Here is a 57671-nt window from a genome sequence, read left to right as displayed (position 1 = left end):
AAAACAGCGGCCCCAACCAGAAGCGCCGGTTGCGCACATGCACGCGCACCCCCGGCCAGCCGCGCGCTGCGGCAATCCCGGCCGGGATCAGCATCAGCAGCGCGATGATGCCCACACCCTTGGTGATCACGCCCAACCCGGCGGCAAACCAGCCCAGCGTCCACCAGCGCCAGGCCGGGCCCAGCAACAGATGCCGCAGCAGGCCGTAATTGGCCAGGGTGATCCAGAACACCACCAGCGGGTCGATCTGCGCCTTCTTGGCCTGGAAGGTGAAGTGCAGCGTGAACAACAGCATCCAGGCCGCATAGACCCCGACGCGCCGGGTCCACAGGCGCCGGCCAAGGTCGTAGACGCAGGCCAATGTGCCCAGCGCCGCCAGCAGCGACGGCAGCAGGAACGCCACCCGCCAGTTGCCCAGCAACGTATAGAACAGCGCCTGCAGCCACATCAGCATTGGCGGCTTGTCCGAATACAGCTCGTTGCCGCGATGCGGGAACAACCAGTCCCCGCTCATCACCATCTGCTTGGCGACCAGCGCAAAGCGCGGCTCGTCCGCCGGCCAGGGGTCGCGCAGTCCCAACCCGGCACCGATCACCAGGACAGCGGTGATGGCCAGCAGCCAGACATCTTTGGAGGCACGGGTCTTGAGCATATCGAGGCGCAATGGAGGTAGCAGGTAGAGCGCCGATGCGGCGCGCGATCAGGAAGCTTTTAGCAAAAGCGCGTAGAAAAATCCGTCGCAGTGCTGCTCGCCTGGAAATCGCTGACGCCCGGGGCCAGCCGCATGCCCGAACTGCGCACCCAACGGCTGCGTCTGCGCATCGGGCGTGCGTTGCAGGAATGCATCCACCTGTGCCTGGTTCTCGCGCGCCAACAATGAGCAGGTGGTGTAGAGCAACTGCCCGCCCGGGCGCAGGGTGCGCCAGGTCGCATCGAGCAGGCGCGCCTGCAAGGCCGACAAGGCATCGATATCGTCGGCACGCCGGTGCAGCAGCACATCCGGCTGACGACGCACCACGCCGGTGGCCGAACACGGCGCGTCCAGCAGCACCGCATCGAACGGCTGACCGTCCCACCACGCATCGGTGTCGGCGGCATCGGCCGCATGCAACGCGACCTGTGCCTCTGGCACGGTGCGCTGCAGGGTCTGCTGCACGCGCTCCAGGCGGCGTGCATCCACATCCAGCGCAGTGAGCTGCAGACCCGGAAAACGTTCCAGCAGATGCGCCGCCTTGCCGCCGGGCGCGGCGCACGCATCGAGCACACGTGCCGCAGGCGCCAGCGTCAGCGCATCGGCCACCTGCTGCGCAGCGCCGTCCTGCACCGAGACATCGCCTTCGGCAAAGCCCGGCAACTGACTAACCGGTACCGCGCCGTGCAGGCGCACCGCATCCGGCAACACCGCATCGGTTTGCGCGGCGATGCCCAGCTCGGCCAGCCGGGCCACATACGCCGCAGGATCGGTGCGCGACCGCTGCACACGCAGCCACATCGGCGCCATCTGCGCACTTGCGGTGAAAATGCCTTCCGCACGCTCGCCCCAGTCCGCGCGCAACTGCTTGCGCAGCCACGACGGCCAACCGGCGTCGCCCGACACCGCCGGGAACCCCTCGCGCTGGGCGCGTCGCAAAATCGCATTGACCATGCCGGCCTGGCGTGGCCGGCCCAGCGCGCGGCACGCATCCACGGTGGCCGACAGCGCCGCATGCGCCGGAAGTTGCAGCACGTCGAGCTGGGCGAAGCCGACCATCAGCAGCGCCTTGAGTTCGGCGTCGCGCGGCGGCAGCGGACGCTCCAGCCATTGCCGCAACGCCACGTCATAGGCCGGGCGGCGGCGGATGACCGCGAAGCAGATCGCCTCCACCAATGCGCGGTCGCGCGGATCGTCAATGCCGGGCAAGGTCGCGGCCAGTTCGGCCTTCAACGAACGGCCCTGGTCGAACACCGCCGTCAGCACGCGTGCGGCCGCCAGGCGCGAAGCGACGCCGGCAGTTGCAGGCTCGGTCGACATCAGCGCCGCGCCAACAGATCGCGGCGCGCGTTGAGGTAGTCGGCAGCGGTGATCGCCTTGCCGCCCTCGCGCTGCAGCACGCGCACCCTTAGCGCACCCTGCCCGCAGGCGATGTCGATGCCCTGCTTGCTGGCCGCCAGCAGCGTGCCCGGCGGCTGTTGATGCGCCAAGTCAAGCGCCACTGCGCCATGCAGGCGCACCCGCTCGCCGGCCAGCGTGGCTTCGGCCACCGGCCACGGGTTGAACGCGCGCACGCGCCGCGCCAGCTCATGCGCCGGCTGCGCCCAATCCAAGCGCGCCTGTGCCTTGTCCAGCTTGTGTGCGTAAGTGACGCCCTCGGCCGGCTGCGGTTGCGCCACCGGGCGGATGCCGGCACGCAGCAGGCCCAGGCCATCGGACAGCACCTGCGCGCCCAGCGCGGCCAGCCGGTCGTGCAACTGCCCACCGGTTTCCTGTTCGCCGATCTCGATGCGCTGCGACAGCAGCACCGGGCCGGTGTCCAGGCCGGCTTCCATCTGCATCAGGCACACGCCGGTCGCGGTATCGCCGGCCTCGATCGCGCGCTGGATCGGCGCGGCGCCACGCCAGCGCGGCAACAGCGAGGCATGCACGTTCCAGCAGCCGTGGGTCGGCGCGGCCAGCACTGCCTTGGGCAGGATCAACCCGTAGGCCACCACCACCATCAGGTCCGCATTGAGCGCACGCAGCGTGGCCAGCGCCTCGGGCGAACGCAGCGTCTGCGGCTGAAACACCGGAATGCCGCGCGCGATCGCCTCGATCTTGACCGGCGACGGCGTCAGCCCGCGGCCGCGCCCGGCGGGCCGATCAGGCTGGGTATAGACCGCCACCACTTCATGCCGCTGCGCGGCAGCGCGCAACGAAGCGACAGCGAAATCCGGCGTACCGGCAAAGACAATTCTCATAGGGCTGGGATTTGGGATTTGGGATTCGGGAGTGGGGATTCGCAACGGCGGAGGTGCTGGCCGGGGCGGGAGTAGCGTGGGGCTGAGAGGGGAGAGCGGGATTGACGCTGGAAGTTTGGCAAACCTGCGCCGGAACCCATGTGCCCCATGATCAATCGAGTCCACGGAGAAGCGGGAGTTGCATCCGAGAATTTGATGCCCGCAATAGGCAGCGGATTATCGATCACAAATTCCGCGCCTAAGGTTTCAAGGCTATCCGCCCCCGGACTTGGCGCAATCGCGATGTGCCGGCATAGCCATCAGATCGCACCGCGATTCGCGCTCAAGGATGTGGAACCAGGCGACTCAACAACCCGCAAAAACCTGCTTTTGCCAATCCCGAATCCCAAATCCCCGCTCCCAGCCCTCAAGCCCTCAAGCCACATGCTTGCGCTGTTTGGCCAGCTTCTTGCGCACCATTTCGCGCTTGAGCGGTGAGAGATAATCCACGAACAGCTTGCCGTCCAGGTGGTCCATCTCGTGCTGGATGCACACGGCCAGCAGGCCATCGGTCTGCAGTTCCTGCGCCTGGCCCCGACGGTCGAGATAGCGCACCGTGATCGCATCGGCGCGGCTGACATCGGCGTAGATGCCCGGCACCGACAGGCAGCCTTCCTGATACAGCTGCTCGCCCTGTTTGCTCACGATCTCCGGGTTGACGAACACCTGCGGCAGGTTCTTTTCGTCGCTGACGTCGATCACCATGAAACGCTTGTGCACGTCCACCTGACTGGCGGCCAGGCCGATGCCGGGCGCCTCGTACATGGTCTGGAACATGTCATCCAGCAGCGTCTGGAACGCCGGGCTGGTGAGCTCGGCAGCATCGACCGGCACGGCCTTGGTGCGCAGCCGCGGGTCGGGAAACTCAAGAATAGGGAGCAAAGCCATGGGGTTACCCGTCTGGGAACACCGGCGCGGCGCCGGCAAGACGGTCTCATTCTAGCGCAATGCTTGCGTGGCGCCCCGGTTTCTGGACTATAGTGCGCGGACCTGTTGGGGAATCAGGCAAGAAGGCACTCATGTTGAACCGACTTCGTACGGTCGTCGCTGCGGCGATGCTGACCGTCGCGACCTACGCTGCCGCGCAAGCGGTGGGCGAGCATCCAGACACCTATGTGGTCCGCAAGGGCGATACCTTGTGGGACATCGCTGGGCGTTTTCTGCAAAAACCATGGCTGTGGCCGGAAATCTGGCAAGCCAATCCGCAGATCCAGAATCCGCACCTGATTTATCCCGGTGACGTGATCAGCCTGGCCTATCTGGACCGCGTCGGCAAAGGCACGATCCAGCCCGGCCCGCGCCAGGAAGCGCCGATCAATGCCATTCCGCTGGCCGACGTCGAGCCGTTCCTGAAGAACCTGCGCGTGGTCGAAGACTTCGACGAACTGCCGTACGTGGTCGGTCTGGAAGGCGGCCGCTCGCGCGCCACCACCGGCCAGGTCGCTTACGTGGTCGGCCTGGAAGACGCGCAGCCGGGCCAGCGCTTTGCGGTGGTTCGCCCGACCGTGAAGTTCAGCCTGCCCAAGCACAACGAAGACCTGGACATGGCGGGCAACATCACCGCCGGCTCCGGCAACATCTGGAAGAACTTCATCGCGCCGAGCACGCGCCGTGAGTTCCTCGGCTACGAGATGGCGCAGGTCAACGTCGGCACCATCACCCGCAGCGCAGCAGGCGGCAACTCCAAGGCAGCCACGTTGCTGCTGCAGGACAGCGGCCGCGAAGTGCGCGCCGGCGATCGCATCGTGGCCGTCGAAGCACAGCCGTACGACCTGCAGTTCATCCCGCACCCGCCGTCGGAACAGGCGCTGCAGACCGAACTGCGCGTGCTGGCCATCTCCGACGCCTTCATCGTCGGCGGCACCCGCGACGTGATCGCCATCTCCGGCGGCGCCCGCGAAGGCATCAACAACGGCACCGTGTTTTCGGTCTGGCGCAAGGGCCGCACCGTCAGCGACCGCGTCAAGCACTCGCGCTTTTCGCGGACCGACGATGATTTCAGCGGCCCGGCCGGCTCCACCGTCGGCCTGCCCGACGAATACGCCTCGCATGCGATGGTGTTCCGCACCTTCGACAAGGTCAGCTATGCGTTGGTGATGGAAAGCGTCAAGCCGACCGGCCTGGGCTATTTCGTCAAGCATCCTGACGCGCAGTAAGCGAAAGTTCCGATGCAGTAACGCGACGGCGCCCGAGGGCGCCGTCGTCGTTTGCGGCCTAGCCTTGGTGCATGGCCCTGACTGCTCCCGACCTGCGCGCATTGCTGATCCTGCTGCTGGCAGGCGGCCGCACCCCACCACGCAAGGCATTGCTGACTACCTTCGCGTCGACCGCCCAGATGCTGGCGGCCGGCCCCGAGGCGTGGCGATCCGCCGGCTGCGACGAACTTCAATCAGCGCTGCTGCAAACCCCTGACTCGCGTGCGCTCGACGCTGCGCTGCGCTGGTGCGGGCAACCCGGACACCACCTGCTCAGCTGGTGCGATCCCGACTACCCGGCCCTGCTGCGTCATATCGCCAACCCGCCGATGGCCCTGTTCGTGGACGGTGACCCCAACGCGCTCTGGCACCCGGGGGTGGCGGTGGTCGGCAGCCGCTCGGCCACCGCCGGCGGCCGCGACCACACCCGCGCGTTCGCTTCGAGCCTTGCCAGCGCCGGGCTGAGCATCGTCAGCGGCATGGCCGCAGGCGTGGATGCGATCGCGCACGAGGCCGCACTGACCCAGCGTGATGGCATCACCGTGGCGGTGGTCGGCACCGGTACCGATGTGGCCTATCCCGAGCGGCACCAGGGTTTGCGCGATCGCATCGCCGAACGCGGCGCGGTGGTCAGCGAATATCTGCCGGGCACCGCCCCGGTCGCGGCGCACTTTCCGGCCCGTAACCGGATCATCGCCGGGCTGGCGCTGGGAACGCTGGTGGTCGAAGCGGCGATGCGCTCGGGCGCGCTGATCACCGCCCGGCTGGCTGCCGAAGCCGGGCGCGAGGTGTTCGCCCTGCCCGGCTCGCTGCACAATCCGCTCGCGCGCGGCTGTCACCACCTGATCCGGCAAGGTGCCACCTTGGCGCAGGAGCCGTCCCAGGTCATCGACGGGCTGGGCGTGCTGTCGGGCGAACTGGCCAGCGCCTTGCGCGAGCGTCTGGCCGCCCCCACTGAGTTGCGCAGGAAGACAACGACCGGCGCTGGCGCCGGTGTTGCCCGCTCCGATCCGGACTACCAGCGCTTGTGGCAAGCACTGGGCCACGACCCAACCCCTATGGATTCATTGGTGCAGCGCACCGGATTGACGGCCGCCGCGCTGTCCTCCATGCTGCTCATCATGGAACTGGAGGGAGACGTGGTCACCGAGCACGGTCGCTATACCCGCAATCCTTAGTTTCTTCACCTCCACAGCGTCGCGCGACGCAGGCCGAGGGCAATGAAAGAGAGCATTCTCGATGTACTGCTGTACCTGTTTGAACATTATTTCAGCGAAGACGCGGACTTGGTCCGTGACCGTGACTCGCTTCAGAATGGCCTGATCCAGGCCGGCTTCAGTCCCGCAGAAATCAGCAAGGCCTTCGATTGGCTGGACGCGCTTTCCGAGCAGCGGCCCAGCGTGGCGCGCCCGCATGTCGATGGACCGGTGCGTATCTATCACGGGCCCGAGCTGGACAAGCTCGACGTGGATTGCCGCGGGTTTCTGCTGTTCCTCGAGCAACACCGCATTCTCGATGCCGACCAGCGCGAGTTGGTGCTGGACCGCGCCATGGCGCTGGACCAGGACGAACTGGATCTGGACGATCTCAAGTGGGTGGTGCTGATGGTGTTGTTCAACCAGCCCGGCGCCGAGGCGGCCTACGCCTGGATGGAAACCCAGATGTTCCTGGACGAGCCTGAACCCGTACACTGAGAACTGAAGCCGCCACGGACGTGCGTGCAGGGGAACGGGGATGCGCAGTTGGTATTACGCCGATGGCAACCGCCATCGGCACGGTCCGGTGGCCGAAGACGCCTTGCTGGGCCTGTATCGCGATCGTCTGATCGCCCTGGACACGCTGGTCTGGCGCGAGGGGCTGGACCACTGGCTGCCGCTGTCCGCCTGCGCCGACACCCTGGGCCCGCCGGTTTCCACTGACATGCATGTGGCTGCGCCGCCGCCATTGCCGCCCGCTGCGGCGCCGCTTGGCCATCCGCCCCTAGCTCCAGCGCACCCGCGCAGCCACACCACTGGCTGGCCGGTGGTTGCGGTGCTCGTCGCGGTGGTCGGCGTCTTTGTGGTGGTCGGGGTGATCGGGATCCTCGCCGCGATCGCGTTCCCGGCTTACAACGATTATCTGGGGGCGCGCCAAGGTGGCCGAAGCGATTGGCGAACTGGCACCGTTAAAGCCGCAAATCGCCGAATTTCTCGCGAGCGAAGGCCGCTGCCCGGTCAATGACGACCCTGGCTTCAAGCAGCCCGAGCAGTACGCAAGCGAGCGGTTGAGCAGCGTGCGCATCGGCCGTTTCGAGACCACCGAATGCGGCATCCAAGCCGTCATCCATGCGCCCAAGTCGGCCAGAATCGACGGCAAGGCGCTGTGGCTGGATCTGGATGCGGATGCCGGCAGCTGGAACTGCAGCTCGGAAATCGACGACACCCAACTTCCGCCGGATTGCCGCGGCTGACCGCCTGCAGCACGCCAATCGCTACACCTCAAGGGGACAACATGACGCAGTGGTATTACGCCGATGCACAGCGGCAACGCCAGGGGCCGGTGGACACGGACACGCTTGCCGCACGCCTGTCGCAGGGCATCATCGACCGCTCCAGCCTGGTCTGGCGCGAAGGCCTGCCGCAGTGGGTCGCACTGCACGAGGTCGCGGCCGAGCTGGGCCTGGACCATACGGTGTCCGCAGCCGCGCAGGCCAGCGGCCCGACGCGCGTGGATGCGCCGGTCGATGCGCCACCGCCGGCGGCCTCCCCTGCAGACAGTGCGGCGACCTTGCCGATCAATGACCACGCTGCCGAGGCATCGCACGGGCCCGTGGTGGTTGCCGATGCTGGCGGCGTTGCCAGTGCTGGTAATACCTTCACCGACGGTGCCGATCGCCCTGCATCGGTCGATTCCCCGCTGCATCCGCCACGCGACCCAGCCCCATCGTCAGATCCGTCGACGTGGTCCATCGCACCGGCAGAGGCGGCGACCACGTCACTGGCCTCCGGTCCTAGCCTGAGCAAGACGCCGGACGCGACACACACGCCGGGATACGCGCCAGCAGCTGCGATCGCCCCGCTTCCCAGCGCATGGGATGCCCCGGCCCTGGCCGCGCCTGCCGCAAGCGCTGCGCTGCAGGACGGCCCTGTCGTCTACGCCGGCCTGTGGCGGCGCGTGGCCGCCAGCATCCTCGACAGCCTGATCACCACCTTTGCGGTGTACCTGATCGTGATCCCGCTGGCCTTCGTCGTGGCGCTGCTGACCACCCGTGGCGATTCCGGTTCGGCGCTGGACGACGGCAGCGCGCTCGGCATTGCGATCCTGGTGATGTCCTACGGCATCGGCCTGGCCATCCCGACGCTGTATTTCGCCTGGATGCAGTCCAGCCGGCATCAGGCCAGCCTGGGCAAGCTCGCCTGCGGCATCAAACTGGTGCGTGCAGACAGCAATGGCGCTCGGGTCGGGTTCTGGCGCAACGTGCTGCGCTACCTGGCCTACATGCTGATCAGCGTACTCACCTTGGGCATCGGCGCGATCGTGGCGGCATTCATGGCCGGCATGACCGAGCGCAAGCAGACTCCGCACGACAAGCTGTGCGACACCCTGGTGGTGGACCGCTGGGCCTTCACCGACCACCCGGAACGCCAATCCAGGGGTCTGGATACGGTCTCCATCGTGGTGCTGGCCATTTACGGGGTGATCCTGGTGCTGTCAGTGGTGGCCTTGGCCTTCGTGCTGGCAGCCATCGGAATGAGCCAGAACTAGCAGTTCGTGGCGCTGGCCGCTTGACACGGCGGCGTCCGCCGTGATCTTTCTAATAATAGAACTGAACGCCCGGGCTACTTCCCGGGCGTTAACGTGTGGGAAACGGCCGATCTGCTTCCCTCGACCGGCCAATTAGGCCACGCTACCCGCCCCCCGGGCCTTGCCCCAAGAAGTTGCCACCATGCCCAAGCACCTGCTCATCGTCGAATCGCCCGCCAAGGCCAAGACGATCAATAAATACCTCGGCAAGGACTTCACCGTCCTGGCCTCGTATGGGCACGTGCGCGACCTGGTCCCCAAGGAAGGCGCGGTCGATCCGGACAACGGCTTTGCGATGCGCTACGACCTGATCGAAAAGAACGAAAAGCATGTCGAAGCCATTGCGCGTGCGGCCAAGACCGCCGACGACATCTTTCTGGCGACCGACCCGGACCGCGAGGGCGAGGCGATCAGCTGGCACATTGCCGAGATCCTGAAAGAGCGCGGCCTGCTCAAGGACAAGCCGATGCAGCGGGTGGTGTTCACCGAGATCACCCCGCGCGCGATCAAGGAAGCGATGCTCAAGCCGCGCGCGATCGCCGCCGATCTGGTGGATGCGCAGCAGGCCCGTCGCGCGCTGGATTATCTGGTCGGCTTCAACCTGTCGCCGGTGCTGTGGCGCAAGGTGCAGCGCGGCCTGTCCGCTGGCCGCGTGCAGTCGCCGGCACTGCGCATGATCGTCGAGCGCGAAGAAGAGATCGAAGCCTTCATCGCGCGCGAATACTGGTCCATCGATGCGCATTGCCGGCATCCGTCGCAGCCGTTCAACGCGCGTCTGATCAAGCTGGACGGGCAGAAATTCGAGCAGTTCACCGTCACCGACGGCGACACCGCCGAAGCGGCGCGGCTGCGCATCCAGCAGGCCGCGCAAGGCGTGCTGCATGTCACCGACGTGGCCAGCAAGGAGCGCAAGCGCCGCCCCGCCCCGCCGTTCACCACCTCCACGCTGCAGCAGGAAGCCTCGCGCAAGCTCGGCTTCACCACCCGCAAGACCATGCAGGTGGCGCAGAAGTTGTACGAAGGCGTGGCGCTGGGCGATGAAGGCTCGGTCGGCTTGATCAGCTATATGCGTACCGACTCGGTCAACCTGTCGCAGGACGCGCTGGCGGAAATCCGCGACGTGATCGCACGCGATTTCGGCACCGCCTCGTTGCCGGACCAGCCCAACGCCTACACCACCAAATCCAAGAACGCGCAGGAAGCCCACGAAGCGGTGCGCCCGACCTCGGCGTTGCGCACACCGGCGCAGGTAGCGCGCTTTTTGTCCGACGACGAGCGCCGCCTGTACGAATTGATCTGGCGCCGCGCCGTGGCCTGCCAGATGATTCCGGCCACGCTCAACACCGTCAGCGTGGACCTGTCGGCCGGCAGCGCGCATGTGTTCCGCGCCAGCGGCACCACCGTGGTGGTACCGGGCTTTCTGGCCGTCTATGAAGAAGGCAAGGACACCAAGAGCAGCGAGGACGAGGACGAAGGCCGCAAGCTGCCGTTGATGAAGGCCGGCGACAACATCCCGCTGGACCGCATCGTCACCGACCAGCACTTCACCCAGCCGCCGCCGCGCTTCACCGAAGCGGCGCTGGTCAAGGCGCTGGAGGAATACGGCATCGGTCGTCCGTCCACCTACGCCTCGATCATCCAGACCCTGCAGTTCCGCAAGTACGTCGAGATGGAAGGCCGCAGCTTCCGCCCCACCGACGTCGGCCGTGCGGTGTCCAAGTTCCTGTCCGGGCATTTCACCCGCTACGTCGATTACGACTTCACCGCCAATCTGGAAGACGATCTGGATGCGGTGTCGCGCGGCGAAGCCGAGTGGATCCCGTTGATGGAAAAGTTCTGGGGCCCGTTCAAGGAACTGGTCGAAGACAAGAAGGACTCGCTGGACAAGACCGACGCCGGCAGCGTGCGCGTGCTGGGCGCCGACCCGGTCAGCGGCAAGGAAGTCAGCGCGCGTATCGGCCGCTTCGGCCCGATGGTGCAGATCGGCACCGTCGAAGACGAAGAAAAGCCCACTTTCGCCTCGCTGCGGCCGGGCCAGAGCATCTATTCGATCTCGATCCAAGACGCGCTGGAGCTGTTCAAGATGCCGCGCGCGCTGGGCCAGGACAAGGATCAGGATGTCAGCGTCGGCATCGGCCGCTTCGGCCCGTTCGCCCGCCGTGGCAGTGTGTACGCCTCGCTGAAGAAAGAGGACGACCCGTACACCATCGATCTGGAACGCGCGGTGTTCCTGATCGAAGAGAAGGAAGAGATCGCGCGCAATCGTGTGATCAAGGAATTCGAGGGCAGCGACATTCAGGTGCTCAACGGCCGCTTCGGCCCGTACATCAGCGACGGCAAGCTCAATGGCAAGATCCCCAAGGATCGCGAGCCGGCATCGTTGACGTTCGAAGAAGTGCAGCAGTTGCTGGCCGATACCGGCAAGCCGGTTCGCAAGGGCTTCGGTGCCAAGAAGGCCACGCTGAAGAAGAATGCGGTGAAGGATTCTGCCAAGGAAGCCAAGGACGCTGCCAAGAAGACAGCGGTCAAGAAAACCGCCACCAAGACCGCTGCAAAAAAGGCCCCGGCCAAGAAGACCGCTGCCAGGAAGGCCGCCAAGCGCGTGGTCAAGAAGGCCGTGAGCAAGACCGCAGGCTGAGAGGTACGGCATGACCCACGCACTCAGCCTGGAAAGCGCCGTCGCCGCCCTGACGCAGGGCGGCGTGATTGCCTACCCGACCGAAGCGGTGTGGGGGCTGGGTTGCGACCCGCGCCAGCAAGCGGCCGTACTGCGCCTTCTGGAAATCAAGCGGCGCCCGGTCGACAAGGGCGTGATCGTGGTGGCGTCCGGCGTGGACGTGCTGCGCGACTGGATCGATCTCGACGCGCTGGAGCCGGCCCGCCGCCAAGCCGTGCTGGGCAGCTGGCCGGGCCCGCATACCTGGATCCTGCCGGTCACCGCACAGGCGCCGCGCTGGGTCACCGGCGAGCATGACGGGCTGGCGGTGCGCATCAGCGCGCACCCGTTGGTGGCAGCGCTGTGCGCGGCCTGGGGCGCGCCGTTGGTGTCCACCAGCGCCAACCTGGCCGGTGAGCCGCCAGCACGCAGCCGCGAGGCGCTGGACCCGGCGTTGCTGGCGACGATCGACGGCGTGGTGGACGGCGAGGTAGGCGCGCTGGCGCAGCCAACCCAGATCCGCGACGCGCGCAGCGGCCAGATCCTGCGCGACTGACAGCGGCCCGATAAACGCCGGCGCCGGCACGAGGCGAACGCGGCCGGTGCTCGGATTCGGTGGGTTCCACCTCATACGCTCCGGCGTCTGCGCGTCGTCCTCGCTCATCTGACGACTGCCCGCCCACTGGCAGCAGCTCCAAGCCAGGTGACGTGTCGCCACCGACGCACCCGCAACGCCGTTCAGCCGCGCCCCCTTTGCGGCAGCCGGGCAGACGCGCACACTGCGGCCATGCGCACCGTCCTCACTCTATTGCTGCTCGCCACGGCGCTGCCTGCGTCGGCGGCCACTCCTGCGAACAAACCGGACCCGAATGTGCGGGTCTACCGCTGCGTCAGCAGCAGCGGCACCGTCGCCCTGCAGGACGCGCCGTGCAGCGGCGGCCGCCAGCAAGTCTTGGACATGCAGCGCCCGCAAGACCCACCGCCGCGTCCGGCGCGGGTGCAAGCGCCGGCAGCGGTCGCCGCACCGGCCACGCGCGAGGTCCGCATCGTCACCGTGCAACCGCCACAGCCCATGTACGAGTGCACCACCGAAGACGGCAGCCGCTACACAAGCGACAGCCCGGAAGGCAATCCGCGCTGGGTACCGACCTGGGGCCCGGCCTATGTGGGCAATGCCATTGGCGCGCCGGGCGGCGGCGGCATCCAGCGTCCGCCGATCTCGGTCAATCCGCGCCCGGCGATCTCGGTGCAGGGCGGCTCGGGACGGGGAAGCATCCGTGGCAGCGCGAGTTTCGGCGCAGAGACCTACCAAGGCGGCAACTACCAAGGGGGCTATCAGGGCGGTTACAACGGCGGCGGCTATGGCGGCACGGTGATCGTGCCGTACGGCAATGTGCAGGTCCGCGACGAATGCCATGCCCTGCCCGAACAGGAAGTCTGCGCGCGCTTGGCCGACCGCCGCTGGGAGCTGATCCGCCGCTACAACAGCGCGCTGCAGAGCGAGCGTCAGGATCTCAGCCGCGAACAACTCGGTATCGAAGCGCGCCAGCAACGCGATTGTGGCGGCGTATGAGGCGCTGGCGGCTGTCAGGCCTGATGGCGGTGAGCATGCTGGCGGTGGCTTCGGTGGCCGGCGCGCAGGAAGTGGCGATCTACCGCTGCACCGACCCGACCGGTGCGCTGACGGTGCAGAACATGCCGTGCCCGAAAGGCATGCAGCAACAGAAAAAGCTGATGACCGCACCGGCCGCAGTGCCATTCGCGCCGGGTGGAGCGGCAACCGCAGCGCCGGCACGTGCGACGCAGCCACGCGCTGCTGCGCCAACCGCCGCGCCAGCGCCTGCCGCGCCAGCAGCGACGCCCGCTACCACGCCGGTGCCGGCAGCGACCTCCACCTCGACGCTACCACCGCCGCCGCTGTTCGAATGCACTGCGCACGACAACGGACGGTACTTCACCGAAGACCGCGAGCCGGCCACGCGCTGCCTGCCGATGCAGACCACTAATCTGGCCGGCGGGCCGGCGACCGGTGGTGGTAGCGCCTGCGAAGTGGTCACCGACCGCTGCGCGCCGGTGCCGGACCAGAGCCTGTGCGAGGCCTGGCGCAAACGTGCCGAGCAGGCCGAATCCACCTGGCGCTTCTCCGACGAAGCGCAATCGGCCGAACGCAAGCAACGCTACGAGCAGATGCGCCGGGTGCTCGACGAGAGCCGCTGCGCTAATCCATCCGCTACGCCGTGATGGGAGCAACCAGCGGTCCAGTGCAGGGCAGTCAGGTTGACGGCCCTGCGTTTGCCGCGCCGGTGCGTTAAAGCCATTGGCAACCGTCAGCGATGACCGGATGCCGTGCGTGGTGCACTGAGCCGCACCATCGCTGTCGCCTGGCTTCTGCGCAGGCAGGCTAAGAGTGGGCTTACACAACCTCGCGAGCGGTCGCCAGGTGGGTGCGGGCGGCGCGCTCAGAGCCGGAGTGTACGGGTGGTACATGCCAATTTCGCGCACCGACTGCGCCCGCCTGACGGCCGCGCCGTCGTTTGGTTAGCTGCTCTAAAACCCGTAGCGCAGGAATCCGCCATCCACCGCGATGCATTCGCCGGTGATGTAACTGGCGGCCGGCAGGCACAAGAACCCCACCGCCGCGGCGACTTCTTCCGGTTCGCCGATGCGGCGCATCGGCGTACGTTCGATCACCTGTTCGTAGTAATCCGGATCCGACAACGGCCCGGAGGTGCGGCGCGTGCGGATGTACCACGGCGCCACCGCGTTGACGCGGATGCCGTCTTCGGCCCATTCCACGGCCAGGTTGCGCGTCATCTGTTGCAGCGCCGCCTTGGTCATGCCGTACGGTGCGCCGCTGCGCACATGGGTGATGCCCGAGACGCTGCCGACATTGACGATCGCCGAGGCAGCGTGTTGCGCCAGCAACGGGTGCGCGTAACGCGAGAGTTCGAATGCGGAAAAGACGTTGGTTTCGAAGATGCCGCGCCATTGGTCTTCGGTGTAATCGATCGCGGCCCGGGTGAGGTTGCCGCCGGCGTTGTTGATCAACAGATGCAGGCCGTCGGCGTGGTCTTCCACCCAGTCCAGGATGGCGCGGCGTTCCTCATCGTCGGCGACATCGGCAGCCAGCCCGTGCAGCTCGCGCTCGGGAAATTCATCGGCGAGCTCGTCGCGCGCCTGCGCCAGCGCATCGGCATCGCGCGCCACCATCAGCAGATCGGCGCCGAAGCCGAGCAATTCGCGCGCAATGGCCAGGCCAATGCCGGCACTGGCGCCGGTGATGAGGGCGGTCTGTCCATCCAGCCGCCAACGGTGCATTGTCACGTGGGTGATCCTCTTCAAGACGCTGAGAAACGGCCGCTGCAGCGCAGTTGGCGCGCATGTGTGGGCCGAGCGTTAGGATACCGCCACCCCGAGCGAGGTCACGACGATGAAGACGCATTGGATGCTTGCAGCCTGCCTGGCGGTGTCGCTGGGCGCCTGTCAGCGGCCGCAGCCCGCGCCCACCGAACAAAAACCCGAACCGCAGGCCACCGCCTTGCGCGACCACATCCAGGAACCGCTGAACAAGGCGCACGCAGTGCAGGCCGCGACCGATCAGGCCGCCGACGACCAGCGCAAGGCGATCGACGCAGCCACGCAGTAGAAACAACAACGCCGGCACATGGCCGGCGTTGTCGATACAGCAATCGCTGTCCAAGCGCGACGGGTCAGAACCCGCAGAAGCAGTACGCCAGCGACTTGACCGGCGTGCCGCCTGCCTTGCTGTCGTGCACGGCGCTTTCGACGAAGCGCAGCTGCTTGTCCACTTCCGGCAACGAGCGCGCCAGCAGTGCGCGGGCCATGCCCGAATCGCCCAGCATCCACGCGCCCATGCGGCTACCGGCAAACCCGCTCATGAACTGCGAGAACGGCGTGGCCGGCTTTTCCACATAACGCACGCGGAACTTGCCCTTGCTCAATTTCGCGCGGTCGGCCGCATCGGCCACCGCTTCCTGCATGCCACCGAACGCGTCCACCAGGCCATGCTGCTTGGCCTGCGCACCGCTCCACACGCGACCGCGCGCGACCTTGTCGATGGCCTCCACCGACTGGTGACGCGCCTGCGCCACCTTGCCGGTGAAGTCGGCGTAGCCCTTGTTGATCACCGCCTGGATGACCTGGCCGGCGGCCGGGTCCAGCGGACGGGTGATGTCGAACGCACCGGCAAAGCGCGTGGTGCCCACGCCGTCGGTGTGCACGCCGATCTTGTCCAGCGCGCGGGTCAGGTTGGGCACCATGCCGAAGATGCCGATGGAGCCGCTGATGGTCGACGGGTCGGCATAGATGCGATCGGCATTCATGCTGATCCAGTAACCACCGGACGCGGCCAGGTCGCCCATCGACACCACCACCGGCTTGCCGGCCTGCTTGAGCGCAACCACCTCGCGGCGGATCTGTTCGGAGGCGAACACTTCGCCGCCGGGCGAATCTACCCGTAGCACCACCGCCTTCACTTCCTCGTCGTCGCGCGCCTGACGCAGCAGCGCGGCGGTGGACTCGCCACCGATGCGCCCGGCCGGCTGCTCGCCGCCGCTGATTTCGCCAGCTGCCACCACCACCGCAACCTGCGGGCGGCTGTCCATCGGCGAGCGCTGCGCCTGCAACTGGCTCAGGTAATCGTTGAAGCCGATATTGCGGAAGCCGCTGTCGGCATCGCTGTCGGCCACGCCGCGCTTGATCAGCAGCGCGTCGACTTCTTCGCGGGTCTTGAGCCCGTCCACCAGCTTCTGCTGCAAGGCGAACTTGGCCAGGTCGCCACCGGCGGCGGCCACGCCTTCGGGCAGCGTGTCGATACCGGCGGTGAGCTGCGCCGGGCTCAGCTTGCGCGCGGTGCCCACGTCGGCCAGATAGCGCTGCCACACATCGTTCATCCAGAACAGGTCCGCTTCCTTGGCATCGGCCGAAGCAGCATCGAGGATGTACGGCTCGGCCGCAGACTTGTATTCGCCGACGCGGAACAGGTGCACGTCCACGCCGAGCTTGTCCTGCAGGCCTTCGCGGAAGTACTGGCGATAGCGGCCAAGGCCTTCCAGCAGCACGCTGCCCATCGGATCCAGGTACACCTCGTTGGCCTGCGCGGCGAGCAGGTACTGGCCCTGGCTCATGCTCTCGCTGAAAGCCACGACCTGCTTGCCGGAGGCGCGCAACTTCTGCAGCGCGGCGGCCACTTCACGCTGCGAGGCGAACCCGGACGGCTGGAACTTGTCCAGATTCAACAGCACCCGCTCGATCTTGCGGTCCTTGCCGGCCGCCTCGATCACCCGCACCAGGTCGCGCAGCTGCACTTCTTCGGCGCTCTTGTCGCCCACCGCCTTGGCCAGCGACCGGCTCACCGGGTCGGCGCTGAACTGCTCGACCAGCGTGCCTTCCGGGTTGATCACCAGCGTGGTGCGATCGGCCAGCGGTTTGGTGCCGTCGCCACGCGCGATCGCCACCACGAACAGCAGCAGCAACAGGAACAGAAAACCGAAGAACACCAGGTTGAAGATCAGGCGCCGGGTGAAATTCATCACATCCCACAGGCCGACGAAAAAGCTGGCGATGGGATTGCGACGCACGGGGTGGTTCATGGAAAACTCCGTCGAAAGACGCTGCATACAGATCGATGGTGTCCAGCATACCGGCTGCGCAGCGCGCGCGGCATGCGCTGAAAGTCAGGGGGTCAGGCCGGCAGTCAGCCGCCGGCTGGTCTGGCGGAAGCGCAAGCCCATCAGGATCGAGGCCACGGTCAGGCCCAGAATCAGCCCGATCCACATCCCTTGCGGCCCCCAGCCCAGCCCCAGGCCGAGCCCGGCGCCGATCGGCATGCCCACGCCCCAGTACGAAAACATCGCCAGGAACATCGGCACGCGGGTGTCCTTGAGGCCGCGCAGCGCGCCGGCCGACAGCACCTGGATGCCATCGGGAAACTGGAACGTGGCCGCAAACAGCAGCAATCCCGACGCCAGCGCCGCCACTGCCACATCATCGGTATACACGCCGACGATGGCGTCGTGGCCCAGCAGCAAGGCGCTGGCCGAGAGCGCCTGGGTGCCCAGCACGATGGCGTAGCCGGCCCAGGCCGCACGCCGCATGCCCAGCGGGTCGCCGCGGCCCACCGCATGGCCGACGCGCACGGTGGTGGCCTCGGCCACGCCCATCGGCACCATGAAACACAGCTGCGCGACGTTGATCGCAATCTGATGCGCCGCCGCCTCGGTCGAGCCCAGCCGGCCGATCAACAACGCAGTGACGATAAACAGCCCGCCTTCCATCAGCACGGTGATGCCGATCGGCAGGCCGGTGCGCAACAGATCGCCGATGGCGCGCCAGCGCGGCCCTTCCAGATGGGTGAACAATTGCAGATGCGCAAAGCGCCGCGCGCGCCATAGATACAACGCAAACACGCTCGCCTGCACCCACATGGTGATGGCCGAGGCCATGCCCAGCCCTTCGGCACCATGCTCGGCAAAGCCGCACTTGCCATAGGTCAGCGCATAGCCCAGCGGCGCCAGCACCAGCAACCCGCCGAAGCCCAGCAGCATGGTCGGCAGCGTCCAGTGCATGCCCTCGCTGAGGTAGCGCATGCAGAAGTAAAACGTCAGTGCCGGCACGCCCCAGCGCACCGCATGCAGAAAGTCGGTCGCCCCCGGCACGATGTCCGGCGCAATGCCGAAGGTGGGCAGCAGCGGCGGCACCACGCTCAGGAACGCGAACATCAACGCACTCAGCCCCAGCGAAAGCCACAGCGCCTGCCGGAACAGCGGCCCGATCTCGCGCTGCCGGCCAGCGCCCATCAGCTGCGAGACCGAGGCGGTCAACGAAATCAACGTGCCGATCGGCACCAACATCGGCAGCCACAGCAGCGAGGTGCCGATGGTCACTGCCGCCAGCGTGGCAGTGCCGTGGTGGCCGGCGATGACGTTGTCGACAAACCCGATCAGGCCAGTGGAGACGTGGCCGAGCACCAGCGGCAACGCAAGCAGGCCGGTGGTGCGCACTTCCGAGGCGAAGCCTGGCGTCGCGGACGGGGGTGCAGAGGAAACAGACATGAAAACCGATCGCTGCGCGGACTACGGCCGTGCCGGGAGGCGCTGGCACCGGGTCGCGTGGGCCCGCTATCTTACGCGGACTTTCCGGCTGCGGCCTTGTCGCACATTTGGGTAGAGCCTGCTGCGCGCAAGCGCGGGCGGGCAAAAAAACGCGGAGGCTGCTGCTAGCGGGCCGGCGCGGGATAACGTTGCACGCGTGCGCAGACGCCCTTCCTTCGGGACCACGCCTTCGGCAACGCGCCTTTCCCACGACCCGCCAACCGGACCTGGCTCATGTCACTGGATTCGACCGCACACCACCCCACCGCCTGCGAAAACTGTGCGGCCGCATTGCATGGCGCGTTCTGCCACGCCTGCGGGCAAAGCGCGCACCAACGCCGAAGCGCAACGACGCCTGACGCAACTGCAGGCCGATGCGCGCCCGACCAGCGCTGTGCCCACCACCGCGTCGAACAGCGACGACACGTTTGTCGCGGTGCTGGCTGACACCGGCACCTGCTTGAACCGGTGTCGCACGCGCACCCTGACGCATCAGACGCGCGCCTACCGCGGCGGCGACGTGCCGCTACCGATCAACGCGCCAGCTGGCGCTTCAACCAGGTGCTACGCGTGGCCGGCGCTTCGGCAAGGAAGGCATCGCGCAACCCAGCGCGCTCCTGTGGCGGGGTGCGTTGTGCCAGCACCGCCAGCTGCTCCAGCTGGCCGGCATCCAGGCTGCGCAGCGCGGCCAGCATGGCGTCGCGCTGGGCGGGCGGCACGTAGCCGATCAACGGTTGCAATTGCGCATAGAACGCCCCCACCTGCGAGCCCAGGCGCCAGCCGTCGCGATGCAAACGATCCATCGCGCCGAACTGCGTACGCAACGCGCGTTGCTGATCCTCAGGCAGGGCCTGCAGACGCTCGCGTGCCTGGCGCAACACCACGCGGTCGGTGGCGGTCAGGTCCTTCCAGGCTGCGTAGCGGGCGCGCAACTCGGCCCGCTGCGCGGGCGTCAACGCCTCCCAGCGCGCGCGTTGCTGCGCAGCGCTCGGGGTTGTGTTCGGCACCACGCTCGGCGTTGCGGCAACCGGCATGGGCGCAGCCGGCGCGGCGCCGGCTTCTTCCAGCGGCGTCGGCAATGTCTGCGCGCCGGCCAGGCCGGCAAGCGCGCAGAGCAACAGGCCGCACCCCTCAGTTATTTTCGTCATCGACCGTCTCCAGCGGGGCGGAAGGCTGCTCGGCCGCGGTGGCGTGCGCGCCGGATTCGTCGGCCGGCACGGGGTGGCCGGCTGCATACCAGGCATAAAGGTCTGCAGCGCGCGCCAGCTCCAGATCCGGGTCGGCCAACATGGCCTGGTCGCGCGGGTCCAGGCCTGGCGTGGCCACGGCATCCGGCAGATCGGCGGCAGGCAGGTCTTCCACCAGCACCGGCGCTGCGTCGGTCACATGCAGCACGCCGGCCGGCGCCTGCGAGACCGGTTCGGGCGGCAGCGCAGGCCGGCGGTGGGTCCACCACCAGCCCAGCACGGCCAGCAGCAGCGCCAACGCCAGCACGCCCAGTGCCATGCCGGCGTGGCGACGATCCAGCCGCGGCCACTGCCATTGCCGCCTGGGGCGGACGCGTGCGGCGGTTGCGCGGGGCGGCGTCGGGGCGGCCTCGGCCGGCACAGCGGGCTGCAGCGGCATCCCGGCCAGGGCCGAATCGCGCAACTGGCTGAGCCGGGTCAATTGCGACGCAGTGAGGTCGCGCAGCTCCAGCTGCACCGCCTCGGCCAGGACCCGCCAGGCCTGCGCATCCGGGTTACCGGCGGCATCGCGCGGGCAGGCGCGCGCCAGCGACTGACGATAGGCCGCCGTCTCGACACCCTGCACCTCGCTGGCCGCATCCTCTTCCAGCCCGGCCACGATCCGCAGCAGCAGCGCCAGGCGATCGGCGGTCTGCATCCGGCCCAACACAGTGAACGGGGGCAGCCAGGTGCCGGGCATCGGTTCGCGCCGCAGCGGTGGCGCGGTGGCGAGCAAGCTCCAGAAGCGCATCGGCCAACCGGCCATCGGCCGACCTGCCGCCTGGCTGCTGAAGGCGCGCAAGGCGGCTGCCAGGGCGCGCTCGGCGGTGGCCACGTCACCGCATTGCAACTGTGCGAGTACCAGACCCCGGCGTTCGACACCGCGCAGGAAGGCTGACAGCGCGGCAGGGGTCACGGGGGCGTCGGGAACTACGGTCATGAGAACTCCAGCATCGGCCGGCATGATACCGACGCGATTGCCCCCCGCGGATGGCTTGACAGATCGGCCCGGCCCCGCTCCACCTTCACGCCGGCCGCAGCTGTCGCCGCCGCGGGTTGTGCACAGCGGCAGGCATACCGATACGCAGGCGTCTGTCAACAGTTGTTTTTTCTTTGTTGCAATCGTGTTTCACGCCTAAGTAATTGAAAATATTAGCCTTATGGATGTTGGCTAAAAAATGTCCAAGAGGTTGCAGAGGCTAGTGAATCCACCGTCATGGCGTGGAGCACGAGACTAATTCACAGGTTTATCCACAGGCAATGTGGATAAACCCGTTTCCTTAACCCTCACATAGGTTTACGTCGGATTTATCACTTTCGTCACAGAAACGCGGCGACCGCGCCGGCGCCGATTTGGGCCGATTCGGGGTCCGCTGCCGGCCGCTGGACAGGGTCGGTAGACTGGTCGGATGTCTTCGCCCATCGCCACCCTGCGCGTCGCCTTGCCGGTGCCGCTGCCTCAGCTGTTCGACTACCTGCCCCCGGCCGGTGCGCCGCTGACTGACCCGGACCGGGTCGGCTGCCGGGTGCGGGTGCCGTTCGGGCCGCGCGAGCTGGTCGGGGTGGTAGTGGAGATCGGGCAGCTGCCCGCGGCCGACGGTCTGCGCCCGGCACTGGCCTGGTGCGATCAGGCGCCGCTGCTGGTGGATGAACTGGCCCGCTCGCTGCAATGGCTGGCCCGCTACACCCACGCCCCGCTCGGCGAGGCACAGGCCGGCGCCCTGCCCGGCCCCTTGCGCCGCGGCGAGGCGTTGGCCGACACCCATGCCTGGGCCTGGCAGCTCACCGAAACCGGCCGTACCAGTGCTGCCAGCCTGCGTGCGGGCAGCCGCCCTGCGCTGCTGGCAGCGTTACTGCTCACCGGCGCAGTGTGCGAAGAGCAGCTGGACCCGCTGCTGCCGCAGTGGCGCGAAGCCGCGCGCAGCCTGGCCAAGCGCGACTACGCCGAACGCGTGGCGGTGCCGGCCGACACGATTGCGCCGCGCCCCGGCAGCGGCCCGCAGCTCAACGACGAACAACAGGCCGCCGCCGCCGCGATCCGCGCGCACAGCGGCTTTGCCACCTACCTGCTCGACGGCGTGACCGGCAGCGGCAAGACCGAGGTCTACCTGCAGGCGATCGCTGACTGCCTGGCCGCCGGCAAGCAGGCGCTGGTGCTGGTGCCGGAGATCGGCCTGACCCCGCAGACGCTGGGCCGTTTCCGCGCGCGCCTGGGGGTGCCGGTGCACGCGCTGCACTCGGGGCTCTCCGATGGCGAACGCGCACGGGTCTGGGCCGCGGCCTGGCGCGGCGAGGCCAAGCTCATCGTCGGCACCCGCTCGGCGGTGTTTACCCCGCTACCCAATGCCGGCCTGATCGTGATCGATGAAGAGCACGACGGCAGCTACAAGCAGCAGGACGGCATCCGCTATCACGCGCGCGATTTCGCCCTGGTGCGCGGCAAGGCGCTGGATGTCCCGGTAATCCTGGGTAGCGCCACCCCGTCGCTGGAAAGCCTGCACAACGCCTATTCCGGCCGCTACCAGCATCTGCGCCTGTCGCGGCGTGCCGGCGAAGCGCGCCCGCCACGCGTGCGCGTGCTCGACGTGCGCAAGCGCCCGCTCAAGGACGGCCTGTCGCCGGAGGTGCTGGCCGGTATCGGCGCCACGCTGGCGCGCGGCGAGCAGGTTCTGGTGTTCAAGAACCGCCGCGGCTATGCACCGGTGCTGCTGTGCCACGACTGCGGCTGGACCGCGGCCTGCCAGCGCTGCAGCACGCCGCTGCACCAGACCCCGATGACCGTGCATGCCGGCGGCCGACGCCTGCAATGCCACCACTGCGGCGCGCGCCAACCCGCACCGCTGGCCTGCCCGGCCTGCGCCAGCCTGGCGCTGCAGCCACAGGGCATCGGCACCGAGCGGCTGGAAGAGCGCCTGACCGAGGCCTTCCCGGACTTCCCGGTGGTGCGCATCGACCGCAGCACCACCCAGCGCCGCGACGCACTGGAAACCCAGCTTGCCCGGCTCGGCAGCGAGGCCGGCATCCTGGTAGGCACGCAGATCCTGGCCAAGGGCCACGACCTGCCACGGCTGACCATGGTGGTGGTGGTCGGCATCGACGAAGGCCTGTTCTCGGCCGACTTCCGCGCTGCCGAAAAACTCTCCCAGCAGCTGATCCAGGTCGCCGGGCGCGCCGGCCGTGCCGACCGCCCGGGCGAAGTCTGGCTGCAGACCCATCACCCCGAGCATCCGCTGTTGCAGACCCTGGTCAACGGCGGCTACCACGCCTTTGCCGATGCCGAACTGCAGCAGCGCGAAGCGGCCGGATTTCCGCCCTTCGCGCACCTGGCCCTGTTCCGTGCCGAAGCCAAGGATGTGGCCGCGGCCAATCAATTTCTGATGGCAGTGCGTGGTTTGACCAGCGCCGACAGCAGTACGCAATCGCCGGCGTTTGCCGCAGTGGAATGCTATGGCCCGATGCCGGCGCCGATGCCGCGCCGCGCCGGTTTCCAGCGCACCCAGCTGTTGTTGTCGGCGCAACAGCGCTCGGCGCTGCATCGGCTGCTCGATGCGCAACTGCCAGCCGTCTACGCGTTGCCACAGGCGCGCCGCGTGCGCTGGTCGCTGGATGTGGATCCGATCGATCTGTATTAGTGCAGGCGTATCGCACACGGAGCCGACGCCAGACTCACGGTTTGCACGGTGTGTTCACGTTTTGCAGGAGCGCGCCTACGCGCGATGCGGCGTTACCGGCAATGCCCTCGCGCACAAGTGCGCTGCTACAAACACGTTAGGCCAACAGACCGCGCGATGTGCGAGGCCCACTTCCTTGCAAGCAGCGTTCGAGGTCGGCGGTGGCGCGTGGCGCGTGGCGCCTGCAATGCATCACGCCGGCCTGAGCGAAGACCCGCCACTCAGGTCAGCGCCGTCATCACCCCAAGCTGGTACGCCGGCCGCGCGCGCAGGCGTGCGTACCAGGCGTGCAGATGCGGCAACTCGGGCCGCTCGATCGGCATTTCAAACCAGGCGTAGATAAAGCTGCCCAGCGGAATATCGCCCATGGCAAAGCGCTCGCCGGACAGATATGGCTGCTGTGCCAATGCCGCATCGGCGCGTGCCAGCAGTTCGCCCGATTGCGTCAGTGCCGCGGCGATACGTGTGGCATCGCGCGCGGCCTCCGGTGTGCGCACAACGCCCCAGAACAGATCGCGAAACACGCCGGCAAACGTCGATGTAGTCCAGTCCATCCAGCGGTCGCCCAGCGCGCGCTCGGCCGGTGATTGCGGGTACAACGCCGGCGCGTACTGCGCAGCCAGGTAGCGCACGATCGCATTGGATTCCCACAGCACCAGCGCGCCGTCCTGCAAGGTCGGCACCACGCCGTTCGGGTTCAATGCGCGATACGCCGGCGTGTCGTTACCACCGAATGCACCGCCCACCTCGATCGAGGTGTAGGCCACGCCGGCTTCTTCCGCGCACCACAACACCTTGCGCACATTGCTGGAATTCCGCCGCCCCCAAATCGTGATGGCGGGCATCGCTGCAGCGGGCACGTTTGCGTTCTGCGTCATGCTCAGCTCCCTGCTGCAGGTTTGGCTGGCGCGCGCGCCGGGCGCTTGGCAGCCGCAGCCGCCGGTTGCGCCGTCGCAGCGGCGGGCTGCGTCGGTTTGCTGCGCCCACCCTTAGCTGCCTCCCAGCCTTTCAGGTGCGGGCTCTTCCAGTTGCCGTAGGCACGGCGCACATTGGCCACGCCGTAGCGCGCCACTTCCGCCAGTACCACGTCGATCTTGCCGGCCGGCGCGTTGTCGGCGTCGATCAGCAGCGCGATCCGTTTATCGGGATGATCGATCATGCTCATTGCTCCAGTGGCTCGACAGATTGGGCAGATTCGGTCTTGATGTCGGTGTCGGTGTCGGTGTCCATCTGACTCTCATCGAGGTCGTCCTCGGCCGGCAAGGTGTACTCGGTGCCATCGCGCAAGGTGAGCACGCCCGTGCTCAGGATCTCGCGTTCGGCGCCGGCACTGACCCAGCTGGCATGCACGCGCCCGCTGCCGCGGTCGCCTTCCACATTGAACACGAACTCATCGCCCCCCGGCGCCAGACCGGTGCGATACAGATCCACCCGCATGTCGCGGATTTGCCCGATATGTTCCTGCACCACGGCATCGGCCTGCAGCGCGCTGCGCGCCTGGTCGGCAAACAGCGACCAGCCGGTCGCCATCAGCCAGACCAGTGCACCGAGTACCAGCATCCCCCACAGCACCACACACGTCGCCACGCCAATCAACCCGATCGCGACACCGCTGAGTGGCTTTTTGACCATAGGCGCGGGCGCGGCCAGCGGCGCCACGGCTGGCGATGCACTGGGCGATACGGACGGCAACGGCGGCAACGGGGGCGGGAGCGACGACATGCGGTGACCGGGGCGGGAGATGCGACATGATGCCGCAGGCGAGCCGCGCTCACGCGGCGTGTTCATTGCCGATGCGGCATGCTGTCGAGCCCGCGTCGCAGTCCATCGGACTTTACGATGACCTCTTCCCCCTCCCTAGCTCCGCTGCATCTTGTTGTGGTTGGCGGCGGCTTCGCCGGCTTGTGGGCGACCCGCGCGCTCGACGACCCCAACATCCGCATCACCCTGATCGACCGTCAAAACCACCACCTGTTCCAGCCGCTGCTGTACCAGGTTGCCACCGCCGGCCTGTCGGCGCCGGATATCGCCGCGCCGCTGCGGCACATCCTGCGCGAGCAACGCAATGTCGAAGTACTGCTCGGCGATGTCACCGATATCGCGCCGGGCCGCCGCGAAGTGGTCCTGGCCGACGGCAACACGCTCGGCTACGACATGCTGCTGCTGGCCACCGGCGCCACCCATGCCTATTTCGGCAACGACCAGTGGGCCGAGCACGCGCCGGGCCTGAAAACGCTGTACGACGCGCTGGTGCTGCGGCGCAAATTGCTGCTGGCTTTCGAACGTGCAGAAGCCGAATCCGATCCCGCCGCACGTGCCGCCTGGCTGAGCTTTGCGGTGGTCGGCGGCGGCCCCACCGGCGTAGAACTGGCCGGCACCCTGGCCGAGATCGCCCGCCACACGCTCAAGAACGAGTTCCGCCATATCGACCCGCAGCAGGCGCGCGTGCGCCTGGTCGAAGCCGGCCCACGCGTGCTGCCCTCGTTTCCGGAGGATCTCACTTACAAGGCGCGCAAGCAGCTGGAGCGGCTGGGCGTGGAAGTGCACACCGGTACGCCGGTCACCCATATCGATGCGCTGGGCTATCAGCTCGGCGAGACCTTCGTGCCAGCGCGCACCGTGGTGTGGGCCGCAGGCGTGGCTGCCTCGCCGCTGGCGCGCACGCTGGGCGTGCCCCTGGATCGCGCCGGCCGCGTGCTGGTGGAGGCGGACCTGAGCGTGCCCGGCCACCCGGAAATCTTCGTCGGCGGCGACCTGGCGTCGGTGCAGCAGGGCGGTCGCGCGGTCCCAGGGGTAGCGCCGGCGGCCAAGCAGATGGGCAAGCACATCGCCAAGGCGATCCGCGCGCGTCAGCGCGGTCAGGCGGCAGCCGCGTTCCGGTATCAGGACTTCGGCAACCTGGCCACGATCGGCCGCATGGCCGCCATCGTGCATGTGGGCAAACTCAAGCTCTCCGGCATCGTCGCCTGGTGGTTCTGGCTGGCCGCGCACGTGTACTTCCTGATCGGCTTCCGCAACCGTTTCGTGGTGCTGGTGAACTGGGCGATGGCCTACTGGAGCTACCAGCGCGCCGCACGCATCATCTTCGGCGGCGCCACCGACGACCCGCCGCCCAACAGCAAGGACGGATGACAGCGCCACAGGCCGTGCGCGATGCTGTGCAGCCTGATTCAACGGCCTGATCGTGGCAACTGTCCTGTTCGTGCTGGATCTGCTCGGCACCTTCGTATTCGCCCTGAGCGGTGCGACCGTGGCAGTGCGCAACCGCCTGGATCTGTTCGGCGTGCTGGTGCTTTCCTGCGCGGCGGCAGTGTCCGGCGGCATCGTGCGCGATGTGCTGATCGGCGCCACCCCGCCGGCTGCGCTGGTGCAGCCGCAGTATTTGCTGGTCGCCTGCCTGGCCGGCGTTGCCGGGTTTTACTGGCACGCAGCGGTGGAGCGGCTGCGCAACCCGGTGCAGATTTTCGACGCGGCCGGGCTGGCGCTGTTTGCGGTCTACGGCACCAGCAAGGCGCTGGACTATCACCTCAGCCCGTTGAGCGCGACATTGCTGGGCATGCTCAGCGGCATCGGCGGCGGCATCGCGCGCGATCTGCTGGTCGCACGCACACCGGTGGTCTTGCAGGCCGAACTGTATGCCGTTGCCGCACTCGCCGGCGGCGGCCTGGTCGCGATCGGGCACGTGCTCGACCTACCGCAGGCCTGGTCATTGGCGACCGGCGCCGGCGTGTGTTTCGGCCTGCGCTTCATGGCCATCCGCTACGGCTGGCATCTGCCGGTGGCGCGCCTGCCAGAATAGCACCGGCGGGCGCAGCGCGCGGTCGATCATCGGCGAACGAATACGATGAACACCCACGCATCTTCGGACTCGACGCAGCACCGGCCCCCCACATGCAAACGGCCCGGTAAACCGGGCCGTTTGTGCAACACCTGGGGCATGATCGAAGGATCAGGCCACGAACAGTGCCTTCATCTTCTTCAGCGCATTCGCCTCGATCTGGCGGATACGCTCGGCCGACACGCCGTACTCGTCGGCCAGCTCCTGCAACGTCACCTTGGACTCCGAATCCAGCCAGCGGCGCTTGACGATGTCGCGCGAGCGCGTATCCAGACCGGCCATGCCTTCGCGCAGCAACTGCAGCTGGTTGTCTTCGCTGTCGTGCCGCTCGTACGCCTGCGACGGGTCTTCTTCGTTAGCGACCAGATAGCTCACCGGCGACGGCGGGCCGTGATCGTCGTCTTCGTCCGACGAGGCATCGAAGCCGATGTCGCGACCGGACAGACGCGACTCCATCTCCATCACTTCACGCTCGGAGACGTTCAGATCCTTGGCGACTGCCGTCACTTCGGAGGCATTGAGCCAGCCCAGGCGGGTCTTGGACTTGCGCAGGTTGAAGAACAGCTTGCGCTGAGCCTTGGTCGTGGCGACCTTGACGATGCGCCAGTTCTTCAAGATGAACTCGTGCATTTCGGCGCGGATCCAGTGCACTGCGAAGCTGACCAGGCGTACGCCCATTTCCGGGTCGAAGCGCTTGACCGCCTTCATCAGGCCGATATTGCCTTCCTGGATCAGGTCGCCCAGCGGCAAACCGTAGCCGTTGTAGCCGCGGGCCACGTGCACCACGAAGCGCAGGTGGGAATGGACCAGTTCGCGCGCGGCATCCAGATCCAGCTCGTCGCGGAAGCGGCGGGCCAGAGTCTGTTCCTCATCGACCGACAGCACCGGGATCTGGTGCACGGCACCGATGTAGGCGTCCAGCGAACCGAGCGCACTGGGAATCGGGAGATTGTTTGCCACAAGGGCAGTCGAGGTAGTCTGGTTCATAGGCACCATCTTAGCAGTCGAACTATTGGACTGCCGGGTACAGAAAGAGTTCCCAGCATTCCATTTATAGAACGTTCGGGCTTATTGCATAGCCGGTGTTCTACAGCCCGGCACCCCGAATTCAGCCCTTACGCTATCACTCCGGCCCTGCGTAAACCGTGACAGATCGGGTGCGAAATGGGCTGTTGGCAACGCCGTTCAGCCGCCGGACGAGGTGGTGTCCAGCGCGTTGCGCGGCGGCAGCGACCAGTCGATCGGGCCGATCCCGCGCCGCTGCAGATGTTCGTTGGTCTTGGAGAAATGCTGGCAGCCCAGAAAGCCGCGATGCGCCGATAACGGCGAAGGATGCGGCGCCTTGAACACCCGATGGCGCGCCTGGTCGATGACCTTGCCCTTGGACTGCGCGTAGCTGCCCCAGAGCAGGAACACCAGGCCTTCGCGCTCGCGGTTGAGGGTCTCCACCACATGGTCGGTGAAGCCTTCCCAACCCTTGTTCTGATGCGCGCCGGCACGGCCCTGCTCCACCGTCAGCACCGCGTTGAGCAGCAGCACGCCCTGCCGCGCCCAGGGCATCAGATAGCCGTGATCCGGCCGCGCGATGCCCAGATCGTCCTGGATCACTTTATAGATGTTGAGCAGCGACGGCGGCACCGGCACGCCCGGCAGCACCGAGAAGCACAGCCCATGCGCCTGGCCTTCGCCGTGATACGGGTCCTGGCCCAGGATCACCACCTTGACCTGATCGAACGGGGTGGCGTCGAAGGCGGCGAAGATCTGCGGGCCAGGCGGAAACACCCGCGCGCCGGCCGCCTTGCGCTGGCGCAGGAAAGCGGAAAGCTCCTGCATCTCCGGGCGCAGCAACCAATCGCCCACTTTTGCCTTCCACGACGGTTCCAGCTGGATACGTCCTTCCACCTCACTCATAGCGTGACAGCCTGATCCTCGAGGCGTGCCAGACGCAGTTGGAACAACACTTTGGTCACCAGCAAGCGCTCTTCGATCGGCTTTTGCACCAGATCGTTGGCGCCGGCGCGCAGCAGTTCGGACTGGTTGCGCGGATTGGTGTCGCCGGTCATCACCAGCACCGGCAGGCGGCGCTTGCCGTAGGCGAAATCGATGCGGATGCGCTCGACCACATCGCGCCCGTTGAGCTCGCCTTTCAGGGTCACATCGGTCAGTACCACGTCGATGCGACGCTCGGTGCGGCCCAGCGATTCGGCCGTGAGCAGCGCAAAGGCGTCTTCGGCGGTGAGCACATGCACCACCTTCAGGCTCTGGCGCTCGAGCATGCGCTTGGTCGCCTCGGCCACCACGCGGCTGTCTTCGATGTAGAGCACGGTGGCGCCAATGATCGGCTCCGGCTGCACATAGCCGCGGATGAAGGTGGCCAGGGCCTCATGGCCCAGCGCCTTGTCGAAATAATCGGTGACGTATTCGGTGAAGCGGCGCTCCACCAGATGCTGCTGCGCATCGCCGGACACCACGATTACCGGCACATAGGCCTGGCCCGCCGCTTCGCGCACGCTGCGCGCCAGGGTCAGGCCGTCGCCGTCGGGCAGCGACAGCGAGGTGGTCACCAGATCCACCGCGCCGGCCTCCAGCGCATCGCGCGCCTCGGCGATGCTGGAGCAGCCGATCACCTGCACGTTAGGCAGGTCGCGCTTGAGCACGTCGGCGATGAGCTTGCGTACCAGCTTGGAGCCATCGACCACCATCACGCGCGGCGCGTCGCTGATTAGGTGTTTGAGATCTGGTGGATGCATGGCAGGCCTCAGGTCTCGGTGGGACGGGTCTGGCGAAGGAAATGGCCGGTCACCAGCCAGGCGCCCAGCCAACCCAGCACCAGGGTGCCGACCAGCACCATCGCAGAATGCAACAGATCCAGACCGTGCAGGGTAAAGGAACTGCCGTAGCTGTCGGCCAGGGTCGCCAACGGCGCACGCAACGCCAGGCCGGAGGCAGCGATCAGAGCGAGCGCAACCGCGCCGGCGCCCAGCCCGTACCACGCACCCAGATACAGGAACGGACGACGGATGAAACCGTCGCTGGCGCCCAGCAATTGCAGCACGCCGATCTCTTCGCGCCGCGACTGGATATCCAGCCGCACCGTGTTGCCGACCACCAGCACCGCACCGATGCCGAGCAGGGCCGAGAGCACCTGCACCAGGCGTTCGCCGAACTGCAGCCAGCCATCCAGGCGTTTGCGCCACAGCGCGTCGTGCTGCACCTGATCGGTCTGCGGCAAGGCCTGCAGCGCGCCGGCCAGTTGCGCGTCGTCGGCCGCATCGGTGGGGGTGACGATCAACAGCGTCGGCAGCGGGTTCTCGCCCAGCGCATCGGCGGCTTCGTCGAGCTTGGCGCTCTCGCGCAGCGCGGCCAGGCCTTGCTCGGGCGAGCGCACTGTCACCTTGGCCACATCCGCGCGCGCGCGCAGCTCGCCGGCCAGCGCCTTCGCGGCATCGGCAGCGACATCGACCTTCAGGAACAGATTGATTTCGCGTGACTGCTGCACGCTGCCGGCCAGCAGCTTGACGTTGTCCAGCGCGATCGACAGCCCCAGCGGCAAGGCGAGCGCCAACGCCATCACCACGATGGTCAGCAGCGTCGCCCACGGCTTGCGCATCGCGCGGCCCAGGCTGAAGGCGATGCTGTGCAGATGGTGATCGATCCACACGCCGAAGCGCGAAGGCGCGACGGCTCCAGTATTGGCGGGTTTGCTCATTCGGCCAGATCCTGCGGCGAGATGTCGTCGACCAGGCGGCCGTGGTCCAGGATCAAAACGCGCTTGCGCATCTGCTTGAGCAGCGCCAGATCGTGGCTGACCACCAACACGCTGGTGCCGCGCGCGGGCAGTTCGGCAAACAGCTGCATGATCTCGGCGGCCAGCGCCGGGTCGAGATTGCCGGTGGGCTCATCGGCCACCAGCAGGCGCGGTTCGCCGACGATGGCGCGGGCGATGCCCACGCGCTGTTGCTCGCCCGCGGACAACTGCGAGGGCAGGGCTTTGTCGCGATGGGCCAGGCCGATGCGTTCCAGTGCCGAGCGCACGCGCTTGCCGATCTCGGCACGACGGGTGCCGCGCAGGATCAACGGCAACGCCACGTTCTCGGCGATGCTGCGGTCGTTGAGCAAGCGATGGTCCTGATAGACCGCACCCACCTGACGACGATGCAGCGGAATCTGCCGGCCACGCACCTTGAGCAGATTGCGCTCGCCCAGCAGCACCGCGCCCTGGCTGGGGCGCTCGCTGAGGTGGATCAATTTGAGCAAGGTACTTTTGCCGGCGCCGGAATGGCCGGTCACGAACAGCATCTCGCCATCGGCCACTTCGAAGCTGACATCGGTCAGCGCCTGGTGGCCACCGGCGTAGTGCTTGCTGACGTTGTCGAAACGCAGAACGGTCATCCAGCGATTATGCCGGAGCGCCAGTGCTTGCGTCGCATCGCCGATGCGCGGCGATGCGATCGATGCCGCAACCGGTCAGTTGCCCGAGACCAGCGAACGCAGTCGGCGACCGATGCGACTCAGCAGCGACGGGCTGCCCGACGGCTTGCCGGCGGCACGCACCGGCTTGGCGACCACCTGGGTGGGTTTGCGCGGTGCGGCAGGCGCGGCAACCGGCGTGGATGCCACTGCCGGCTCGGCGCCTTCGACCGGACGGCCGTTGCGACGCCGCCGACGCTTGCGCGGTGCGCGCTCGGCATCGGTCGCGATGGGGGACGGCGCTTCCACCGCTGCCGCGGCAACCACCGGTGTTTCGCTCGGTGCATCCGTCGCAGGCGCTTGCCCTTCCACGCGCGGCTTGCGCCGCGGACGCGGCTTGCCGTCGACACCGGCGCTGGCGCCATCGCGGCGACCGCCACCACTGCCGCTGCGCGAACCGCCACCGCTCGGACCGCTGCGGCCGCCACCACGGCGAGCCTCGTCGGCGGCACGCTGCTCGCGCGCTTCACGGAAGATCGTGCCCACGCTGTCGCCAGCGTCGTCGTCGGCCTCTTCGCCTTCCACCGGCACGCGTGCTGCGCGCGGCAGCGGCGTCAGCAGCTCCGAAGTCACCGGCTCGACCGGGATCTTCTGCTCGATATAGGCCTCGATGTCCGGCAGGCTCATCGCGTAGCGCTCGCAGGCGAAACTGATCGCGTCGCCTTCTTCGCCCAGACGCGCGGTGCGGCCGATGCGGTGCACGTAGTCTTCGGCATCGAACGGCAGGTCGTAGTTGTAGACGTACTTGACCCCGTCGATGTGCAGACCGCGCGCGGCCACGTCGGTGGCAACCAGGATTTCGAGCTGGCCCTTCTGGAAACGGTTGAGCAACGACTCGCGCTTCTTCTGCGGTACGTCGCCCGACAGCACGCCAACGCGATAGCCATGCCGCTCCAGGGTGCGCGCCACGCGCTCGACGAACGCCTTGGTGTTGACGAACACCATCGTGCGCGCGCCTTCGCTACGCGACAACAAGCCCAACAGCAGCGTCTGCTTCTCTTCGTCGGACGGGAAGTAGATGCGCTGACGCACCCGCGCGGCGGTGATGGTCTCGGTCTCGACGACGAGCTTTTCCGGCTCGTTCATGTGCTCGTACGCCAGCTCCAGCACGCGGTGGCTGAGCGTGGCCGAGAACAGCAGCGTCTGCCGGGTGCCGCGCTCGGGCATGCGCCGCAGCAGGAAGCGGATGTCCTTGATGAAGCCCAGGTCGAACATGCGGTCGGCTTCGTCGAGCACGCAGATCTCGCAGGCGTGCAGCGAGACCACCTTGTGCTGTTTCACATAGTCGATCAGACGGCCCGGGGTGGCGATGATCACGTCCACGCCCTGCTGCAACAGCTCGCGCTGTTTGTCGTAGTCCACCCCGCCATAGACCAGCGCAAAGCGCAGGCCCAGGTCGGCGCCGAACTTGACTGCGTCCTTGTGGATCTGGATCGCCAGTTCGCGGGTGGGCGCCAGGATCAGCGCGCGCGGGTCTTCGGGCTTGCGGTCGGCCAGCGCCGGGCGGACCAGCAGGCGGTTCATCACCGCCACCAGAAACGCCAGCGTCTTGCCGGTGCCGGTCTGGGCCTGGCCGGCGACATCGCCGCCCGGCAGCGCGACCGGCAAGGTCAGCGCCTGGATCGGGGTACAGCGGGTAAATCCGGCGCCCTCCAGCCCGGCAATCAGTGCCGGCTGCAGGTCGAACGAGGAAAAGGTCAAATCGGTCAGCGGTTTGTCGCTCATTATTCCGTCTTCGTGAGGCGCCCTGGGCAGCCCGGGCGCGGCTTGCATCGATGCCGACTGCGTCGCAAACTGCGGCAGTTGTGGCGGACAGCGCGGCTTCAGGACTGACACTTGATTCAGTCGCGCAATGCCCCAGTTTAACGCAATGTAGCGGCCTGCCCGTTCGGGTGGGCCGTTTGGTTTCCAGGAGACCCAACGTGAGCGACAAGGTTCAACATGTCGGCGATGCCGACTTCGAGACAGCAGTACTGCAATCCGGCGAACCGGTTCTGGTGGATTTCTGGGCCGAGTGGTGTGGCCCATGCAAGATGATCGCCCCGGTGCTGGACGATCTGGCCGATGCATACCAGGGCCGCCTCAAGGTGGCCAAGGTCAATGTGGACCAGAACCGCGCCCTGGCCATCAAGTACCACGTGCGTTCCATCCCGATGCTGTTGCTGTTCAAGGATGGCGAAGTCCAGGCCAGCCAGATCGGGGCGGTGGGCAAGGGCCAGCTGACCCAGATGATCGACAAGACCCTGGGCGGCGCGGCCGCCTGAGCAAGCGGGCGCCCGGCGATGGGCGCCCGGCAATGCGCCGGCAGTTAAATCCCGCCCAGGCAGACGCTTGCGCGGTTGCGCGCCACGGTGATAGTGTCAGTTGATCCGGCGCACGCTCGTGCTCCGCCGTACCCTCTAGACCGTCGCTTTTCTAGACGTCTTCTAGACTCCCATCTACCAATAGTTCGCCCCCCAGCCGGGCGCTCGCACCTTAGCGAGGAATCACGCACTTGTCCGATCATCCTTCCTCCGATACCGGGAGCAGCGTCGACGCTCCCGTCGAGAAGCGCGTGCGCAAGCCGCGCGTGAGCAAGACCGCCGTCACCAATGAAGACGGTGGCGCACAGCAGCCCAACCTGCCCTTGCCCGCCAGCCCCGCACCCGAAGCACCCCGTGCCCCGCAGGCACCGTCGCGCGCTGCCGAACCGGCACCGACGCAGACGTCCAGCGATGGCGCACACGCCGGTAGCGCGCCCAGCGCCAACCACGGCGGCGACACGCATGGCGAATCCCGCGAGGGCGGCCAGTCGCAGCAGCAGCGCTTCAACCAGGCGCAGCAACAGCAGAACCAAAATCAGGCGCAAAGCCAGGGACAAGGCCAGCAACAAGGTCAGACCCAGGCGCAGGGCCAGGGCCAGAACGCCGGCCAGAATCAGCAGGGTCAGGGTCAGGGTCAGAACCAGCAAGGCAATCGCCGCGACCGGTTCCGCAATCGCCGTGACCGCGGCCCGCGCGACCGCTTCGGTAACGAAACCGGTGGCATGCCGTCTTCCGACGGCAGCAACGAGCCCTTCATCGCGCGCCCGCATCCGGCCGTGCCGGAAGGCTTCCCGGTCTATTCGCTGAGCGATCTGAAGCGGATGCCGGCGCAGAAGCTGCTGGATATCGCCGATCAGCTCAACATCCAGGAAGGCGTGGCGCGCGCCCGCAAGCAGGACGTGATTTTCGCCCTGCTCAAGGTGCTGACCCGTCATGGCGAAGGCGTTGCCGCCGACGGCGTGCTGGAAATCCTGCCCGACGGCTTCGGTTTCCTGCGTGCCGCAGAAGCCAGCTACCTGGCCGGCCCGGACGACACCTATATTTCGCCCAGCCAGATCCGTCGCTTCAACCTGCGTACCGGCGATCATTTGTCCGGCCGCATTCGTTTCCCGAAGGATGGCGAACGTTACTTCGCGCTGTCGATCGTCGATACGATCAACGGCGAGCCGCTGGAAGCGAGCAAGAACAAGGTCCTGTTCGAGAACCTGACCCCGCTGTTCCCGCGTCGCCGCTTCCGTCTGGAACGTGGCGATGGCTCCACCGAGGACATCACCGGCCGCATCCTGGATCTGATGGCGCCGCAGGGTAAGGGTCAGCGTGCGCTGATCGTCTCCCCGCCCAAGGCCGGCAAGACGATGATGATGCAGCAGGTGGCCACGGCCATCACCAGCAATCATCCCGAAGTGCACATGATTGTGCTGCTGATCGACGAGCGCCCGGAAGAAGTGACCGAAATGCAGCGCACCGTGCGCGGCGAGGTCATCTCCTCCACGTTCGACGAACCGGCTGCGCGTCACGTGCAAGTCGCCGAGATGGTGATCGAGCGGGCCAAGCGCCTGGTCGAGCACAAGAAGGACGTGGTGATCCTGCTCGACTCGATCACCCGCCTGGCGCGCGCCTACAACAACGTGGTGCCCAGCTCCGGCAAGGTGCTCACCGGTGGTGTGGACGCCAACGCGTTGCACCGTCCCAAGCGCTTCTTCGGTGCAGCCCGTAACGTGGAAGAAGGCGGCTCGCTGACCATCATCGCCACGGCACTGGTGGAAACCGGCAGCAAGATGGACGAGGTGATCTACGAAGAGTTCAAGGGCACCGGCAACAGCGAAGTGCATCTGAACCGTCGCATCACCGAAAAGCGCGTGTATCCGGCGATCGACATCAACCGCTCGGGCACGCGTCGCGAAGATCTGTTGATCGAGCCGGAGCTTCTGCAGAAGATCTGGATCCTGCGCAAGCTGCTGCACCCGATGGACGAAATCGCGGCAATGGAATTCCTGCTGGACAAGATGAAGACCACCAAGTCCAACGACGAGTTCTTCAGTTCGATGAAGCGCTGATTCCGGTCTGCGTCAGCGATTAGAAAAAGCCCCGCAATGCGGGGCTTTTTTGTGGGTGTGAGGCGACTGTCGCGAAGTCTTTGCCTCTCTCAGCAGCACTTAACTTCCTTGCAGCGGTGTGACCAAGCGAACACCTTCTCCGCGTGCGGAGAACAATCCACTGCCAGGCAGCGCATCCGGGCTGTCACTCGCTGCTGACGGACTGGACTGCTCGTGCCAGGGTGCCGGCTGACGCGGGCCCGGCAGCTAGGATTGCCATTTTTTGGCTTGCTTCGCAGCGACCTGATTACCTGGCCAGGGATGGATGTCGAACGTGACCGGAACCCGCATGACCCAGTACGGCGCGTCGGCCTCGGCGCCCTGAGTCGGCGGTACAAATGTCCAGCCTCGCGCCTTGGCGATTGCGACATCGGCAAACGCCTTGCGCCAGCGTGGGCGCTTTGATTCCGGCGCCAGCGTGGTCAGGTTGACCTGCTCTGCGACCAGATCCTCGACCTTGCCATCGCGCCCGATCTTGAGCAGCAGATAGACCACCCCGGTCGCACCTTCTCGAAACGCATGCTCAGGGTAGGCGGGCGGCGGCATGTCCTTGGCGGTGACGCTGGCGGCAGCTTGCTCCTGGCTGCCGAAATGCGCGCTGCGGATCGAGACCGCATAAGTGTTGTTTTCACCAGGCTTGGCAACCAGCAGCAGATTCATCGGTAACTGTGTTGGCAATGCGCTTCCGTCGTCTTTCACAGGGTCAAAGCGCCAGGACGTGATCGACTGTTTGACGCGGTCGCGAACGACTGGCGGCAATGTTGCTTCGTCGATAAGTCTTACTGCAGTCACGGTGCCATCCGGCGTCAGCGTCAATTCGCCCGCGACATTCATGCTGGCCTCCATCTGCGCCTGCATTTGCGCAGCGCTGGGACTTGCCTGCACGCCGCTGACACTTGCCATCGCCAGCACCAGACTCAAGCATTGCTTCCACTGCATGACCGCGCTCTGTCCTTATTGAGTTCTCGTTGTACAGCTTGGTGCATACGGGTAAATCGTCAGGCGAGCCTGCGCGACTCCGCATACGGCGGCGTGTCCGGGTAATCGTCTTCGCGCAGCCGGGCCTGCAGATCGCGCCACCATTGCGGGTCGAACAGCTCGGGGTGAATTTGCTTGACCGCTTCCAGTTGCGAGGACGGCAAGCCCATGAACAGTGCGAAGCGCTCGGGGAAGACGTCGCGTGGGCCGACATGGAACCAGGGTTCGGCGGCCATCTGCTCTTCGTAGGTGGTGGGCGTGGGCCAGTCGCGGAACGTGCATTCGGTGATCAGGCACAGCTCGTCGTAGTCGTAGAACACCGCGCGCTGATGGCGGGTGATGCCGAAGTTCTTCAACAGCATGTCACCGGGAAAGATATTGTTGCGTGCCATGTCCTTGATGGCCTGGCCGTAATCCAATGCTGCGGCGTGCGCGGCCTCGGGTAGCTGTTCGCGCAGGTACAAATTCAACGGGCGCAGACGGCGCTGCACATAACACAGTGCAATCAGCACATCGTCGCCATCTTCGCTCAGGCTCATTGCGCAGCTGGTTTGCAGCTCTTGCAGCAGCGCGGGTGAAAAGCGTGCCTTGGGAAAGCGCAGAAACCGATAAGGCTGCGCATCGAGCAGGCGGCCGATGCGGTCGAGCTGGAACACCAGCTCGTATTTGCCTTCCACCTGCGCGCGGCTCATGGTCTTGGGATACGCAAAGCGGTCGCGAATGAGCTTGAACACCAGCGGATAACTCGGCAGCGTAAATACCTCCATGACCATGCCGGGCGTGCCATCGGCGTGCACCAGCTGTTCGGAGGGGTGCGCCTGGAAATGGCTGAAAAACGTGCGATAGCGTTCGGTCTTGCCCTGCTTGGCACGGCCCAGCATCGTGTACAGCTCATCGACCGGCTTGTGGGTGAGCAGGCTGCGCAGGAACACCACCGCATCGCCTACCGTCGACAGGTTGGCCTGGAAATAGCTGCGCGAGTTACTGAACAATTGCGCGACATCGCTGCGCCGGGTCAGCACCGCTTCGGCGCGCAGGCCGGCATCGTCGTTGATCAAGGCGATCACGCACGGCGAAAAGCGATGCTCGCCGAAGACGCGCCCGACCAGATAGGCGCGTCGCTCGCGATAGAACACCGTCTCCAGCAGTTCCACGCTGCGCACCGGATGCTCGCCCCAGTGCGCCAGGTCGTCGAGCAGGCGGACCGCAATCGCAGCAGCGCAGCGGGTGCGATGTGCATACGGCACGGCGAACGCATAGTCGCCCAGCACGCGCACCAGCATGTCGGTCAAGCGGCCGGGCGAGACGGCATAGGTGTGGCGGGCGACCGGCACGGTGATCGCATCGGTCGGTTCGATATCCAGTGCGATGAATTCGATATCGGCATCCACGCCGTGGGTACCGAAGTAACGCCGGGTCAGGGTGTTGTAGAAGGTCTTGTACAACTCCTGATCGATCAACCCGCTCAACAATGCGGCGTAATGACCGCGCGCGCGCATCCACAGTGCGCGGTCGTGCGCCTGGCCCAGCAATACCGCACGCAGGCGCAGCATGCATTCGGTGATGTATTGGTCGTAAAGCGCGATGCGCGCAACCGCGTCGTCGCGTGCACCACTCCAATCGCGTGCTTCGAACCGCTGCTTGGCACGTGCGGTGATTTCGGAAAAGCGCGCGTGGTAGTCCTCGAACGCCTCATACACGGCCTGTGCGATCGCCAGTGCGCGACGCTCGGATTGCGGCGGTAACGGTGAATGACTCATGGCGGCAGTGTCCTTGTGCGCTTGCGGCGACGCGCGGCAGGCGGCGTTGTGGTCGCCTGTTGCGCGTGTGCGGCGTGTTCGCGCGCCTGCGCCTGCAGCCAGGCGCGAAATGCGAGAAAGCCGCCATGCGTGCTCGAGCGCGGCGGATACAATAGATAATGCGACCAGCTGGTCTTGAGCCGTTGCGTAGACAATGCCACCAGTTGGCCGGACGCCAACAACAAGCGCGCACGCGTTACGCGCCCCAAGGCAACGCCAACGCCATCCAGCGCAGCGCGGTGATGCGCCTCCGATTCGTCGAGCACCGCGACATAGCGCCGCGGCGCATCGCCGCCGAACGCCGCAAACCAGCGTAGCCCCGCGTCATCCGGGTCGCCCAGCAACGGCCAGTGGTGCAACGGCGGCGCCTCCACGCCACCCATGCGCGCGATCAGTGCCGGGCTTGCCATCGGCGCCAGCCATTCGTCGAACAAGGGTTCGGCGATGACGCCCCCCCATTGCCCGGCACCGATGCGCATGGCGGCGTCCACCTGCTGCTGGCGTTCGAAATCCACCAGCCGCTCGCTCGACAGCAGGTTGATTTCGATGGTGGGATGAACCGCCAGAAATTCGCCCAGGCGTGGCACCAGCCAGGCCGATGCCATCGACGGCGTAATGCTCAGCGTCAGCGTGTCTTCGCGTCGCGCACCGAACGGCTCGAAGGCTTCGGCGATCGCATCCAGATGCGGTGCGATGCGGTCGAGCAGTTGCTGTCCCTGCAGTGTGGCGGTGACACCCCGCGCATGCCGCTGCAGCAGCGGGCAGCCCAGGCGCTGTGCGAGCGCGCGCATCTGATGACTGAGCGCGCTGACGGTGAGATGCATCGCGGTGGCGGCGCGCGACAGGTTGCCCAGGCGCACCGCGCTGACGAAGCCTTGCAATGCGTGAAGCGGTGGACGCGACATGGCCAACCCTTGAATGAAATTCAAGACTTACTTGTAAAAGCCTGGCTTTTACAGGCCCTAGCCTGCACCTCCTGTGGATTCTACTCAAGTGGAGGCAGGGTCATGCGCATCTTTACCGGGTTGTTGTTTCAGCACGGCCACATCGCCGATGTGGCACTCGCCCAGCGCCTGGCGGAACCGGACATGGCCGCGGAATCCGTGGAGTTGATGGCATCGGCGGAAGCGGTGAAATCTGCGGCAACACCGGTGCAGGAGGCGCAAACGGCGGCCAGGACGACGCAGCAAGCCCGGCGCGAACGACGCATGGCGCGGCTGATCCGACGCCTGCTCCGGGCAATGACGGCCTGTCGCCGTTCCGCTAAACGACAAGGCCCGCCTCTTGCGAGACGGGCCTTGCTGACATCGTGCCGATGCACCGACAGGCGGTGCGGGAACTCAGGCCTTCAGCGTCGCCAGTACGTCGTTGAAGGTCTTGCTCGGGCGCATCGCTTCGCTGACCTTGGCAAGGTCCGGGTGGTAATAACCGCCGATGTCCACCGGCTTGCCCTGCGCGCCATTGAGCTCGGCCACGATGGTGGCTTCGTTCTCGGTCAAGGCCTTGGCCAACGGGGCGAACTTGCCCTGCAAGGCAGTGTCTTCAGTCTGCGCGGCCAGGGCCTGCGCCCAGTACATCGCCAGGTAGAAGTGGCTGCCACGGTTGTCGAGTTCGCCCACCTTGCGGGCCGGCGACTTGTTGTTGTCCAGGAACTGGCCGTTGGCCACGTCCAGCGCCTTGGCCAGCACGGTGGCCGCCGGGTTGTTGTAGCGGTTGCCCAGATGCTCCAGCGAGGCCGCCAGCGCCAGGAACTCGCCCAGCGAATCCCAGCGCAGGCAGTTCTCTTCGACGAACTGCTGCACGTGCTTGGGGGCCGAGCCGCCGGCGCCGGTTTCGAACAGGCCACCGCCGGCCATCAGCGGCACGATGGACAGCATCTTGGCGCTGGTGCCCAGTTCCATGATCGGGAACAGGTCGGTGAGGTAGTCGCGCAGCACGTTGCCGGTGACCGAGATGGTGTCCTGGCCCTTGCGGATGCGCTCCAGCGAGAAGGTGGTCGCTTCCACCGGCGGCAGGATGCGGATATCCAGGCCCTTGGTGTCGTGGTCCTTCAGATAGTGCTCGACCTTGGCAATCACCTGCGCGTCGTGCGCGCGCGCGGTGTCCAGCCAGAACACGGCCGGCGTATCGCTCAGGCGGGCGCGCTCCACGGCCAGCTTCACCCAGTCCTGGATCGGCGCATCCTTGACCTGGCACATGCGCCACAGATCGCCGGCTTCCACGGCGTGTTCGAACACCGTCTTGCCGTTGCCATCGGTGACCTTGACCGTGCCGGCAGCGGCGATCTGGAAGGTCTTGTCGTGCGAACCGTATTCTTCGGCTTTCTGCGCCATCAACCCCACGTTGGGCACCGAACCCATCGTGGACGGATCGAACGCGCCATGTGCCTTGCAATCGTCGATTACCGCCTGATACACGTCGGCGTAGCAACGGTCCGGAATCACAGCCTTGGTGTCCTGCAGCTTGCCGTCGGCATTCCACATCTGGCCGGAATCACGAATCATCGCCGGCATCGATGCGTCGACGATCACGTCGCTGGGCACATGCAGATTGGTGATGCCCTTGTCCGAATTGACCATCGCCAGGCCTGGGCGCTGCGCATATTCGGCCTGGATATCGGCTTTGATCTGCGCCTGCTGGTCTTGCGGCAGCGTGCCGATGCGTGCGTACAGATCGCCGATGCCGTTGTTGGGATCGAAGCCGACCGACTTGAGCGCATCGGCATGCTTGCTCAGCGTGTCCTTGTAGAACTCGCCGACCACCACGCCGAACAGCACCGGGTCGGAGACCTTCATCATGGTGGCTTTCAGATGCACCGAGAACAGCACGTTCCTGGCCTTGGCATCGGCAATCTGCGCGTCGATGAAGCTGGCCAGGGCGCGCTTGCTCAGCACTGCGGCATCGACGATTTCGCCGGCCTTGACCGCCACCTTGTCTTTCAGCACGGTGCTGCTGCCATCGGCAGCGACGAATTCGATCTTCAGGCTGCCGGCCTCGGCCAACGTGGTGGACTGCTCGCTACCGAAGAAATCGCCGGAATCCATGTGCGAAACGTGCGACTTGGAATCGCTGCTCCACTTGCCCATGCGATGCGGATGCTTGCGTGCATAGTTCTTCACCGACAGCGGTGCGCGGCGATCCGAATTGCCTTCGCGCAGCACCGGGTTTACCGCACTTCCCTTGACCTTGTCGTAACGCGCCTTGACGTCTTTTTCGGTTGCATCCTTGGGCTCGTCCGGATACGCCGGCAGCGCGTAGCCCTGGCCCTGCAGTTCCTTGATTGCCGCCTTGAGCTGCGGCACCGAGGCGCTGATGTTGGGCAGCTTGATGATGTTGGCTTCCGGGGTGGTGGCCAGCGCACCGAGCTCGCCCAGGTCGTCGGCGATTTTCTGCGTCTCGCTCAGATGCTCGGGAAACAGCGACAGGATGCGTCCGGCCAGCGAGATGTCACGCGTTTCGACCACGATGCCGGCGGTATCGGTATAGGCATCGATGATCGGCAGCAGCGACTGCGTGGCCAGGTAGGGTGCTTCGTCGGTGAGCGTGTACAGGATCTTCGGTGTCTTCGACATGAGGTGCGATGGCTCTTGTGGTCGGGAGGAGCGCCGGCTTCCACGGACGATGGCGTTGGCATGCGCGACGGGGGGCGTTGATGGCACACCGGTCAGCCAGCGTGTTGGACGCGGCGATGAATCAGCACGCCATTGTCGCGTCTGAGCCGCGCCCGGGTAAAGCGACCGCGGGCGGATGCTTCATCCCGTCGCACGGCCAATCCACATGGATGCAGCTGTAACGAATACACCACGTAACGAAAAGGGCGCGACCTGGTGGTCGCGCCCTGATTGAGTGGCTCGGCATTACGATGCGCCACCAGCTACGTGCTGCCGTGATGCTGCGCGGCGAAACCCGCGATTCACCACGGCACTGTGCCGACTTACTTGACCGTGATGGTCTGCGGGTTGCCTGCAGGCTTGCCATCCACCATCACCTGCGCGGTGTAGGTGCCGGCCGGCCAGCCATCGGGCTTGCTGAAGCTGAGGTTGGTAGTTTCGGCACCGGTGGTGTTCAAGGTGGCGTTCTGTTCGCCGGCCACCTGACCATCCTGATACGTCAGCTTGGCTGAGACGGCCACGTTACTGGCGCTGCCATCGGTCTTGACCGAGACGATGATGGTGTCCTTGGTGCCGATAGTGGCAGACGGGGCCACCGTCTTGTCGGCCGCGGCCTTGGTGCCGACCGCGACGCTGGACACCGTCACGGCAGTCCCCGTTGCAGCACCGGTGTCGGTGCTGGCTGCGCCAGTCGCACTGTGCTGCCCTGCCTGATCGCTGGCAGGCGGCATGGCGGCCGGGCCCGGCATTGCCTCGGTGGCGGCGCCTGATGTCGGGTCCTTGGAGACGCTGTCGTCATCGGCCTTTTTGCTGCAGCCAGACAATGCCAGCACGCCAGCCAGTGCGAGTACCAAGCTGCTTGAAACGGATTTAGTACGCATGAATCTTTTCTCCGGTGACAGAAACACCAGCGTTCTGCGGTGTCTGGATGAATGTCTGAATTCGAACCCTGTAAAAGTTCGTCTTGAAGACCAATGTGGTTTACGACTTTGCAGGCAACCGCAATACCTGACCCGGAAAAATCTTGTCCGGATCCTTCAACGTTTCGCGGTTGGCTTCGAAAATACGCGGCCACAGGTTGCCGTCGCCCAGATGCCGCTTGGCAATACTGGACAGGCTGTCGCCGGCTTGTACGGTGATCGATTCTTCAACGAGCTGCGCAGTGCTCTCGACGCTGGTGCGCACATTGGAAAAATCAGATGCAGGCGTCACTTCGGCGGTGCTGTCGACCGAGGAGCTGACGTTGGAAAAATCTGCTTTCTTATCGACACTCATTGCTGCAATCCCTGTGCATCGCGGTGCCAGCAGGGTGCGCGGAGCGCTGTTAAGCGTGGATCGCGCCACCGTGAAGCCGGCGCGATCCTGTGCGGGCGCGACTTACTGGCGCAGGTCGCGGAAGATCGACAGCGGCGTCGGGATATTCGGCGAGCTGCGCAGCGGATTGATGTCCAGGCCGCCACGGCGCGTGTAGCGCGCTTCCACCACCAACCATTCCGGCGCGCAGCGGATCAGCACGTCATTGAACACGCGCTCCACGCATTGCTCATGAAACTCGGCGTGGTCGCGGAAGCTCACCAGATAGCGCAGCAGCCCTTCGCGATCGATCGGCGCGCCGCGATAGCGCAGCGTGACACTGGCCCAATCCGGCTGGCCGGTGACCGGACAATTGGATTTGAGCAAGGCCGAGGTCAGCACCTCTTCCACCACGGGCTGCGCGTGCGCGGAAAGATAGGCGGCGTTCGGCGGGCCGTAGTCATCGATGCTGACATCCAGGGTGTCGATCGATTCGCCTTCGCCCACCGCATCGACTGGCGGCAGACCGAACTCCACTGACACATCCGCACCAGCGCGCGTGGACAGGTCGGTGGCGATGCGCGTACGTACCGCTTCGGCACTGTTGAAGCGGGTGGCATTGAGCGAGTTGAGATACAGCTTGAGCGACTTGGATTCGATCAACGACGGCGACTCGCAGGGCACGTGCACGGTTGCCGTGGCCACGCACGGCTTGCCCTGCGCATCGAGCCAGCTCAACTCGTAGGCGTGCCAGCGATCGCGGCCGATAAACGGCAAGGCGCCGGTCAGCCCGATCGCCTCGCGCCCGGCCGCACGCGGAATCGGAAACAGCAAGGACGGGTCGTAGCCGCTCGGGTAGGCAATCTCGCGACCAAGGGTGGAATCTTCTGGGGTATTCATGCCGCTATCTTAGGCCGCACGGGCTGGCCGTGATGTGTATGGCAGCCGCTGGAACACCGCGCCGACGAAAGGAGCAGCTGACCGTTTCAACCAGCCCGTCGCCCCCGATTATCAATGACGCAACAAGGAATTGCGCAACTGCACCCGATTCCCCATTCCCGATTCCCGATTCACCCCTGCTGCAGATAATCCAGCGACACCTGCAACAACGCACGCAGGCCCACATCCAGCGACGATTCGTCGAGCAGGAACTGCGGCGAATGGTTGCTGGGTGCGGTGGCCGGGTCGATGCCCTTGGCGGTGGAGCCGACGAAGAAGAACATCGACGGCACCTGCTGGGCGTAGAACGAGAAATCTTCGGCGCCCATCTGCAACGGCGGCTCGTAGACGTTGTCGGCGCCCACCACGGCCTGCAGGCTGGGCAGCATCCTGGCGGTCAATGCGGGGTCGTTGACGGTGGCCGGGTTGCCGGGCTGGTCCGGCACCTGCGCCTGGACCTTGGCGCCGTGGGCAGCGGCGGTGTGTTCGGCCACGTTCTTGAGATCGGCAAAGATCTGCTGGCGCATGCCTTCGTCGAAGGTGCGGATGGTGCCGACCATTTCCACATCGTCGGGGATGATGTTGTAGCGGATGCCGCCCTTGATCGCGCCGAAACTCAGCACCGCCGGCTGCTTGGACAGGTTGGCGCGGCGGCTGATTACCGTCTGCGCGGCGCCAATCATGTCGGCGCTGGCCACGATCGGGTCGATGCCGTTCCACGGCGCCGAACCGTGGGTCTGGCGGCCGATCATCTTGATCGCAAAGCGGTCCGAGGCTGCCATCAGCGGGCCGCTGCGCACCGCGATCCTGCCCGCCTGCACGCTGGAGAACACATGCAGGCCGAACACCGCCTGCGGCTTGAAGTCGGCGAACAGGCCTTCCTTGAGCATCAGCGAGGCGCCGCCCTCTTCGTTGCCGGGCGCACCTTCTTCGGAGGGCTGGAAGATCAGCATCACTTCGCCGGGCAGCTGCTCGCGCATGCCCACCAACGCCTCGGCCACGCCGAGCAGGATGGCGGTGTGGGCGTCGTGGCCGCAGGCGTGCATCACCCCGACCTGCTCGCCGCGGTACTCGGCGGTGGCCTTGGAGGCGAATGCCAGCCCGGTCTGCTCTTTCACCGGCAATGCGTCCATGTCCGCGCGCAGGGCGATCTTCGGGCCGGGCTTGCCGCCTTTGATGATGGCCACCACGCCGTGATGGGCGATGCCGGTGCGCGGCTTGAGGCCCAGCTTGCGCAGCTGCGCGGCCACGGTGGCGGCGGTGCGCTCCTCGCGGTTGGACAGCTCCGGGTGCTGGTGGAAGTCGCGGCGCCATTGCACCACCTTGGCCTGCAGCGGGGCGGCGGCGGCCTGAACTTCGGGCCGTTGCGCAGCCTGCGCGACGGCAAGCGTGGGCAGGGCCAGCAGTAGCGCGCTGGTCAGCAGGCGGGAGTGGCGCATCGGCAATCCTCTCAAGGTGGTTGCTTAATGTAGTGCAGGTGCGCGCCGGATGGGCTGCAGTGGGGCCCGATTCAGCCCGGCGGTCAACCGCAGCGGCGCTGGCGCGTTGCCGCTGCAGTGCATCCATGACCGTTGCGGTCGTTTCGCCAGCCAAGCCGTTACTTCAGTAACGCTCAATTGGTGGAACGCAACGATATGCTGCGCATAGCCGCCCCACGGTCGCACCCACGCGCCCGGCCCGTCCTCAGGAGTTGTCGCATGTCGCGTTTTTGGAAGATCACACTGCTGGTTGTAGCGGTGCTCGTCGTGGTGTTCGTCGCAATGCGGATGATGGGTGGGGGCAATCAGGGCAAGCGCGCAGGCGCACCGGATGGCAATGGCACCGAAAACAGCGGCCCGGTGCCGGTGACGGTGGTGGCTGCCACCACCCAGGACGTGCCGGTCTACGCCAGCGCGCTGGGCACAGTCACCGCGCTCAATACGGTCACGGTCAGCCCCCAGGTCGGTGGCCAGCTGATGAGCCTGAACTTCAAGGAAGGCCAGGAAGTGAAGAAGGGCCAGGTGCTGGCGCAGATCGACCCGCGCACGCTGCAGGCCAGCTACGACCAGGCGCTGGCGGCCAAGCGCCAGAACCAGGCGCTGCTGGCGACGGCGCGGGTGAACTACCAGCGCTCCAACGACCCGGCCTACAAGCAGTACGTCTCGCGTACAGACCTGGATACCCAGCGTAACCAGGTGGCGCAGTACGAGGCCGCTGTCTCGGCCAACGATGCGCAGATGCGCTCGGCGCAGGTGCAATTGCAGTTCACCCGCGTGACCGCGCCGATCGATGGCATTGCCGGCATCCGTGGCGTGGACGTGGGCAATATCGTCAGCAGCACCTCCACCATCGTCACCCTGACCCAGATCCGCCCGATCTACGTGTCCTTCAACCTGCCCGAGCGCGAGCTGCAGGCGGTGCGCAGCGGCCAGGCCGCTGCGCCGCTGGGCGTGGCGGCGCTGGACCGCGGCGATGCGCATGTGATCAGCGGCGACGGCAAGCTGGAGGTGATCGACAACCGCATCGCTGCCGACAGCGGCACCTTTGGCGCACGCGCGATCTTCGACAACACCGACAACGCGCTGTGGCCGGGCCAGTTCGTCAACGTGCGCCTGCAGCTGCGCACCATCTCCGGCGGCACCGTGGTGCCGACCCAGGCGGTGCAGCGTGGCCCCGACGGCGACTACGTCTACGTGGTGGGCAACGACAACACTGCGCAGATGCGTACCGTGGTGCAGGGTGTGGAAGTGGACGACAGCCATGTGCAGATCACCAAGGGGCTCAAGCCCGGCGAGCGTGTGGTGACCGAAGGCCAGTTCCGCCTGAAGCCGGGCAGCAAGGTGAGCCCGCTGCAGCCGGGGCAAACCCCGCCCGAGCCGACCGAGGCCGAACTCAAGGCCGCGCAGAACAAGCAGGAACGTAGCGGTGGCCGAAGCGGCAGCGGCCCGCGCTAACTCTCGACCATCGGCGACGGCGTTTCCGTCGCCGATGTGCGCCGGCGCTGCATGCGCCGGCTTCGCTTGACGTCTTCAGCAAGGATTCCCCCCGTGGGCTTTTCGACCATTTTCATCCGCCGCCCGATCGCCACCTCGTTGTTGATGGCGGGCGTCCTGCTGCTGGGCATCCTGGGCTACCGTCAACTGCCGGTCTCCGCACTGCCGGAAATCGACGCCCCCAGCCTGGTCGTCTCCACCCAGTACCCCGGCGCCAATGCGACCACCATGGCCTCGCTGGTGACCACACCGCTGGAGCGCCGGCTCGGGCAGATCTCCGGGCTGCAGATGATGACCTCCGATTCGTCGGCAGGCCTGTCCACGATCATTCTGCAGTTCTCGATGGACCGCGACATCGACATCGCCGCGCAGGATGTGCAGGCGGCGATCCGTCAGGCCACCCTGCCCTCGTCGCTGCCGTACCAGCCGGTCTACAACCGGGTCAATCCGGCCGACGCGGCGATCCTGACCCTCAAGCTCACCTCCGACTCGCTGCCGCTGCGCGAGGTCAACCGCTACGCCGATGCGATCCTGGCCCAGCGCCTGTCGCAGGTGCCGGGCGTGGGGCTGGTGTCGATCGCCGGCAATGTGCGCCCGGCGGTGCGCATCCAGGTCAACCCGGCGCAGCTGTCGAACATGGGCCTGACCATGGAGTCGCTGCGCAGCGCGCTGACCCAGACCAATGTCAGCGCGCCCAAGGGTTCGCTCAATGGCAAGACGCAGTCCTACAGCATCGGCACCAACGACCAGCTCACCGACGCGGCGCAGTACCGCGAGACCATCATCAGCTTCGCCAACGGCCGCCCGGTGCGGCTGGCCGATGTGGCCAACGTGGTCGACGGAGTGGAAAACGACCAGCTCGCCGCCTGGGCCGATGGCAAGCCGGCAGTGCTGCTGGAAATCCGCCGCCAGCCCGGCGCCAACATCGTGCAGACGGTGGAGCAGATCCGCAGCATCCTGCCGCAACTGCAGTCGGTCTTGCCGGCCGATGTGCATCTGGAAGTGTTCGCCGACCGCACCGAAACCATCCGCGCCTCAGTGCATGAAGTGAAGTTCACCCTGGTGCTGACCATCTTCCTGGTGGTGGCGGTGATCTTCGTGTTCCTGCGCCGGTTGTGGGCCACCATCATTCCCTCGGTGGCGGTGCCGCTGTCGCTGGCCGGCACCTTCGGGGTGATGGCGTTTGCCGGCATGTCGCTGGACAACCTGTCGCTGATGGCGCTGGTGGTAGCCACAGGTTTCGTGGTCGACGATGCGATCGTGATGATCGAAAACATCGTGCGCTACATCGAACAGGGCAAGAGCGGGCCGGAAGCGGCGGAGATCGGCGCCAAGCAGATCGGCTTCACCGTGTTGTCGCTGACCGTGTCGCTGGTGGCGGTGTTCCTGCCGCTGCTGCTGATGCCGGGCGTGACCGGGCGGCTATTCCATGAGTTTGCGTGGGTGCTGTCGATTGCGGTGGTGATCTCGATGCTGGTGTCGCTGACGCTGACACCGATGATGTGCGCCTACCTGCTCAAGCCCGATGCGCTGCCCGAAAGCGAAGACGCGCACGAACGCGCAACTGCCGCCGGCAAGACCAATCTGTGGACGCGCACCGTGGGCACCTACGAGCGCAGCCTGGACTGGGTGCTGGCGCATCAGCCGCTGACCCTGGCGGTGGCGATCGGCGCGGTGGCATTGACGGTGGTGCTGTACATGGCCATCCCCAAGGGCCTGTTGCCCGAACAGGACACCGGCCTGATCACCGGCGTGGTGCAGGCCGACCAGAACGTGGCGTTTTCGCAGATGGAGCAGCGCACCCAGGCGGTGGCTGCGGCCCTGCAAAAAGACCCCGCAGTGACCGGCGTGGCCGCCTTCATCGGTGCCGGCACCATGAACCCCACCATCAACCAGGGCCAGCTGTCGATCGTGCTGAAGACGCGCGGCGACCGCGATGGGCTGGATGAGGTGCTGCCGCGCCTGCAAAAGGCGGTGGCCGGCATTCCCGGCGTGGCGCTGTTCCTCAAGCCGGTACAGGACGTCACCCTGGACACCCGCGTGGCCGCCACCGAGTACCAGTATTCGATGTCGGATGTGGACAGCACCGAGCTGGCCACCTGGGCCGGGCGCATGACCGAGGCGATGCGCAAGCTGCCCGAGCTGGCCGATGTGGACAACAACCTGGCCAACCAGGGACGTGCGCTGGAGCTGAGCATCGACCGCGACAAGGCCAGCATGCTCGGCGTGCCGATGCAGACCATCGACGACACGCTGTACGACGCCTTCGGCCAACGCCAGATCTCCACCATCTTCACCGAGCTCAATCAGTACCGGGTGGTGCTGGAAGTGGCGCCGGAATTCCGCAGCAGCACCGCGTTGATGAATCAGCTGGCAGTGGCCAGCAACGGCAGCGGCGCGCTCACCGGCACCAACGCCACCAGCTTCGGCCAGGTGACCTCGTCCAACTCGTCCACTGCCACCGGCGTGGGCGCGCAGAACACCGGCATCGTGGTCGGCGCCGGCAACATCATTCCGTTGGCCGCGCTGGCGCAAGCCAAGGTCACCAACACACCGTTGGTGGTAAGCCACCAGCAGCAGCTGCCGGCGGTGACCATCTCGTTCAACCTGGCGCCGGGGCACTCGTTGTCGCAGGCGGTGGCGGCGATCGAAAAAGCGCGCGAAGACATGAAGATCCCGACCCAGGTGCATGCGCAGTTCGTCGGCAAGGCCGCCGAATTCACCGGCAGCCAGACCGATATCGTGTGGCTGCTGCTGGCCTCGATCGTGGTGATCTACATCGTGCTGGGCGTACTGTACGAAAGCTACATCCACCCGCTGACCATCATTTCCACGCTGCCGCCGGCCGGTGTCGGTGCGTTGCTGGCGTTGATGATGTGCGGGCTGAGCCTGTCGGTGGACGGCATCGTCGGCATCGTGCTGCTGATCGGCATCGTCAAGAAGAACGCGATCATGATGATCGACTTCGCCATCGACGCCCGCCGCGAAGGCGCCAACGCGCACGAGGCGATCCGGCGCGCCTGCCTGCTGCGTTTCCGCCCGATCATGATGACCACCGCCGCCGCAATGCTGGGCGCGTTGCCGCTGGCGCTGGGCACCGGCATCGGCTCGGAACTGCGCCGCCCGCTGGGCATCGCGATTGTCGGTGGCCTGCTGCTCTCGCAGCTGGTGACGCTGTACACCACCCCGGTGATCTATCTGTACATGGAACGCGCCGGCGAGCGGCTACGCGCCTGGCGCGCGCGACGTGCGGCTGCGGCGCATCGGCATGTGGAGGGGCGTGTATGAACCTGTGCGCCGGTCCCCGGACCCGGGGTGACGCCAGGAGCGCAGGCAACGCCTGCGGCACAGCGATCAGCCTGGACATGCGGTTCGCGCTCCGATTGCCTTGGCATTTGCTCCTGCTTTCCCGGGTCCCGGGTCCCGGGTCCCAGGTGCCGGAATTTTCCCGATGAACATCTCCGCGCCCTTCATCAAGCGCCCGATCGGCACCTCGTTGCTGGCGATCGGTTTGTTCGTGATCGGATTGATGTGCTACCTGCGGCTGGGCGTGGCGGCATTGCCGAACATCCAGATTCCGGTGATCTTCGTGCATGCCACGCAGTCCGGCGCCGATGCCAGCACCATGGCCTCCACCGTCACCGCGCCGCTGGAACGCCATCTGGGTCAGTTGCCGGGCATTGATCGCATGCGCTCGTCCAGTTCGGAAAGCAGCAGCCTGGTGGTGCTGGTGTTCCAGAGCAGTCGCAACATCGATTCGGCGGCGCAGGACATCCAGACCGCGATCAACGCATCGCAGTCGGACCTGCCATCCGGGCTCGGCACGCCGATCTATTCCAAGGCCAATCCGAACGACGACCCGGTCATCGCCATCGCGCTGACTTCGGACACCCAATCGGCCGATGAGCTCTACAACGTGGCCGACTCGCTGCTCGCGCAGCGCTTGCGCCAGATCACCGGCATCAGCTCGGTGGATATTGCCGGCGCGTCCACACCGGCGGTCCGCGTGGACGTGGATCTGCGCGCGCTCAACGCATTGGGCCTGACCCCGGACGATCTACGCAACGCGGTGCGCGCCGCCAACGTCACCTCGCCAACCGGGTTCCTGTCCGACGGCAACACCACCATGGCCATCATCGCCAACGATTCGGTGGCCAAGGCCGCCGATTTCGCGCAGCTGGCGATCTCCACCCAATCCAACGGGCGCATCGTGCGGCTGGGCGATGTGGCCACCGTCTACGACGGCCAGCAGGACGCCTATCAAGCCGCCTGGTTCGACGGAAAGCCGGCGGTGGTGATGTACGCCTTCACCCGTGCCGGCGCCAACGTCGTCGAAACCGTGGACCAGGTGAAGGCGCAGATTCCCGAGTTGCGCAACTACCTGCAGCCCGGCACCACGCTCACGCCTTACTTCGACCGCACGCCCACCATTCGCGCCTCGCTGCACGAGGTGCAGGCCACGCTGATGATCAGCCTGGTGATGGTGATCCTGACCATGGCGCTGTTCCTGCGCCGGCTGGCGCCCACGCTGATCGCCGCAGTCACCGTGCCGCTGTCGCTGGCCGGCTCGGCGCTGGTGATGTACATGCTGGGCTTCACCTTGAACAACCTCAGCCTGCTGGCGCTGGTGATCGCGATCGGGTTCGTAGTGGACGATGCGATCGTGGTGATCGAAAACGTCATGCGCCATCTGGACGAAGGCATGCCGCGCCTGGAGGCCGCACTGACAGGCGCGCGCGAGATCGGTTTCACCATCGTCTCGATCACCGCCTCACTGGTGGCGGTCTTCATCCCGATGCTGTTCGCCAGCGGCATGATCGGCGCGTTCTTCCGCGAATTCACCGTGACCCTGGTGGCGGCGATCGTGGTGTCGATGCTGGTGTCGCTGACCTTGACGCCGGCATTGTGCAGCCGCTTCCTGTCGGCGCATACCGCGCCGGAAAAACCCGGCCGTTTCGGTGCCTGGCTGGACCGCATGCATGAGCGCATGCTCGCCGTTTACACCGTGGCGCTGGACTTTTCGTTGCGCCACGCGCTGCTGCTGTCGCTGACGCCCTTGCTGTTGATTGCCGCCACCATTTTTCTCGGCGGCGCGGTCAAGAAGGGCTCGTTCCCCGCACAGGACACTGGCCTGATCTGGGGCCGCGCCAATTCCAGCGCCACGGTGTCGTTCGCCGACATGGTCAGCCGCCAGCGCCGCATCGCCGACATGCTGATGGCCGACCCGGCGGTGAAAACCGTCGGCGCGCGGCTGGGTTCCGGCCGCCAGGGCTCCAGCGCGTCGTTCAATATCGAGCTGAAAAAACGCAGCGAGGGCCGCCGCGACACCACCGCACAAGTGGTCGCACGGCTGAGCGCCAAGGCCGACCGCTACCCGGACCTGGACTTGCGCCTGCGGGCCATCCAGGACCTGCCCAGCGATGGCGGCGGCGGCACCAGCCAGGGCGCGCAATACCGGGTGTCGCTGCAGGGCAACGATCTTGCACAGCTGCAGGAATGGCTGCCCAAGCTGCAGGCGGCGTTGAAGAAGAACCCACGCCTGCGCGATGTCGGCACCGACGTGGATACTGCCGGCCTACGCCAGAACATCGTAATCGACCGCGCCAAGGCCGCGCGCATGGGGATTACGGTCGGTGCGATCGATGGCGCGCTGTACGGCGCGTTCGGCCAGCGCTCGATTTCCACCATCTATTCGGATCTCAACCAGTACAGCGTGGTGGTCAATGCGCTGCCTTCGCAGACCGCCACCCCCAAGGCGCTGGATCAGATCTTACTGCCCAACCGTGCCGGGCAGATGGTGCCGATCACTTCCGTCGCCACGCAGGTGCCGGGCCTGGCACCGCCGCAGATCATCCATGAAAACCAGTACACCACGATGGATCTGAGCTACAACCTGGCACCGGGTGTCAGCACCGGCGAGGCGGATCTGATCATCAAGTCCACCGTGGACGGCCTGCGCATGCCCGACGGCATCCGCCTCGGCGGCGACGACAGCTTCAATGTGCAGCTCAGCCCCAATTCGATGGGCGTGTTGCTGCTGGCCGCCGTGCTTACCGTCTACATCGTGCTGGGCATGCTCTACGAGAGCCTGATCCATCCGGTGACCATCCTGTCCACGTTGCCCGCGGCAGGCGTGGGTGCGTTGCTGGCGTTGTTCCTCACCAACACCGAACTGTCGGTGATCTCGATGATTGCGTTGGTGCTGCTGATCGGCATCGTCAAGAAGAACGCCATCATGATGATCGACTTCGCGCTGGTGGCGCAGCGCGTGCATGGCATGGATGCACGCGCGGCCGCACGCGAAGCCTCGATCGTGCGCTTCCGCCCGATCATGATGACCACGATGGTGGCGATCCTGGCCGCCGTGCCGCTGGCAGTGGGCCTGGGCGAAGGCTCTGAGCTGCGTCGCCCGCTGGGCATCGCGATGATCGGCGGGCTGATCTTCTCGCAGAGCCTCACCTTGCTCAGCACCCCGGCGCTGTATGTGATCTTTTCGTGCCTGAGCGAGCGCTGGAAGGCACGTCGCGCACGTGCGCGTGCACGCCGGGCAGAGCGCGCGGCGGCACGGCGCCCGGCCGCGTCATCGGCGCGCTGAAGCGACGCAGTACACCAGCCGCCGCCGCGCCACGCGACGACGTACGCGGGTTCAGGCCAACAAGGCCTGCAGCGAGGCGCGCTCCAGCTGCGCGTATAACGCGAACTCGTCGTGCACCTGGGCGCCCAGGGCCTGTTCGAAGCTGCGCTTGCTCGAATGCGCGGCATAGGCGCGCTGCTCGGCCCCACCCAGGTTGGATTGGAAGATGCCGGCCGCGCTCACCGGCAAAAAGTCTTCGTAGATGATCGGGTCGGCACTGACCAGCCCGAGCGCAATCGCGGTTTCTGCCGGCATGGCGGCCACCTGCGCCGGGTCGGCGCGGCCGGCGTCGGTGAATGCATAACGGAAATAGCCCAGGCCTTCCTGACGCAGCAGCGCTTCGTCATCCGGGAACGCGACGAATGCGGTCTGCAGCCGCGTGGCGTAATCGGCACCGGTGCTGCCGGCACCGTCGCTGTCGCGGGCCTGCGCCAGCAACGCGTCGTAGAGCGCACGGCCCTTCGGGGTGAGGGCAAGCCCGCGTTGTTCGATCTCGCCGAAGCGCGCGGTGTGCGTGCCGTGCTCGGCCTGCCCGCTGTCGCCGACAAAACGCACCGGCTCTTCCAGTGCCTTGAAACTGGTCTGCCGCAACAGGATCGGCACGCGCCGGCGCGGCGGCCCTTCGATCACCGCTTTCGCATCGATGCCGGCGCGCTGCATCTGCGCTTGCGCCGCATCGATATCCAGCGTGCGTGGCGTGAGGTGGTTGATGTGCGGGCCATGGAAGCTCACCACATCGGCGATCAACTTATGCGCCTCGCTCAGCGCACGATAGGTAGGCAGCGACACGGTGGCATCGCCATGCCAGCGGAAGGTCTCCAGCGCTTCGGCCACGAACTGCTGTGCCTGGCCCGCCTCAAGCCCGCCATGACGTTCGTGCTGCTCGATCAACTCCAGCGCGCCAGCAGTGAAGATCTGCCGCTGCTGCAAAATTTGCTCGGCCTGTGCGCGCAGGGTGGCGTCTTCGATCAACTCCAGCCGCAGCAGCGAGGTGAACACGCGAAACGGGTTGGCCGACAGCGACGCTTCGTCGATCGGGCGGAACGCGGTGGAGTGCACCGGCACGCCGGCCACCGACAGGTCGTAATAGCCCACCGGCTGCATGCCCATCACCGCAAACAGCCGGCGCAAGGTGGCCAGCTCGGCGGCCGTGCCGACGCGGATGGCGCCATGCCGCTCCAGATCCAGCCGCGCGCGTTCGTCGTTGCGTTGCAGGCGCGCGGCCAGCGCAGGATCGGCGTTCAGGGTGTCGGCGTTGACCTGCGCCACCAGCGCCATCAGATCGCCATACAACGGCACCTCGGCGCGATACATGTCCGACATCGCCTGGGCAAACAGGCTGCGGATCTGATCGGGAGAAACAAAGGCGGTATCGCGCATGGGCTGGTCTTGGCCAAGAGCCGGCCGAACGCCAGCGTTGGCGCATTCTCGCCGACCGCGCCCTGCGCCGGCCAGCTGCACGGCAGCATCGCGGGCCACGCGTTGGCGCGCAGACAGCCGCACACCGCTGGACTGCGCCAAGCGCTACTCCACGACGCCTGCGTCAGAGCCCGGCCTGCGCCGCCGCTTCTGCCGCTTCGCTGGCCTGGCGCGCAGCTTCCAGGCGCTGCGCATGATCGCCAAGCTGACGACGCAGCAGCGCGTCCAGGGTAATCGGGCGCTCCCAGCGGTCGTAGCTGGCGACGATGGCGTGCCGCAGCGCGCGCATGTGCACGTTGTCCGGCGCCACCGACAGCCGCGTGACCACACCCTCCCAGCCATCGCGATGGTCGCGGCTATAGGCGCGCACGCTGTCGCGGCACGACAGCTGCACGGTCTGCGCCCAGAAACACGCGAAATAGATGTCCCCCGCATGCCAGCCATGCACCTGCAGCAGCGCCTGCACATACGCACGCGGCGTGCCGGTATAGCGCGCCACCTCGTCGATGAAGCTGGCCGGGTAGCGCTGCGCATAGCTGCCCATATCGGCCAGATGCTGGTCCACCCAGGCATCGCCGGTGCCTGGGGTCACCGCTGGTGCCGGGTCTTCTGCTGTAGCTGTAGCTATAGCTATAGTTGCGGTTGCAGGTGCCGGTGCGGTCTGCGCGGCCGCCAACGCCGGCAGCAGCAATGCCGCCAGCAGTGGCAGGGATCGCAACATGGATGAGCTGGACGTGGGCATGCGCCGATGATGCCGCATGCTTGCGATGCTGTCAGGGGACAATCCAACGAAGGCCGATGGTGTGCGCGCAGCGGCACGGACGCACCCAGTCGATGAGCGCGCCCGTTTCAGTGGCGCCTAGCGCAGATCGTACAACCCGAAATGATGGATCTCGCGGCAACCGCTCAGATCGCAGGAGCCGGTGTAGCCCGGGCCGATATAACGCTGGCGCGCGTCGCGGTTATGTGGGCTGCTGTAAGGATCCGGGCCGTAAAGACCATTGCCGTAGTACATCTGGCCATACGGGCGGTTGCGGGAGGCGCCCAGACGGAACGGGCCACCGAAACCTACGTAGCCGCCATCGCCCGAATAGCCGGCGTAGCGGCCACCTTCATGGCGGTCGCGCGCAAACCCAACGCTGCGGTCACGCTCGCTCGGTCGCGCCTGCAACCTGGCAATGCTCTGGCCCTGTGCATCCACATAGCCTTGCTCCTGATCAAAGCGCACCGTGCGGAAATACACCAGTTCGCCATCCACCCGACGCGTGCGCAGGCGCACGTAGTCGCTACCGTCGTCGTAGTAAGGCTGCCCATCGCGAAAGATGACCTCGCTGGGGTTGATGATCTCTTCTTCCAGCTCGGCAGCAGCCAGCGGTACGGCACCGATCAACAGCCCGAAAAGCAGGGCCAGACCGGCACGATGGGTGATGGACAACATGGTCATCGGTACTCCCTCCAAGCTCGGCCGTGCATGCATGCCCGGCCGCAAACGTCCTGTTGTCGGGCACCCCGAGGCGCCCGCGTGTTGAAGCATCGATCTATCGAACCAGCATCACCACAACAGCCGCGACCTGACCTAGTGCACTGAATCCGAGGAATCGGATGTGATGCGTCGAGTTGGATCAGCGAAGGTCCATTTCAGCGGTTTTGGGTTTTTGTTGTACTGGCGGATGTAGCGCATGAGCTTCTTATCGAGGTCTTTG

At 66.3% G+C, this 57671-nt stretch carries 44 protein-coding genes, 1 other RNA gene and 5 pseudogenes (1 of these 50 running past the window's edge); 20 read left to right on the top strand and 30 right to left on the bottom strand.

What is annotated here, in order from left to right:
* The 4 genes from A7D16_RS03045 to def form a co-directional block, all read right to left on the bottom strand.
* A protein-coding gene (locus tag A7D16_RS03045) for an ArnT family glycosyltransferase (protein ID WP_064629704.1) crosses the window boundary here: on the bottom strand, positions 1-652 show its 5' portion. It extends 1070 nt beyond the left edge of the window; the window shows 652 of its 1722 coding nt (coding positions 1-652); the start codon lies at positions 650-652; the stop codon falls past the left edge of the window.
* A gap of 48 nt (positions 653-700) precedes the next feature.
* On the bottom strand, positions 701-2011 hold the full coding sequence (gene rsmB / locus A7D16_RS03040) for a 16S rRNA (cytosine(967)-C(5))-methyltransferase RsmB (protein ID WP_064629701.1): 1311 nt from the start codon (positions 2009-2011) through the stop codon (positions 701-703).
* Entirely contained in the window at positions 2011-2934 is a 924-nt protein-coding gene (gene fmt / locus A7D16_RS03035; protein WP_064629699.1) for a methionyl-tRNA formyltransferase, read from the bottom strand. The genes rsmB and fmt overlap by 1 nt, the downstream gene beginning before the upstream one ends.
* A 414-nt stretch (positions 2935-3348) precedes the next feature.
* Positions 3349-3861, bottom strand: coding sequence for a peptide deformylase (def, locus tag A7D16_RS03030; RefSeq protein ID WP_064629696.1), 513 nt, complete (start codon positions 3859-3861; stop codon positions 3349-3351).
* Between the two features lie 131 nt (positions 3862-3992).
* Between def and A7D16_RS03025 the strand changes: the two genes are divergently transcribed.
* From A7D16_RS03025 to A7D16_RS02985, 9 genes and pseudogenes are all read left to right on the top strand, one after another.
* Positions 3993-5129, top strand: a complete 1137-nt coding sequence (locus A7D16_RS03025; RefSeq protein ID WP_064629694.1) for a LysM peptidoglycan-binding domain-containing protein — start codon at positions 3993-3995, stop codon at positions 5127-5129.
* 71 nt (positions 5130-5200) lie between these two features.
* Positions 5201-6346, top strand: a complete 1146-nt coding sequence (dprA, locus tag A7D16_RS03020) for a DNA-processing protein DprA (RefSeq protein ID WP_064629692.1) — start codon at positions 5201-5203, stop codon at positions 6344-6346.
* Between the two features lie 42 nt (positions 6347-6388).
* Positions 6389-6862, top strand: coding sequence for a DUF494 family protein (locus tag A7D16_RS03015; protein ID WP_003484452.1), 474 nt, complete (start codon positions 6389-6391; stop codon positions 6860-6862).
* Positions 6863-6902: 40 nt separating this feature from the next.
* Positions 6903-7617: pseudogene (locus A7D16_RS03010) on the top strand (pilin).
* A gap of 41 nt (positions 7618-7658) precedes the next feature.
* Positions 7659-8912: an RDD family protein gene (locus A7D16_RS03005; RefSeq protein WP_064629688.1), complete on the top strand. Its 1254-nt coding sequence runs from the start codon at positions 7659-7661 to the stop codon at positions 8910-8912.
* 181 nt (positions 8913-9093) lie between these two features.
* Positions 9094-11589, top strand: a complete 2496-nt coding sequence (locus A7D16_RS03000; protein WP_064629686.1) for a DNA topoisomerase I — start codon at positions 9094-9096, stop codon at positions 11587-11589.
* Positions 11590-11599: 10 nt separating this feature from the next.
* Positions 11600-12163, top strand: coding sequence for a Sua5/YciO/YrdC/YwlC family protein (locus tag A7D16_RS02995; protein WP_064629684.1), 564 nt, complete (start codon positions 11600-11602; stop codon positions 12161-12163).
* Positions 12164-12394: 231 nt separating this feature from the next.
* Positions 12395-13180, top strand: coding sequence for a hypothetical protein (locus A7D16_RS02990; RefSeq protein WP_064629682.1), 786 nt, complete (start codon positions 12395-12397; stop codon positions 13178-13180).
* A gap of 23 nt (positions 13181-13203) precedes the next feature.
* Positions 13204-13848 carry a DUF4124 domain-containing protein gene (locus tag A7D16_RS02985; protein ID WP_181920524.1) on the top strand — a complete coding sequence of 215 codons (645 nt, stop codon included), beginning with the start codon at positions 13204-13206 and terminating at the stop codon, positions 13846-13848.
* 169 nt (positions 13849-14017) lie between these two features.
* Here A7D16_RS02985 and A7D16_RS02980 read toward each other — a convergent pair.
* Together A7D16_RS02980 and A7D16_RS02975 are read right to left on the bottom strand one after the other, a co-directional pair.
* A non-coding RNA gene (locus A7D16_RS02980) (sX9 sRNA) lies at positions 14018-14094 on the bottom strand.
* Between the two features lie 60 nt (positions 14095-14154).
* Positions 14155-14931, bottom strand: coding sequence for an SDR family oxidoreductase (locus A7D16_RS02975; RefSeq protein WP_064629679.1), 777 nt, complete (start codon positions 14929-14931; stop codon positions 14155-14157).
* A gap of 106 nt (positions 14932-15037) precedes the next feature.
* Here A7D16_RS02975 and A7D16_RS02970 point away from each other — a divergent pair, with 106 nt between their 5' ends.
* Positions 15038-15253: a hypothetical protein gene (locus A7D16_RS02970; RefSeq protein WP_064629677.1), complete on the top strand. Its 216-nt coding sequence runs from the start codon at positions 15038-15040 to the stop codon at positions 15251-15253.
* Between the two features lie 64 nt (positions 15254-15317).
* Here A7D16_RS02970 and sppA read toward each other — a convergent pair whose 3' ends face one another.
* Both sppA and A7D16_RS02960 read right to left on the bottom strand, forming a co-directional pair.
* Entirely contained in the window at positions 15318-17219 is a 1902-nt protein-coding gene (gene sppA / locus A7D16_RS02965) for a signal peptide peptidase SppA (RefSeq protein ID WP_064629675.1), read from the bottom strand.
* An 84-nt stretch (positions 17220-17303) separates the two neighbouring features.
* Complete coding sequence (locus A7D16_RS02960; protein WP_064629673.1) at positions 17304-18680, bottom strand: MATE family efflux transporter; 1377 nt, start codon at positions 18678-18680, stop codon at positions 17304-17306.
* A gap of 188 nt (positions 18681-18868) precedes the next feature.
* On the opposite strand from A7D16_RS02960, the pseudogene A7D16_RS24380 reads away from it, so the two are divergent.
* Positions 18869-19052: pseudogene (locus A7D16_RS24380) on the top strand (DUF3667 domain-containing protein); the annotation flags it as partial.
* A gap of 200 nt (positions 19053-19252) precedes the next feature.
* Here the strand turns inward: A7D16_RS24380 and A7D16_RS02955 are convergent.
* Both A7D16_RS02955 and A7D16_RS02950 read right to left on the bottom strand, forming a co-directional pair.
* Positions 19253-19867: a DUF3106 domain-containing protein gene (locus A7D16_RS02955; RefSeq protein ID WP_064629671.1), complete on the bottom strand. Its 615-nt coding sequence runs from the start codon at positions 19865-19867 to the stop codon at positions 19253-19255.
* A complete protein-coding gene (locus tag A7D16_RS02950) occupies positions 19851-20885 on the bottom strand; it encodes a hypothetical protein (protein WP_064629669.1) in 1035 nt (344 codons plus the stop codon). Before A7D16_RS02950 ends, A7D16_RS02955 begins: the two co-directional genes overlap by 17 nt.
* Positions 20886-21354: 469 nt before the next feature.
* On the opposite strand from A7D16_RS02950, the gene A7D16_RS02945 reads away from it, so the two are divergent.
* Positions 21355-23577 (top strand): primosomal protein N', encoded by a 2223-nt coding sequence (locus A7D16_RS02945; protein ID WP_064629667.1) that lies wholly within the window; start codon positions 21355-21357, stop codon positions 23575-23577.
* Between the two features lie 260 nt (positions 23578-23837).
* On the opposite strand, the gene A7D16_RS02940 is transcribed toward A7D16_RS02945, so the two are convergent.
* The 3 genes and pseudogenes from A7D16_RS02940 to A7D16_RS02930 form a co-directional block, all read right to left on the bottom strand.
* The gene (locus A7D16_RS02940) at positions 23838-24461 is read right to left on the bottom strand and encodes a glutathione S-transferase family protein (RefSeq protein ID WP_275655038.1); all 624 of its coding nucleotides are present in this window, start codon (positions 24459-24461) and stop codon (positions 23838-23840) included.
* Positions 24462-24607: 146 nt separating this feature from the next.
* Positions 24608-24781 (bottom strand): annotated as a pseudogene (locus A7D16_RS02935) (NYN domain-containing protein); the annotation flags it as partial.
* Positions 24778-25338: a hypothetical protein gene (locus A7D16_RS02930; protein ID WP_064629661.1), complete on the bottom strand. Its 561-nt coding sequence runs from the start codon at positions 25336-25338 to the stop codon at positions 24778-24780. The pseudogene A7D16_RS02935 and the gene A7D16_RS02930, both read right to left, overlap by 4 nt.
* Positions 25339-25455: 117 nt before the next feature.
* On the opposite strand from A7D16_RS02930, the gene A7D16_RS02925 reads away from it, so the two are divergent.
* Both A7D16_RS02925 and A7D16_RS02920 read left to right on the top strand, forming a co-directional pair.
* A complete protein-coding gene (locus A7D16_RS02925; protein WP_064629660.1) occupies positions 25456-26748 on the top strand; it encodes an NAD(P)/FAD-dependent oxidoreductase in 1293 nt (430 codons plus the stop codon).
* Positions 26749-26800: 52 nt separating this feature from the next.
* Positions 26801-27415, top strand: a complete 615-nt coding sequence (locus A7D16_RS02920; RefSeq protein WP_064629658.1) for a trimeric intracellular cation channel family protein — start codon at positions 26801-26803, stop codon at positions 27413-27415.
* 150 nt (positions 27416-27565) lie between these two features.
* Here the strand turns inward: A7D16_RS02920 and rpoH are convergent, their stop codons facing one another.
* The 6 genes from rpoH to rhlB form a co-directional block, all read right to left on the bottom strand.
* Positions 27566-28441, bottom strand: coding sequence for an RNA polymerase sigma factor RpoH (rpoH, locus tag A7D16_RS02915; protein ID WP_064629656.1), 876 nt, complete (start codon positions 28439-28441; stop codon positions 27566-27568).
* A 198-nt stretch (positions 28442-28639) separates the two neighbouring features.
* Complete coding sequence (gene ung / locus A7D16_RS02910) at positions 28640-29365, bottom strand: uracil-DNA glycosylase (RefSeq protein ID WP_064629654.1); 726 nt, start codon at positions 29363-29365, stop codon at positions 28640-28642.
* Positions 29362-30204: a response regulator gene (locus tag A7D16_RS02905; protein ID WP_064629652.1), complete on the bottom strand. Its 843-nt coding sequence runs from the start codon at positions 30202-30204 to the stop codon at positions 29362-29364. The genes ung and A7D16_RS02905 overlap by 4 nt, the downstream gene beginning before the upstream one ends.
* Before the next feature lie 8 nt (positions 30205-30212).
* The gene (gene ftsX, locus A7D16_RS02900; protein WP_064629649.1) at positions 30213-31163 is read right to left on the bottom strand and encodes a permease-like cell division protein FtsX; all 951 of its coding nucleotides are present in this window, start codon (positions 31161-31163) and stop codon (positions 30213-30215) included.
* A complete protein-coding gene (gene ftsE / locus A7D16_RS02895) occupies positions 31160-31846 on the bottom strand; it encodes a cell division ATP-binding protein FtsE (protein ID WP_064629648.1) in 687 nt (228 codons plus the stop codon). The genes ftsX and ftsE overlap by 4 nt, the downstream gene beginning before the upstream one ends.
* A 75-nt stretch (positions 31847-31921) precedes the next feature.
* The gene (rhlB, locus tag A7D16_RS02890) at positions 31922-33649 is read right to left on the bottom strand and encodes an ATP-dependent RNA helicase RhlB (protein ID WP_064629646.1); all 1728 of its coding nucleotides are present in this window, start codon (positions 33647-33649) and stop codon (positions 31922-31924) included.
* Between the two features lie 197 nt (positions 33650-33846).
* Between rhlB and trxA the strand changes: the two genes are divergently transcribed.
* Together trxA and rho are read left to right on the top strand one after the other, a co-directional pair.
* Positions 33847-34188: a thioredoxin TrxA gene (trxA, locus tag A7D16_RS02885; RefSeq protein ID WP_064629643.1), complete on the top strand. Its 342-nt coding sequence runs from the start codon at positions 33847-33849 to the stop codon at positions 34186-34188.
* 230 nt (positions 34189-34418) lie between these two features.
* Entirely contained in the window at positions 34419-36284 is a 1866-nt protein-coding gene (gene rho / locus A7D16_RS02880) for a transcription termination factor Rho (protein ID WP_064629641.1), read from the top strand.
* A 99-nt stretch (positions 36285-36383) separates the two neighbouring features.
* Here the strand turns inward: rho and A7D16_RS02875 are convergent.
* From A7D16_RS02875 to A7D16_RS02865, 3 genes and pseudogenes are all read right to left on the bottom strand, one after another.
* Positions 36384-37262: pseudogene (locus tag A7D16_RS02875) on the bottom strand (hypothetical protein).
* A 59-nt stretch (positions 37263-37321) separates the two neighbouring features.
* A complete protein-coding gene (aceK, locus tag A7D16_RS02870) occupies positions 37322-39061 on the bottom strand; it encodes a bifunctional isocitrate dehydrogenase kinase/phosphatase (protein WP_064629637.1) in 1740 nt (579 codons plus the stop codon).
* On the bottom strand, positions 39058-40005 hold the full coding sequence (locus A7D16_RS02865; RefSeq protein WP_064629635.1) for a LysR substrate-binding domain-containing protein: 948 nt from the start codon (positions 40003-40005) through the stop codon (positions 39058-39060). The genes aceK and A7D16_RS02865 overlap by 4 nt, the downstream gene beginning before the upstream one ends.
* Before the next feature lie 102 nt (positions 40006-40107).
* Here A7D16_RS02865 and A7D16_RS23970 point away from each other — a divergent pair.
* Positions 40108-40367 (top strand): annotated as a pseudogene (locus A7D16_RS23970) (hypothetical protein).
* Positions 40368-40440: 73 nt separating this feature from the next.
* Here the strand turns inward: A7D16_RS23970 and A7D16_RS02855 are convergent.
* The 5 genes from A7D16_RS02855 to A7D16_RS02835 form a co-directional block, all read right to left on the bottom strand.
* Positions 40441-42672 carry an NADP-dependent isocitrate dehydrogenase gene (locus A7D16_RS02855; protein ID WP_064629633.1) on the bottom strand — a complete coding sequence of 744 codons (2232 nt, stop codon included), beginning with the start codon at positions 42670-42672 and terminating at the stop codon, positions 40441-40443.
* A 362-nt stretch (positions 42673-43034) separates the two neighbouring features.
* Positions 43035-43592, bottom strand: a complete 558-nt coding sequence (locus A7D16_RS02850) for a hypothetical protein (RefSeq protein WP_064629631.1) — start codon at positions 43590-43592, stop codon at positions 43035-43037.
* Positions 43593-43692: 100 nt separating this feature from the next.
* Positions 43693-43986: a LysM peptidoglycan-binding domain-containing protein gene (locus tag A7D16_RS02845; RefSeq protein WP_064629629.1), complete on the bottom strand. Its 294-nt coding sequence runs from the start codon at positions 43984-43986 to the stop codon at positions 43693-43695.
* A 102-nt stretch (positions 43987-44088) separates the two neighbouring features.
* Complete coding sequence (queF, locus tag A7D16_RS02840) at positions 44089-44904, bottom strand: NADPH-dependent 7-cyano-7-deazaguanine reductase QueF (protein ID WP_064629627.1); 816 nt, start codon at positions 44902-44904, stop codon at positions 44089-44091.
* A gap of 170 nt (positions 44905-45074) precedes the next feature.
* On the bottom strand, positions 45075-46382 hold the full coding sequence (locus A7D16_RS02835; RefSeq protein ID WP_064629625.1) for a M20 family metallopeptidase: 1308 nt from the start codon (positions 46380-46382) through the stop codon (positions 45075-45077).
* 258 nt (positions 46383-46640) lie between these two features.
* On the opposite strand from A7D16_RS02835, the gene A7D16_RS02830 reads away from it, so the two are divergent.
* From A7D16_RS02830 to A7D16_RS02820, 3 genes are all read left to right on the top strand, one after another.
* Complete coding sequence (locus tag A7D16_RS02830; RefSeq protein ID WP_064629623.1) at positions 46641-47876, top strand: efflux RND transporter periplasmic adaptor subunit; 1236 nt, start codon at positions 46641-46643, stop codon at positions 47874-47876.
* A 93-nt stretch (positions 47877-47969) separates the two neighbouring features.
* The gene (locus A7D16_RS02825) at positions 47970-51203 is read left to right on the top strand and encodes an efflux RND transporter permease subunit (protein WP_064629621.1); all 3234 of its coding nucleotides are present in this window, start codon (positions 47970-47972) and stop codon (positions 51201-51203) included.
* Positions 51204-51366: 163 nt separating this feature from the next.
* Positions 51367-54510 (top strand): efflux RND transporter permease subunit, encoded by a 3144-nt coding sequence (locus A7D16_RS02820; RefSeq protein WP_064629619.1) that lies wholly within the window; start codon positions 51367-51369, stop codon positions 54508-54510.
* Positions 54511-54561: 51 nt separating this feature from the next.
* On the opposite strand, the gene hglS is transcribed toward A7D16_RS02820, so the two are convergent.
* The 3 genes from hglS to A7D16_RS02805 all read right to left on the bottom strand — a co-directional run bounded on the left by hglS (position 54562) and on the right by A7D16_RS02805 (position 57412).
* A complete protein-coding gene (gene hglS / locus A7D16_RS02815) occupies positions 54562-55929 on the bottom strand; it encodes a 2-oxoadipate dioxygenase/decarboxylase HglS (RefSeq protein WP_064629824.1) in 1368 nt (455 codons plus the stop codon).
* A 163-nt stretch (positions 55930-56092) separates the two neighbouring features.
* Positions 56093-56689, bottom strand: coding sequence for a hypothetical protein (locus A7D16_RS02810; RefSeq protein ID WP_239686938.1), 597 nt, complete (start codon positions 56687-56689; stop codon positions 56093-56095).
* A 138-nt stretch (positions 56690-56827) separates the two neighbouring features.
* Positions 56828-57412 carry a hypothetical protein gene (locus tag A7D16_RS02805; RefSeq protein WP_064629616.1) on the bottom strand — a complete coding sequence of 195 codons (585 nt, stop codon included), beginning with the start codon at positions 57410-57412 and terminating at the stop codon, positions 56828-56830.
* Positions 57413-57671: the final 259 nt, after the last annotated feature.

Source organism: Xanthomonas nasturtii, from assembly GCF_001660815.1.
Lineage (GTDB): Bacteria > Pseudomonadota > Gammaproteobacteria > Xanthomonadales > Xanthomonadaceae > Xanthomonas > Xanthomonas nasturtii.
This window is presented reverse-complemented; position numbering and strand designations above follow the sequence as displayed.

What these genes read in the sequence shown, in the direction of transcription:
- rsmB (WP_064629701.1), bottom strand. Translation starts at nt 2,011, where the DNA reads ATGTCGACCGAGCCTGCAACTGCCGGCGTCGCTTCGCGCCTGGCGGCC.
- fmt (WP_064629699.1), bottom strand. Translation starts at nt 2,934, where the DNA reads ATGAGAATTGTCTTTGCCGGTACGCCGGATTTCGCTGTCGCTTCGTTG.
- def (WP_064629696.1), bottom strand. Translation starts at nt 3,861, where the DNA reads ATGGCTTTGCTCCCTATTCTTGAGTTTCCCGACCCGCGGCTGCGCACC.
- A7D16_RS03025 (WP_064629694.1), top strand. Translation starts at nt 3,993, where the DNA reads ATGTTGAACCGACTTCGTACGGTCGTCGCTGCGGCGATGCTGACCGTC.
- dprA (WP_064629692.1), top strand. Translation starts at nt 5,201, where the DNA reads ATGGCCCTGACTGCTCCCGACCTGCGCGCATTGCTGATCCTGCTGCTG.
- A7D16_RS03015 (WP_003484452.1), top strand. Translation starts at nt 6,389, where the DNA reads ATGAAAGAGAGCATTCTCGATGTACTGCTGTACCTGTTTGAACATTAT.
- A7D16_RS03005 (WP_064629688.1), top strand. Translation starts at nt 7,659, where the DNA reads ATGACGCAGTGGTATTACGCCGATGCACAGCGGCAACGCCAGGGGCCG.
- A7D16_RS03000 (WP_064629686.1), top strand. Translation starts at nt 9,094, where the DNA reads ATGCCCAAGCACCTGCTCATCGTCGAATCGCCCGCCAAGGCCAAGACG.
- A7D16_RS02995 (WP_064629684.1), top strand. Translation starts at nt 11,600, where the DNA reads ATGACCCACGCACTCAGCCTGGAAAGCGCCGTCGCCGCCCTGACGCAG.
- A7D16_RS02990 (WP_064629682.1), top strand. Translation starts at nt 12,395, where the DNA reads ATGCGCACCGTCCTCACTCTATTGCTGCTCGCCACGGCGCTGCCTGCG.
- A7D16_RS02985 (WP_181920524.1), top strand. Translation starts at nt 13,204, where the DNA reads ATGGCGGTGAGCATGCTGGCGGTGGCTTCGGTGGCCGGCGCGCAGGAA.
- A7D16_RS02970 (WP_064629677.1), top strand. Translation starts at nt 15,038, where the DNA reads ATGAAGACGCATTGGATGCTTGCAGCCTGCCTGGCGGTGTCGCTGGGC.
- sppA (WP_064629675.1), bottom strand. Translation starts at nt 17,219, where the DNA reads ATGAACCACCCCGTGCGTCGCAATCCCATCGCCAGCTTTTTCGTCGGC.
- A7D16_RS02960 (WP_064629673.1), bottom strand. Translation starts at nt 18,680, where the DNA reads ATGTCTGTTTCCTCTGCACCCCCGTCCGCGACGCCAGGCTTCGCCTCG.
- A7D16_RS02955 (WP_064629671.1), bottom strand. Translation starts at nt 19,867, where the DNA reads ATGACGAAAATAACTGAGGGGTGCGGCCTGTTGCTCTGCGCGCTTGCC.
- A7D16_RS02950 (WP_064629669.1), bottom strand. Translation starts at nt 20,885, where the DNA reads ATGACCGTAGTTCCCGACGCCCCCGTGACCCCTGCCGCGCTGTCAGCC.
- A7D16_RS02945 (WP_064629667.1), top strand. Translation starts at nt 21,355, where the DNA reads ATGTCTTCGCCCATCGCCACCCTGCGCGTCGCCTTGCCGGTGCCGCTG.
- A7D16_RS02940 (WP_275655038.1), bottom strand. Translation starts at nt 24,461, where the DNA reads ATGCCCGCCATCACGATTTGGGGGCGGCGGAATTCCAGCAATGTGCGC.
- A7D16_RS02930 (WP_064629661.1), bottom strand. Translation starts at nt 25,338, where the DNA reads ATGTCGTCGCTCCCGCCCCCGTTGCCGCCGTTGCCGTCCGTATCGCCC.
- A7D16_RS02925 (WP_064629660.1), top strand. Translation starts at nt 25,456, where the DNA reads ATGACCTCTTCCCCCTCCCTAGCTCCGCTGCATCTTGTTGTGGTTGGC.
- rpoH (WP_064629656.1), bottom strand. Translation starts at nt 28,441, where the DNA reads ATGAACCAGACTACCTCGACTGCCCTTGTGGCAAACAATCTCCCGATT.
- ung (WP_064629654.1), bottom strand. Translation starts at nt 29,365, where the DNA reads ATGAGTGAGGTGGAAGGACGTATCCAGCTGGAACCGTCGTGGAAGGCA.
- A7D16_RS02905 (WP_064629652.1), bottom strand. Translation starts at nt 30,204, where the DNA reads ATGCATCCACCAGATCTCAAACACCTAATCAGCGACGCGCCGCGCGTG.
- ftsX (WP_064629649.1), bottom strand. Translation starts at nt 31,163, where the DNA reads ATGAGCAAACCCGCCAATACTGGAGCCGTCGCGCCTTCGCGCTTCGGC.
- ftsE (WP_064629648.1), bottom strand. Translation starts at nt 31,846, where the DNA reads ATGACCGTTCTGCGTTTCGACAACGTCAGCAAGCACTACGCCGGTGGC.
- rhlB (WP_064629646.1), bottom strand. Translation starts at nt 33,649, where the DNA reads ATGAGCGACAAACCGCTGACCGATTTGACCTTTTCCTCGTTCGACCTG.
- aceK (WP_064629637.1), bottom strand. Translation starts at nt 39,061, where the DNA reads ATGAGTCATTCACCGTTACCGCCGCAATCCGAGCGTCGCGCACTGGCG.
- A7D16_RS02865 (WP_064629635.1), bottom strand. Translation starts at nt 40,005, where the DNA reads ATGTCGCGTCCACCGCTTCACGCATTGCAAGGCTTCGTCAGCGCGGTG.
- A7D16_RS02855 (WP_064629633.1), bottom strand. Translation starts at nt 42,672, where the DNA reads ATGTCGAAGACACCGAAGATCCTGTACACGCTCACCGACGAAGCACCC.
- A7D16_RS02850 (WP_064629631.1), bottom strand. Translation starts at nt 43,592, where the DNA reads ATGCGTACTAAATCCGTTTCAAGCAGCTTGGTACTCGCACTGGCTGGC.
- A7D16_RS02845 (WP_064629629.1), bottom strand. Translation starts at nt 43,986, where the DNA reads ATGAGTGTCGATAAGAAAGCAGATTTTTCCAACGTCAGCTCCTCGGTC.
- queF (WP_064629627.1), bottom strand. Translation starts at nt 44,904, where the DNA reads ATGAATACCCCAGAAGATTCCACCCTTGGTCGCGAGATTGCCTACCCG.
- A7D16_RS02835 (WP_064629625.1), bottom strand. Translation starts at nt 46,382, where the DNA reads ATGCGCCACTCCCGCCTGCTGACCAGCGCGCTACTGCTGGCCCTGCCC.
- A7D16_RS02830 (WP_064629623.1), top strand. Translation starts at nt 46,641, where the DNA reads ATGTCGCGTTTTTGGAAGATCACACTGCTGGTTGTAGCGGTGCTCGTC.
- A7D16_RS02820 (WP_064629619.1), top strand. Translation starts at nt 51,367, where the DNA reads ATGAACATCTCCGCGCCCTTCATCAAGCGCCCGATCGGCACCTCGTTG.
- hglS (WP_064629824.1), bottom strand. Translation starts at nt 55,929, where the DNA reads ATGCGCGATACCGCCTTTGTTTCTCCCGATCAGATCCGCAGCCTGTTT.
- A7D16_RS02810 (WP_239686938.1), bottom strand. Translation starts at nt 56,689, where the DNA reads ATGTTGCGATCCCTGCCACTGCTGGCGGCATTGCTGCTGCCGGCGTTG.
- A7D16_RS02805 (WP_064629616.1), bottom strand. Translation starts at nt 57,412, where the DNA reads ATGACCATGTTGTCCATCACCCATCGTGCCGGTCTGGCCCTGCTTTTC.